The organism is Streptomyces sp. 4N124, from assembly GCF_052245395.1.
In the GTDB taxonomy this organism is placed as follows: Bacteria; Actinomycetota; Actinomycetes; order Streptomycetales; family Streptomycetaceae; genus Streptomyces.
Genome location: NZ_JBQQBS010000005.1, coordinates 1 through 55,751, shown reverse-complemented (window position 1 = coordinate 55,751; position 55,751 = coordinate 1). Strand labels below are relative to the sequence as shown.

The 55,751-nt window shown below is 69.7% G+C and carries 54 protein-coding genes; 36 read left to right on the top strand and 18 right to left on the bottom strand.

Translation table 11 applies throughout. From position 1 onward, the window contains the following. Window positions 1–180 precede the first annotated feature (180 nt). From thrB to ACTWQO_RS06550, 21 genes are all read left to right on the top strand, one after another. On the top strand, window positions 181–1,098 hold the full coding sequence (gene thrB / locus ACTWQO_RS06650) for a homoserine kinase (RefSeq protein WP_210572561.1): 918 nt from the start codon (window positions 181–183) through the stop codon (window positions 1,096–1,098). 405 nt (window positions 1,099–1,503) lie between these two features. After that, complete coding sequence (gene rho / locus ACTWQO_RS06645) at window positions 1,504–3,507, top strand: transcription termination factor Rho (RefSeq protein ID WP_443236278.1); 2,004 nt, start codon at window positions 1,504–1,506, stop codon at window positions 3,505–3,507. Between the two features lie 146 nt (window positions 3,508–3,653). Then, window positions 3,654–5,432 carry a trypsin-like serine protease gene (locus ACTWQO_RS06640; protein WP_443236277.1) on the top strand — a complete coding sequence of 593 codons (1,779 nt, stop codon included), beginning with the start codon at window positions 3,654–3,656 and terminating at the stop codon, window positions 5,430–5,432. Between the two features lie 206 nt (window positions 5,433–5,638). After that, entirely contained in the window at window positions 5,639–6,775 is a 1,137-nt protein-coding gene (locus tag ACTWQO_RS06635) for an LCP family protein (protein ID WP_443236276.1), read from the top strand. A gap of 140 nt (window positions 6,776–6,915) precedes the next feature. Beyond that, window positions 6,916–7,137, top strand: a complete 222-nt coding sequence (gene rpmE / locus ACTWQO_RS06630; RefSeq protein WP_145867232.1) for a 50S ribosomal protein L31 — start codon at window positions 6,916–6,918, stop codon at window positions 7,135–7,137. Window positions 7,138–7,242: 105 nt separating this feature from the next. Continuing rightward, complete coding sequence (gene prfA / locus ACTWQO_RS06625) at window positions 7,243–8,319, top strand: peptide chain release factor 1 (protein ID WP_443236275.1); 1,077 nt, start codon at window positions 7,243–7,245, stop codon at window positions 8,317–8,319. 88 nt (window positions 8,320–8,407) lie between these two features. Beyond that, window positions 8,408–9,247, top strand: coding sequence for a peptide chain release factor N(5)-glutamine methyltransferase (gene prmC, locus ACTWQO_RS06620; protein ID WP_443236274.1), 840 nt, complete (start codon window positions 8,408–8,410; stop codon window positions 9,245–9,247). A gap of 61 nt (window positions 9,248–9,308) precedes the next feature. After that, window positions 9,309–9,956, top strand: coding sequence for an L-threonylcarbamoyladenylate synthase (locus ACTWQO_RS06615; RefSeq protein WP_301984300.1), 648 nt, complete (start codon window positions 9,309–9,311; stop codon window positions 9,954–9,956). Further along, window positions 9,953–10,621: an arsenate reductase/protein-tyrosine-phosphatase family protein gene (locus ACTWQO_RS06610; RefSeq protein WP_443236273.1), complete on the top strand. Its 669-nt coding sequence runs from the start codon at window positions 9,953–9,955 to the stop codon at window positions 10,619–10,621. The genes ACTWQO_RS06615 and ACTWQO_RS06610 overlap by 4 nt, the downstream gene beginning before the upstream one ends. 70 nt (window positions 10,622–10,691) lie before the next feature. Beyond that, window positions 10,692–11,930: a serine hydroxymethyltransferase gene (gene glyA / locus ACTWQO_RS06605; protein WP_443236272.1), complete on the top strand. Its 1,239-nt coding sequence runs from the start codon at window positions 10,692–10,694 to the stop codon at window positions 11,928–11,930. A gap of 140 nt (window positions 11,931–12,070) precedes the next feature. Continuing rightward, a complete protein-coding gene (locus ACTWQO_RS06600) occupies window positions 12,071–13,432 on the top strand; it encodes an MraY family glycosyltransferase (protein ID WP_443236271.1) in 1,362 nt (453 codons plus the stop codon). A gap of 300 nt (window positions 13,433–13,732) precedes the next feature. After that, the gene (locus ACTWQO_RS06595) at window positions 13,733–14,179 is read left to right on the top strand and encodes a hypothetical protein (RefSeq protein ID WP_443236270.1); all 447 of its coding nucleotides are present in this window, start codon (window positions 13,733–13,735) and stop codon (window positions 14,177–14,179) included. 210 nt (window positions 14,180–14,389) lie between these two features. Then, entirely contained in the window at window positions 14,390–15,235 is an 846-nt protein-coding gene (atpB, locus tag ACTWQO_RS06590; protein WP_443236269.1) for a F0F1 ATP synthase subunit A, read from the top strand. 75 nt (window positions 15,236–15,310) lie between these two features. Next, a complete protein-coding gene (gene atpE / locus ACTWQO_RS06585; RefSeq protein WP_301984305.1) occupies window positions 15,311–15,532 on the top strand; it encodes an ATP synthase F0 subunit C in 222 nt (73 codons plus the stop codon). 42 nt (window positions 15,533–15,574) lie between these two features. Beyond that, complete coding sequence (locus ACTWQO_RS06580; protein ID WP_301984306.1) at window positions 15,575–16,132, top strand: F0F1 ATP synthase subunit B; 558 nt, start codon at window positions 15,575–15,577, stop codon at window positions 16,130–16,132. Further along, the gene (locus ACTWQO_RS06575) at window positions 16,129–16,944 is read left to right on the top strand and encodes a F0F1 ATP synthase subunit delta (RefSeq protein ID WP_443236268.1); all 816 of its coding nucleotides are present in this window, start codon (window positions 16,129–16,131) and stop codon (window positions 16,942–16,944) included. Before ACTWQO_RS06580 ends, ACTWQO_RS06575 begins: the two co-directional genes overlap by 4 nt. A 123-nt stretch (window positions 16,945–17,067) precedes the next feature. Beyond that, complete coding sequence (gene atpA / locus ACTWQO_RS06570) at window positions 17,068–18,660, top strand: F0F1 ATP synthase subunit alpha (RefSeq protein ID WP_443236267.1); 1,593 nt, start codon at window positions 17,068–17,070, stop codon at window positions 18,658–18,660. Between the two features lie 21 nt (window positions 18,661–18,681). Further along, window positions 18,682–19,596, top strand: a complete 915-nt coding sequence (locus ACTWQO_RS06565) for a F0F1 ATP synthase subunit gamma (RefSeq protein ID WP_443236266.1) — start codon at window positions 18,682–18,684, stop codon at window positions 19,594–19,596. Beyond that, a complete protein-coding gene (gene atpD / locus ACTWQO_RS06560; RefSeq protein ID WP_443236265.1) occupies window positions 19,596–21,032 on the top strand; it encodes a F0F1 ATP synthase subunit beta in 1,437 nt (478 codons plus the stop codon). The genes ACTWQO_RS06565 and atpD overlap by 1 nt, the downstream gene beginning before the upstream one ends. A gap of 141 nt (window positions 21,033–21,173) precedes the next feature. Next, a complete protein-coding gene (locus ACTWQO_RS06555; RefSeq protein WP_189942660.1) occupies window positions 21,174–21,548 on the top strand; it encodes a F0F1 ATP synthase subunit epsilon in 375 nt (124 codons plus the stop codon). A gap of 129 nt (window positions 21,549–21,677) precedes the next feature. Next, on the top strand, window positions 21,678–22,124 hold the full coding sequence (locus ACTWQO_RS06550; RefSeq protein WP_443236264.1) for a DUF2550 domain-containing protein: 447 nt from the start codon (window positions 21,678–21,680) through the stop codon (window positions 22,122–22,124). Window positions 22,125–22,129: 5 nt separating this feature from the next. Here ACTWQO_RS06550 and ACTWQO_RS06545 read toward each other — a convergent pair whose 3' ends face one another. The 3 genes from ACTWQO_RS06545 to ACTWQO_RS06535 form a co-directional block, all read right to left on the bottom strand. After that, a complete protein-coding gene (locus ACTWQO_RS06545) occupies window positions 22,130–23,953 on the bottom strand; it encodes a glycosyl hydrolase family 18 protein (protein ID WP_443236263.1) in 1,824 nt (607 codons plus the stop codon). Window positions 23,954–24,094: 141 nt separating this feature from the next. After that, window positions 24,095–24,736, bottom strand: a complete 642-nt coding sequence (locus ACTWQO_RS06540; RefSeq protein WP_443236262.1) for a response regulator — start codon at window positions 24,734–24,736, stop codon at window positions 24,095–24,097. Next, window positions 24,733–25,929: a sensor histidine kinase gene (locus ACTWQO_RS06535; protein ID WP_443236261.1), complete on the bottom strand. Its 1,197-nt coding sequence runs from the start codon at window positions 25,927–25,929 to the stop codon at window positions 24,733–24,735. The genes ACTWQO_RS06540 and ACTWQO_RS06535 overlap by 4 nt, the downstream gene beginning before the upstream one ends. Window positions 25,930–26,081: 152 nt before the next feature. Between ACTWQO_RS06535 and ACTWQO_RS06530 the strand changes: the two genes are divergently transcribed. Continuing rightward, entirely contained in the window at window positions 26,082–26,711 is a 630-nt protein-coding gene (locus ACTWQO_RS06530) for a hypothetical protein (protein ID WP_443236260.1), read from the top strand. 45 nt (window positions 26,712–26,756) lie between these two features. On the opposite strand, the gene ACTWQO_RS06525 is transcribed toward ACTWQO_RS06530, so the two are convergent. Next, the gene (locus ACTWQO_RS06525; protein ID WP_301984317.1) at window positions 26,757–27,329 is read right to left on the bottom strand and encodes a cob(I)yrinic acid a,c-diamide adenosyltransferase; all 573 of its coding nucleotides are present in this window, start codon (window positions 27,327–27,329) and stop codon (window positions 26,757–26,759) included. A 163-nt stretch (window positions 27,330–27,492) separates the two neighbouring features. Here ACTWQO_RS06525 and ACTWQO_RS06520 point away from each other — a divergent pair, with 163 nt between their 5' ends. The 3 genes from ACTWQO_RS06520 (at window position 27,493) to ACTWQO_RS06510 (ending at window position 31,566) form a co-directional block, all read left to right on the top strand. Then, entirely contained in the window at window positions 27,493–28,341 is an 849-nt protein-coding gene (locus ACTWQO_RS06520) for a 3-hydroxyacyl-CoA dehydrogenase family protein (protein WP_301984318.1), read from the top strand. A 150-nt stretch (window positions 28,342–28,491) separates the two neighbouring features. Then, the gene (locus ACTWQO_RS06515; RefSeq protein ID WP_155060612.1) at window positions 28,492–28,815 is read left to right on the top strand and encodes an STAS domain-containing protein; all 324 of its coding nucleotides are present in this window, start codon (window positions 28,492–28,494) and stop codon (window positions 28,813–28,815) included. Window positions 28,816–29,073: 258 nt separating this feature from the next. Further along, window positions 29,074–31,566: an ATP-binding protein gene (locus ACTWQO_RS06510; protein WP_443236259.1), complete on the top strand. Its 2,493-nt coding sequence runs from the start codon at window positions 29,074–29,076 to the stop codon at window positions 31,564–31,566. A gap of 74 nt (window positions 31,567–31,640) precedes the next feature. Here ACTWQO_RS06510 and nucS read toward each other — a convergent pair whose 3' ends face one another. Next, window positions 31,641–32,312: an endonuclease NucS gene (gene nucS, locus ACTWQO_RS06505; RefSeq protein ID WP_210572626.1), complete on the bottom strand. Its 672-nt coding sequence runs from the start codon at window positions 32,310–32,312 to the stop codon at window positions 31,641–31,643. 244 nt (window positions 32,313–32,556) lie between these two features. On the opposite strand from nucS, the gene ACTWQO_RS06500 reads away from it, so the two are divergent. Then, entirely contained in the window at window positions 32,557–32,949 is a 393-nt protein-coding gene (locus ACTWQO_RS06500; RefSeq protein ID WP_210572627.1) for an SCO5389 family protein, read from the top strand. An 83-nt stretch (window positions 32,950–33,032) separates the two neighbouring features. Here ACTWQO_RS06500 and ACTWQO_RS06495 read toward each other — a convergent pair whose 3' ends face one another. After that, window positions 33,033–34,061: an LLM class flavin-dependent oxidoreductase gene (locus ACTWQO_RS06495; protein WP_443236258.1), complete on the bottom strand. Its 1,029-nt coding sequence runs from the start codon at window positions 34,059–34,061 to the stop codon at window positions 33,033–33,035. Window positions 34,062–34,327: 266 nt separating this feature from the next. On the opposite strand from ACTWQO_RS06495, the gene ACTWQO_RS06490 reads away from it, so the two are divergent. Continuing rightward, window positions 34,328–34,660, top strand: a complete 333-nt coding sequence (locus ACTWQO_RS06490) for an ATP/GTP-binding protein (protein WP_210572632.1) — start codon at window positions 34,328–34,330, stop codon at window positions 34,658–34,660. Between the two features lie 6 nt (window positions 34,661–34,666). Here ACTWQO_RS06490 and ACTWQO_RS06485 read toward each other — a convergent pair whose 3' ends face one another. The 7 genes from ACTWQO_RS06485 to mce all read right to left on the bottom strand — a co-directional run bounded on the left by ACTWQO_RS06485 (window position 34,667) and on the right by mce (window position 44,404). Further along, on the bottom strand, window positions 34,667–35,533 hold the full coding sequence (locus ACTWQO_RS06485; RefSeq protein WP_443236257.1) for an ABC transporter permease: 867 nt from the start codon (window positions 35,531–35,533) through the stop codon (window positions 34,667–34,669). Further along, window positions 35,530–36,810 (bottom strand): ABC transporter ATP-binding protein, encoded by a 1,281-nt coding sequence (locus ACTWQO_RS06480; RefSeq protein WP_443236256.1) that lies wholly within the window; start codon window positions 36,808–36,810, stop codon window positions 35,530–35,532. The genes ACTWQO_RS06485 and ACTWQO_RS06480 overlap by 4 nt, the downstream gene beginning before the upstream one ends. 111 nt (window positions 36,811–36,921) lie before the next feature. After that, window positions 36,922–37,692: an ABC transporter permease gene (locus ACTWQO_RS06475; RefSeq protein ID WP_443236255.1), complete on the bottom strand. Its 771-nt coding sequence runs from the start codon at window positions 37,690–37,692 to the stop codon at window positions 36,922–36,924. Between the two features lie 2 nt (window positions 37,693–37,694). Continuing rightward, window positions 37,695–38,648 (bottom strand): ABC transporter ATP-binding protein, encoded by a 954-nt coding sequence (locus ACTWQO_RS06470; protein ID WP_443236254.1) that lies wholly within the window; start codon window positions 38,646–38,648, stop codon window positions 37,695–37,697. Between the two features lie 136 nt (window positions 38,649–38,784). Further along, window positions 38,785–39,720, bottom strand: coding sequence for a cellulose-binding protein (locus ACTWQO_RS06465; protein ID WP_301984330.1), 936 nt, complete (start codon window positions 39,718–39,720; stop codon window positions 38,785–38,787). A 183-nt stretch (window positions 39,721–39,903) separates the two neighbouring features. After that, entirely contained in the window at window positions 39,904–43,752 is a 3,849-nt protein-coding gene (gene scy / locus ACTWQO_RS06460) for a polarized growth protein Scy (RefSeq protein WP_443236253.1), read from the bottom strand. Between the two features lie 211 nt (window positions 43,753–43,963). Further along, window positions 43,964–44,404, bottom strand: coding sequence for a methylmalonyl-CoA epimerase (gene mce / locus ACTWQO_RS06455; RefSeq protein WP_362952259.1), 441 nt, complete (start codon window positions 44,402–44,404; stop codon window positions 43,964–43,966). Window positions 44,405–44,551: 147 nt separating this feature from the next. Between mce and ACTWQO_RS06450 the strand changes: the two genes are divergently transcribed. After that, window positions 44,552–45,754, top strand: coding sequence for an acetyl-CoA C-acetyltransferase (locus ACTWQO_RS06450; protein ID WP_443236252.1), 1,203 nt, complete (start codon window positions 44,552–44,554; stop codon window positions 45,752–45,754). 34 nt (window positions 45,755–45,788) lie between these two features. After that, window positions 45,789–46,745: a methylmalonyl Co-A mutase-associated GTPase MeaB gene (gene meaB / locus ACTWQO_RS06445; RefSeq protein ID WP_443236251.1), complete on the top strand. Its 957-nt coding sequence runs from the start codon at window positions 45,789–45,791 to the stop codon at window positions 46,743–46,745. A 162-nt stretch (window positions 46,746–46,907) separates the two neighbouring features. Here the strand turns inward: meaB and ACTWQO_RS06440 are convergent, their stop codons facing one another. Next, window positions 46,908–47,567 (bottom strand): PepSY domain-containing protein, encoded by a 660-nt coding sequence (locus tag ACTWQO_RS06440; protein WP_443236250.1) that lies wholly within the window; start codon window positions 47,565–47,567, stop codon window positions 46,908–46,910. A gap of 115 nt (window positions 47,568–47,682) precedes the next feature. Here ACTWQO_RS06440 and ACTWQO_RS06435 point away from each other — a divergent pair, with 115 nt between their 5' ends. Together ACTWQO_RS06435 and ACTWQO_RS06430 are read left to right on the top strand one after the other, a co-directional pair. Continuing rightward, window positions 47,683–48,345 (top strand): response regulator transcription factor, encoded by a 663-nt coding sequence (locus tag ACTWQO_RS06435; RefSeq protein WP_443236249.1) that lies wholly within the window; start codon window positions 47,683–47,685, stop codon window positions 48,343–48,345. Next, window positions 48,342–49,760 (top strand): sensor histidine kinase, encoded by a 1,419-nt coding sequence (locus ACTWQO_RS06430; protein WP_443236248.1) that lies wholly within the window; start codon window positions 48,342–48,344, stop codon window positions 49,758–49,760. The genes ACTWQO_RS06435 and ACTWQO_RS06430 overlap by 4 nt, the downstream gene beginning before the upstream one ends. An 8-nt stretch (window positions 49,761–49,768) precedes the next feature. Here the strand turns inward: ACTWQO_RS06430 and ACTWQO_RS06425 are convergent, their stop codons facing one another. The 4 genes from ACTWQO_RS06425 to ACTWQO_RS06410 form a co-directional block, all read right to left on the bottom strand. Further along, complete coding sequence (locus ACTWQO_RS06425) at window positions 49,769–50,245, bottom strand: MarR family winged helix-turn-helix transcriptional regulator (protein ID WP_360753564.1); 477 nt, start codon at window positions 50,243–50,245, stop codon at window positions 49,769–49,771. 92 nt (window positions 50,246–50,337) lie between these two features. Further along, the gene (locus ACTWQO_RS06420; protein ID WP_443236449.1) at window positions 50,338–51,093 is read right to left on the bottom strand and encodes an AIM24 family protein; all 756 of its coding nucleotides are present in this window, start codon (window positions 51,091–51,093) and stop codon (window positions 50,338–50,340) included. 35 nt (window positions 51,094–51,128) lie between these two features. Further along, window positions 51,129–51,779, bottom strand: coding sequence for an AIM24 family protein (locus ACTWQO_RS06415; protein ID WP_443236247.1), 651 nt, complete (start codon window positions 51,777–51,779; stop codon window positions 51,129–51,131). A gap of 1 nt (window position 51,780) precedes the next feature. Further along, window positions 51,781–52,413, bottom strand: a complete 633-nt coding sequence (locus tag ACTWQO_RS06410; protein ID WP_443236448.1) for an AIM24 family protein — start codon at window positions 52,411–52,413, stop codon at window positions 51,781–51,783. Window positions 52,414–52,606: 193 nt separating this feature from the next. Between ACTWQO_RS06410 and ACTWQO_RS06405 the strand changes: the two genes are divergently transcribed. From ACTWQO_RS06405 to ACTWQO_RS06385, 5 genes are all read left to right on the top strand, one after another. Then, entirely contained in the window at window positions 52,607–52,951 is a 345-nt protein-coding gene (locus tag ACTWQO_RS06405) for a DUF3817 domain-containing protein (protein WP_443236246.1), read from the top strand. Further along, the gene (locus tag ACTWQO_RS06400; RefSeq protein WP_443236245.1) at window positions 52,948–53,241 is read left to right on the top strand and encodes an MTH1187 family thiamine-binding protein; all 294 of its coding nucleotides are present in this window, start codon (window positions 52,948–52,950) and stop codon (window positions 53,239–53,241) included. Before ACTWQO_RS06405 ends, ACTWQO_RS06400 begins: the two co-directional genes overlap by 4 nt. Window positions 53,242–53,402: 161 nt before the next feature. After that, window positions 53,403–54,155, top strand: a complete 753-nt coding sequence (locus ACTWQO_RS06395) for a hypothetical protein (protein WP_443236244.1) — start codon at window positions 53,403–53,405, stop codon at window positions 54,153–54,155. Next, window positions 54,152–54,832 carry a DUF4166 domain-containing protein gene (locus ACTWQO_RS06390; protein ID WP_443236243.1) on the top strand — a complete coding sequence of 227 codons (681 nt, stop codon included), beginning with the start codon at window positions 54,152–54,154 and terminating at the stop codon, window positions 54,830–54,832. The genes ACTWQO_RS06395 and ACTWQO_RS06390 overlap by 4 nt, the downstream gene beginning before the upstream one ends. After that, the gene (locus ACTWQO_RS06385; protein WP_443236242.1) at window positions 54,829–55,479 is read left to right on the top strand and encodes a TetR/AcrR family transcriptional regulator; all 651 of its coding nucleotides are present in this window, start codon (window positions 54,829–54,831) and stop codon (window positions 55,477–55,479) included. Before ACTWQO_RS06390 ends, ACTWQO_RS06385 begins: the two co-directional genes overlap by 4 nt. Window positions 55,480–55,751: the final 272 nt, after the last annotated feature.

The following is a 55,751-nucleotide window of genomic DNA, read 5'->3' as shown; positions in this document are numbered from 1 at the left end:
TAGGCTGTACTGAACCCGCCTGCCGCATATGCCGCCCACCGGCACGGTGCCGCGCCGTCTCCGCGGTCCGACAGCGGCGTCGGAAGCGTCCGTCCGTGAGGCCGGGAGCAGCCCGCAGGGTTCCTCGTACGTCATCGAATGTCTTCGACAATCACGCAGCTCAAGGAGAGTCATCGAGCGATGGCCGGTCCAGCCTTCCGCGCCGCCGCCGTCAGGGTGCGCGTCCCCGCCACCAGCGCCAACCTCGGCCCGGGCTTCGACGCCCTCGGCCTGTCGCTGGGGCTCTATGACGACGTGGTCGTCCGGGTGGCCGACTCCGGGCTGCACATCGACATCGCGGGTGAGGGCGGCGAGACGCTGCCGCGTGACGAGAACCACCTTCTCGTACGGTCCCTGCGCACCGCCTTCGATCTGCTCGGCGGGCAGCCGCGCGGCCTGGAGATCGTCTGCGCCAACCGCATTCCGCACGGCCGTGGCCTGGGCTCCTCGTCGGCCGCCATCTGCGCCGGCATCGTCGCCGCACGCGCCGTGACCATAGGCGGGGACTCCAAACTCGACGACCCGGCCCTCCTGGAGCTCGCCACCGAGATCGAGGGCCACCCCGACAATGTGGCCGCCTGTCTGCTCGGCGGATTCACGCTCTCCTGGATGGAGGCGGGTTCCGCGCGCGCGATCAGGATGGAGCCCGCCGATTCCATCGTTCCGGTGGTTTTCGTGCCCGGTAAGCCGGTCCTCACCGAGACCGCGCGCGGCCTGCTCCCGCGCACCGTGCCGCACGTCGACGCCGCCACCAACGCGGGCCGAGCGGCCCTGCTCGTCGAGGCCCTGACCAGGCGCCCCGAGCTGCTGCTGCCCGCCACCGAGGACCGCCTCCACCAGGAGTACCGCGCGCCGGCCATGCCGGAGAGCGCGGCGCTGGTGGAGCGGCTGCGGGCCGATGGGATCCCCGCGGTGATCTCCGGAGCGGGCCCCACCGTGCTGGCGCTGGCCGATGACGACAGCGCCGACAAGGTGGCCGATCTGGCAGGCGAGGGCTGGGCCGCGAACCGGCTCGAGCTCGACGCCCAGGGAGCGAGCGTGCTGCCGCTTGCGACCTGACACACGGTTGCCGGATTTCGAGAGGGGGAATGTTTGTTGGATCCGGTAGTGTTAACCTCAAGTCTGCACCCGACCCCACCATGGCGAGGTGCTTCGTGTCCCCGTCCGGGACAGACATCCTTCCGGGAGCCTCCCAAGCCGCACTGTGTTCCGTACGACGTACGCGGGCCGTACCTCGTACGCGGGCACTGAGCGATTGGCCGGGCACGCTCCGGAATCGGTGCGACCAAGCCTTGTGACACCGACACTCAGTGCCACAGCTCCGGGAAGCGCCATCACCCATTTCCTCCGCCTCTTTGGCGGACCACCGCCCCGGCACGGTCCACACAGCAAGGACCGAAGCCGGACAGCACAACCGGTCGCCGAGCCAGACAGGCCGACGTCCGCTCCAGGGAAGGACCCTTCGTGAGCGACACCACCGATCTGATGGGCGCACGTGTCGAGGAGACCGCTGCCGCGCCCGCCACGGACGCCTCCGCGCCTGCCACCGGTGCCGGCTCCCGGCGGCGCCGCGGTACCGGCCTCGAGGGCATGGTGCTGGCCGAGCTGCAGCAGGTCGCATCCGGCCTCGGTATCAGGGGCACAGGGCGCATGCGCAAGAGCCAGCTGATCGAGGTCATCAAGGAGGCGCAGGCGGGTGGGGGTGCCCCGGCCAAGTCCGCCGAGGCAGCCACCGAGACCAAGCCCAAGCGCCGCGCCACCTCGAAGGCGCGTACCGGCGAGGACTCCGCTCCCGCCGGGAAGGCCGAGAAGAAGGCCGAGGCTCCGGCCGAGAAGGCCGTGGCCCAGCAGCAGATCGAGATTCCTGGCCAGCCGGCCGGGGGCACCGTCCGCGCCGACGCCGAGCGCGGGGCAGAGGAAGCCCCCGAGCGCCGCCGTCGCCGTGCCACCGCCGAGGCGGGCAGCCCCGAGACGGTCGCCGCCGAGGCGAAGAGCGAGCCGAAGGCCGAGACGCCCGCCCCGCAGGCGCAGGGCGACGCCAAGTCCGACGCCGACGGCGGCGAGGGCCGTCGCCGCGACCGCCGGGACCGCGGCCGTGACCGCGACCGCCGCGGCAAGGGCGACGACCAGCAGGGCCAGGGCGGCCAGCGGCAGCAGGGCCAGCAGCAGGGCGGCGGCCGTCAGGACCGCCAGCAGCGGGACAACGGCCCGCAGGACGACGACGACTTCGAGGGCGGGCGCCGTGGCCGGCGCGGGCGCTACCGCGACCGCCGTGGCCGTCGTGGCCGCGACGAGATGGGCGGCCAGGAGCCGCAGATCAACGAGGACGACGTCCTGATCCCGGTCGCGGGCATCCTCGACATCCTCGACAACTACGCCTTCATCCGTACGTCCGGGTACCTGCCCGGTCCGAACGATGTGTACGTCTCCCTCGCCCAGGTCCGTAAGAACGGCCTGCGCAAGGGCGACCACATCACCGGCGCCGTGCGTCAGCCCAAGGAAGGCGAGCGGCGCGAGAAGTTCAACGCGCTGGTGCGGCTGGACTCCGTCAACGGCATGGCGCCGGAACACGGCCGTGGCCGCCCGGAGTTCAACAAGCTCACCCCGCTCTACCCGCAGGACCGCCTCCGCCTGGAGACGGACCCCGGCATCCTCACCACCCGCATCATCGACCTCGTCGCGCCGATCGGTAAGGGCCAGCGCGGTCTGATCGTGGCCCCGCCGAAGACCGGCAAGACCATGATCATGCAGGCGATCGCCAACGCGATCACGCACAACAACCCCGAGTGCCACCTGATGGTCGTCCTGGTCGACGAGCGTCCGGAAGAGGTCACCGACATGCAGCGGTCGGTCAAGGGCGAGGTCATCTCCTCGACCTTCGACCGGCCGGCCGAGGACCACACGACGGTTGCGGAGCTGGCGATCGAGCGGGCCAAGCGGCTCGTCGAGCTCGGCCATGACGTGGTCGTGCTGCTCGACTCCATCACGCGTCTGGGCCGTGCGTACAACCTGGCCGCGCCGGCTTCCGGCCGCATCCTCTCCGGTGGTGTCGACTCGACCGCGCTGTACCCGCCGAAGCGCTTCTTCGGTGCGGCCCGGAACATCGAGGACGGCGGCTCGCTCACCATCCTCGCGACGGCTCTCGTCGACACCGGGTCCCGCATGGACGAGGTGATCTTCGAGGAGTTCAAGGGCACGGGTAACGCCGAGCTGAAGCTCGACCGGAAGCTCGCGGACAAGAGGATCTTCCCGGCGGTGGACGTGGACGCGTCCGGTACCCGTAAGGAAGAGATCCTGCTCGCCAACGACGAGCTTGCCATCGTCTGGAAGCTGCGGAGGGTGCTGCACGCCCTTGACCAGCAGCAGGCGGTGGAGCTGCTCCTCGACAAGATGAAGCAGACGAAGTCGAACGCCGAGTTCCTGATGCAGATTCAGAAGACGACGCCGACGCCGGGTAACGGCGACTGACGTCAGCCACACACAGAGGGCCACCCCCGTCACGGGGGTGGCCCTCTGCGTTGTACGGGACGGTGTACGATCACGCGGCTCGGACTGTTTTTCGAATCTGTGGTCCGAACTTCTGATCCCGAGGGGGGACTTGAGTGGGTTCATCCATGTCTGGGGGCGGTCGGCACAGACGCCGGTTGCGGATCGCTCTTCCGTTCACGGCGGCCGGTGTGGCCGCGGCCGTCGCCGCGGCGTTGCTGATGAGCTCCGCCGACGCCGCCACGGCGCTGCCGAAGCCGACGGTCAAGCCCGCCATCGCCACGGTGCCGCTCGCCGAGCTGGAGAAGCGGGTCGCCGGTGCGGTCGCCGGTGACGACACCGCGGGGGAGACGACCAGCAAGTCGTCGCTGAGCGCCGGCACCAGCAGCGGCCCCATCGACGCCAAGATCATCGGTGGGTCCACCACGACGATCACCTCGGCGCCGTGGATGGCCCAGCTCTGGTACTCCGACGAGGCCAACGACCTCGGCTTCTTCTGCGGCGGCGCCGTCGTCTCGCCGACGAAGATCCTGACCGCCGCGCACTGCGTCAAGGGCTACAACTGGGCCGCCCACGGTGCGGTGGTGACCGGGACCTCGACGATGCCCGACGACTCGGGCAACACCAACGGCACGGTCTCGCAGCCGCTGCGCCAGTGGAGCCACGCGTCGTACAGCGCGGCGACCATCGACAACGACATCGCGGTCATCACCCTGGCGACGCCGGTCAAGGCGACGCCGATCCGCATGACGACGTCCGCCGACACCGCCTCGTACGCCGCCGGCACCAATGCCAAGGTCTACGGCTGGGGTCGTACGAGCTCCACCACCCAGGACGTCTCCGACACGCTGAAGACGGCCACGCTGCCGATCCAGTCGGACACGACCTGCGCCAACTACTACGGCGCCGACTTCGTCAAGGGCCACATGGTCTGCGCGGGCAAGCCCGCCAGCGGGAGCGACAACGGTACGACGTCCGCCTGCAACGGCGACTCCGGTGGCCCGCTCGTCGTCAACAACCGCATCGTGGGTGTGGTGTCCTGGGGCGTCGTGAACTGCGTCGAGAAGGGCGCGTACAGCGTCTTCTCGAAGGTGAAGACGTACGTCGGTGCCGCCTACCCGCAGGTCGACGACGCCAACATGAGCTACACCGACGGCAGGGCCGACCTCTTCGTGCGCAACGCGTCCACGAAGACGGGCTACGAGAAGGACTCCAAGGGCACGTCGTTCGGTGCCCGGCAGAGCCTCGGCAACTGGAGCGGCGTCAACGCCGTCCTGCAGACCGACCTCGACCGGGACGGCGTCCAGGACTTGGTGTACCGCGTCGCCGCCACCGGTGACGTCTACTGGCTGCACTACGTGCGCTCCACGGAGACCTGGACCGAGAAGCAGATCTTCGACAACTGGAAGACCCGGACCCGGATCGTCACCCCGGGCGACCTGACCGGCGACTATCTGCCCGACCTGCTGTCCGTGGACTCCGGCGGCAAGCTGTGGCTCTACCCGGGCAAGGGCAACGGCTCATTCTCGGCCCGTACACAGGTCGGCTCGGGCACGGGCTGGAACCAGTACAACACCCTGCGCGGCAAGGGCGACTTCAACGCCGACGGCAAGGCCGACGTGATCGCGCGCAACCGGAGCACCGGTGCCGTCTACCTGTACAAGGGAACCGGCAAGGCCTCGAGCCCCTTCTCGGCCCGGGTCAAGGTGCGCACCTGGAGCAACACGACGTACAACGCCTTCGACGCCATCGGTGACGTCAACGGCGACAGCAAGGCCGACTTCCTGGCCCGTACGCCCGGCGGCACGCTCTACCTGTACAAGGGCACCGGAAAGGCCACGAGCGAGATCTTTGCCACAAGGGTCTCGGTCGGGACGGACTTCAAGCAGTACGACATCTTCGGCTGAAACAGCAGGTGAACGGGGTGCGTCCAGCACCCGCACGTCACGCACTGTGCCCACCGCCCCACGCGGTGGGCACAGTGCGTTGTGCAACCCTTTCCCGGGTTTCCCCGTCTGACCGGTCAGGGCGAAGATGGAGCGATACATGTCGCTTCGCCCGGGCCTGACCCTGAACACGAGGGGTAACCGACCCGACGAGAACCGAGGAGCACATGTCTGCCGAGAGCACACCGGACCCCGGCATACCGGGTGGGTCAGGGACCACGGGCCCGCGCCACCGCGCCAAGGGCCGCCGCCGCAAGCCCCGCGGCAACGGCCGCAAGGGACTGCTCGTCACGGCCTGGGTGGCCGGGGGCATCCTGGTGCTGGGCGGCACCGGCGCCGGGTACGTGTACTTCAAGCTCAACGGCAACCTCAAGAGCGTCGACATCGACCAGGCCCTCGGCACCGACCGGCCGACCAAGGCCGACAACGGCTCCGAGAACATCCTCGTCCTGGGCTCCGACACCCGCTCCGGCTCCAACCAGAAGCTCGGCGGCGGCGCCGACGACGGCAGCGCCCGCTCCGACACCGCGATGATCGTGCACGTCTACAAGGGCCACAAGAAGGCCAGCGTGGTGTCCATCCCGCGCGACACCCTCATCGACCGCCCCGAGTGCACCGACACCAACGGCGACACCCACGACGCCGCGACGGACGTCATGTTCAACTCGGCGTACACCACCGGCGGCGCGGCCTGCGCGGTGAAGACCGTCGAGTCGCTCACCGATCTGCGCATGGACCACTACCTCGAGGTCGACTTCAGCGGCTTCCAGAAGCTGATCGACGAGCTCGGCGGCGTCAAGGTCACCACCAGCAAGGCCATCAACGACCCCGACAGCCACCTGGACCTCACGGCCGGCACCCACCAGCTCACCGGCGAGCAGGCGCTCGGCCTGGTCCGCACCCGGCACGGCGTCGGCGACGGCTCCGACCTCGGCCGGATCCAGCTCCAGCAGGCCTTCATCAAGGCACTCGTCGAGCAGATCAAGGACGTCGGCCTCTTCACCAACCCGAAGAAGCTGTACGACCTCGCCGACACCGCCACCAACGCCGTCACCACCGACTCCGACCTCGGCTCGGTCAACTCCCTCATGTCCTTCGCCAATGGCCTCAAGGGCATCAGCGCGAAGAACATGAACATGGTCACGATGCCGGTCCAGTACGACCCCGCCGACGCCAACCGCGTCCTCGTCGACGACACCAAGGCCCAGCAGGTCTGGACGGCCCTGAAGAACGACAGGCCGATCCCGAAGTCGGCGACGACAGGCACGGCGACGGGCCAGGCAAAGGGCGTGGTGACCTCGTAGCGCGCTGCCGGGAATAGATCACGGTGACCCCTCGTTTTGGGGGATGGCCCCAGTCCTGGCAGACTGGTACGTCGGCCCCGGTTCACGCCTCCGCACCCCGCGGCTGCGACCCGGCGCCCTCCCGAAACTAGGAGACACCCTTGAAGCGCGACATCCACCCCGAGTACGTCGAGACCCAGGTCAGCTGCACCTGCGGCGCGTCGTTCACCACCCGCAGCACGATCTCCAGCGGAGCGATCCGCGCCGAGGTCTGCTCCGAGTGCCACCCGTTCTACACGGGCAAGCAGAAGATCCTCGACACCGGTGGCCGTGTGGCCCGCTTCGAGGCCCGCTTCGGCAAGGCTGCCGGCTCCAAGAAGTAGCGAGCCCCATTTCGCCGGTCCACGGCCGCGCCCCTCTTCGGCGCGCCGGGACCGGCGTTTTTGGTCGTCCGCCCTTCACCCACGTACGCACAACAGGAGCCAGAGATGTTCGAGGCCGTCGAGGAGCTCGTCGTCGAGCACGCCGACCTGGAGAAGAAGCTCGCCGACCCGTCGGTCCACTCCGACCAGGCCAACGCGCGCAAGCTGAACAAGCGCTACGCCGAGCTCACCCCGATCGTCGCCACGTACCGCTCCTGGAAGCAGATGGGCGGCGACATCGAGACGGCCCGTGAACTCGGCGCCGACGACCCGGAGTTCGCCGCCGAGGTGAAGGAGCTGGAGAAGCAGCGTGAGGAGCTGACGGAGAAGCTGCGGCTGCTCCTCGTTCCGCGCGACCCCAGCGACGACAAGGACGTGATCCTCGAGATCAAGGCGGGCGCGGGCGGCGACGAGTCCGCGCTGTTCGCCGGTGACCTGCTGCGGATGTATCTGCGGTACGCCGAGCGGGTCGGCTGGAAGACCGAGATCATCGACGCCACCGAGTCCGAGCTGGGCGGCTACAAGGACGTCCAGGTCGCCGTGAAGACCAAGGGCGGCCAGGGCGCCACCGAGCCGGGTCAGGGTGTCTGGGCGCGGCTGAAGTACGAGGGCGGGGTGCACCGCGTACAGCGCGTGCCGGCCACCGAGTCCCAGGGCCGTATCCACACCTCCGCGGCCGGTGTGCTGGTGACGCCCGAGGCCGAAGAGGTCGACGTCGAGATCAATCCGAACGACCTCCGGATCGACGTCTACCGCTCCTCCGGACCCGGCGGACAGTCCGTCAACACGACCGACTCCGCCGTGCGCATCACGCACATTCCCACCGGAGTGGTCGCCTCCTGCCAGAACGAGAAGAGCCAGCTGCAGAACAAGGAGCAGGCACTGCGTATCCTGCGCTCCAGGCTGCTCGCAGCGGCGCAGGAGGAGGCGGAGAGGAACGCCGCCGACGCCCGCCGCAGCCAGGTCCGCACCGTCGACCGCTCCGAGAAGATCCGCACGTACAACTTCCCGGAGAATCGCATCTCGGACCACCGCGTCGGCTTCAAGGCGTACAACCTGGACCAGGTCCTGGACGGTGAACTCGACGCGGTGATCCAGGCCTGCGTCGACGCGGACTCGGCCGCCAAGCTCGCAGCCGCGTAGAGCCGTGTAAAGGACGTACGAGAAGGACCAGTACCGGAGGACATGCGTGCAGCCATCATTTGGGGGGCGACCCTCAAGTCCCCGCAGCGTGCTGCTCGCTGAGGTAGCTCAGGCCACCCAGCGGCTGGCCGACGCCGGCGTGCCCTCGCCGCGCAACGACGCGGAGGAGCTCGCCGCGTTCGTGCACGGCGTGAAGCGGGGCGAGCTGCACACCGTCAAGGACGCCGACTTCGACGCCCGGTACTGGGAGGTCATCGCCCGCCGTGAGCAGCGCGAGCCGCTCCAGCACATCACCGGGCGGGCCTACTTCCGCTATCTCGAACTCCAAGTCGGGCCCGGGGTGTTCGTCCCGCGCCCCGAGACCGAGTCGGTCGTCGGCTGGGCCATAGACGCCGTACGCGCCATGGACGTCGTAGAGCCGCTCATCGTGGACCTGTGCACCGGCTCCGGCGCCATCGCGCTCGCCCTCGCCCAGGAGGTCCCGCGCTCCCGTGTGCACGCCGTGGAGCTGTCCGAGGACGCCCTTCAGTGGACCCGCAAGAACGTGGCGGGGTCCAGGGTCGACCTGCGTCAGGGCGACGCCCTCAGCGCCTTCCCCGACCTCGACGGCCAGGTCGATCTGGTCATCTCCAACCCGCCGTACATCCCGTTGACGGAATGGGAGTACGTCAATCCCGAGGCGAGGGACTACGATCCCGAACTCGCCCTGTTCTCCGGCGAGGACGGCCTCGACCTCATCCGCGGCCTGGAGCGGACCGCACACCGGCTCCTGCGCCCCGGCGGGGTCGTCGTCATCGAGCACGCCGACACCCAGGGCGGCCAGGTGCCGTGGATCTTCACCGAGGAGCGGGGCTGGGCCGACGCGGCCGACCACCCCGACCTCAACAACCGCCCCCGGTTCGCGACGGCCCGCAAGGCGCTGCCGTGACCGGCCCGCAGACTGTTGTCCCGAAGTACGTGAAGTACGTGTACGAGGAGGCCCGCTAGATATGGCACGGCGATACGACACCAATGACGCGACCGACCGCACCACCGGTCTGCGTGAGGCCGCGTCCGCCGTCCGCCGTGGCGAGCTCGTGGTCCTCCCCACCGACACGGTGTACGGCATCGGCGCCGACGCCTTCTCCTCGGAAGCCGTCACCGACCTGCTCGAGGCCAAGGGGCGGGGCCGCAACATGCCCACCCCGGTCCTCATCGGCTCCCCGAACACCCTGCACGGCCTCGTCACGGACTTCTCCGAGATGGCCTGGGAACTGGTCGACGCCTTCTGGCCGGGCGCGCTGACGCTGGTCGCCAAGCACCAGCCGTCCCTGCAGTGGGACTTGGGGGACACCCGGGGCACGGTCGCCGTGCGGATGCCGCTGCACCCGGTCGCCATCGAACTGCTCACCGAGGTCGGCCCCATGGCCGTGTCGTCGGCGAACCTCACCGGCCACCCGGCGCCGGAGGACTGTGACGCCGCGCAGGGCATGCTGGGCGACTCGGTGTCCGTCTACCTCGACGGCGGGCCCACGCCCGGCAACGTGCCCTCCTCCATCGTCGACGTCACCCGCGAGGTGCCGCTGCTGCTGCGTGCGGGCGCTCTCTCGGCGGAGGAGCTGCGCAAGGTCGTACCCGACCTCGAGGTGGCCAATTGACAGCCCCTGACGCGGGGCGTGGCATATGGAACGGGGAAGAGACGGGGACCTTCGGGCTTCCACTGGACAGCTTCCGCATCCTCCACGTCAGCACCGGCAACGTGTGCCGCTCGCCGATCACCGAGCGGCTGACCCGTCATGCCCTGGCGGACCGGCTCGGCGACCCGCTGTGGGGCGGGCTGATCGTGGAGAGCGCGGGCACCTGGGGCCATGAGGGCGCGCCCATGGAGGCCAACGCGGAGACCGTGCTGGCCGACTTCGGCGCGGACGCCTCCGGCTTCGTCGGGCGGGAACTGCTGGACGACCACGTGATCCGCGCCGACCTGGTGCTGACCGCCACCCGCGACCACCGGGCGCAGGTGATCTCCATGGGGCACTCCGCGGGCCTGCGCACCTTCACCCTCAAGGAGTTCACCCGCCTGGTGAAGGCGATCGACCCGGCGACGCTGCCTCCGCTGGAGGACGGCATGGTCGCCCGGGCACGCGCACTGGTCCGCGCCGCGGCAGCTCTACGCGGGTGGCTCCTGGCCCCCACGGCGGAAGCGGACGAGGTCTACGACCCCTACGGCGCCCCGCTCACGTTCTTCCGCTCCATCGGCGACGAGATAAACCAGGCGCTGGACCCGGTCGTCACCGCACTCACGGGCGTACCCGCCAGGACGTAACAACCGAGCGCCCCTGGGGTCCCGGGCCTACATTGGTGCTACGTCAGTGTCGACGCCCCGGGAGCCCACCATGACGGTCACCCATACCCTCGAGGCCGATGTGCTGCGCCGCCAGGATCCCGAACTGGCGGGGATCCTGCTCGGGGAGCTGGAACGGCAGTCGACGACGTTGCAGTTGATCGCCGCCGAGAACTTCACGTCACCGGCGGTGCTGGCGGCGCTCGGGTCGGCGCTCGCCAACAAGTACGCGGAGGGCTATCCCGGCGCCCGGCACCACGGCGGCTGCGAGATCGTCGACGTCGCCGAGCGCATCGCCGTCGACCGGGCCGAGGCGCTGTTCGGGGCCGAGCACGCCAATGTGCAGTCCCACTCCGGCTCGTCGGCCGTCCTCGCCGCGTACGCCGCCCTGCTGCGCCCCGGCGACACCGTCCTCGCCCTGGGCCTGCCGCACGGCGGCCACCTCACCCACGGCTCGCCCGCGAACTTCTCCGGCCGCTGGTTCGACTTCGTCGGCTACGGCGTGGACGCGGAGACCGGGCTCATCGACCACGACCAGGTGCGCACCCTCGCCCGTACCCATCGGCCCAAGGCGATCGTGTGCGGGTCCATCGCCTATCCGCGGCACATCGACTACGCCCTGTTCCGCGAGGTCGCCGACGAGGTGGGCGCCTATCTGATCGCCGACGCCGCGCACCCGATCGGGCTGGTCGCCGGGGGAGCGGCGCCCAATCCGGTGCCGTACGCCGATGTCGTCTGCGCCACCACGCACAAGGTGCTGCGGGGTCCGCGCGGCGGGATGATCCTGTGCGGCCACGAACTGGCCGAGCGGGTCGACCGGGCCGTGTTCCCCTTCACCCAGGGCGGCGCCCAGATGCACACCATCGCCGCCAAGGCGGTCGCCTTCGGGGAGGCCGCCACTCCCGCCTTCACCGTGTACGCCCATCAGGTCGTCGCCAATGCGAGGGTCCTCGCGGCGGGACTGGCCGCCGAGGGGTTCGTCGTCACCACGGGCGGGACGGACACCCATCTCATCACCGCCGACCCGGCGCCCCTCGGCGTCGAAGGGCGCACCGCCCGGGGCCGGCTCGCCGCCGCCGGGATGGTCATGGACTGCTGTGCGCTGCCGCACGGCGACGCCCGTGGCCTGCGGCTGGGCACGGCGGCGGTGACCACTCAAGGCATGGGGGAGGAGGAGATGGGACATCTCGCCGCCCTGCTCGCAGGGGTGCTGCGCGGCGAGGTCGAGAGCCAGCAGGCACGTGAAGAAGTGCGGGAGCTGGCCGGTAGATTTCCGCCGTATCCCGGCTGAGCGGGGGTAGGCGCAACCGAGTGCACAGCCACGCGTGCAACCATCGTCGCTACCCGGTAGTCCCCACACATATGCGTTCCGTATGAGACCGTCGCTAGGGTGTGGGGCTGAGATGGCCAGCGAGACCTGTGGGGAAGCCCGTGCGTGAATACCTGCTGACGCTCTGCATCACGGCCGCGGTGACGTACCTGCTGACAGGGCCGGTACGGAAATTCGCGATCGTGGCCGGAGCGATGCCGCAGATCCGGGCACGTGACGTGCACCGGGAACCCACTCCGCGGCTCGGCGGGATCGCGATGTTCTTCGGCCTGTGCGCGGGCCTGCTGGTGGCCGACCACCTCACCAACCTGAACGAGGTCTTCGCCGAGTCCAACGAACCGCGCGCCCTGCTCTCCGGCGCGGCCCTGATCTGGCTGATCGGCGTCCTGGACGACAAGTTCGAGATCGACGCCCTGATCAAGCTGGGCGGCCAGATGATCGCCGCCGGCGTCATGGTCATGCAGGGTCTGACCATCCTGTGGCTGCCGATCCCGGGCGTCGGAAACGTCGCGCTGACCCAGTGGCAGGGCACCCTGCTGACGGTGGCGCTGGTCGTCATCACCATCAACGCGGTGAACTTCGTCGACGGCCTCGACGGCCTCGCGGCGGGCATGGTGGGCATCGCGTCGACCGCGTTCTTCCTCTACGCCTACCGGGTCTGGGTGTCGTACGGCATCGAGGCCGCCGCCCCGGCCACGCTGTTCGCGGCGATCCTGATGGGCATGTGCCTGGGCTTCCTGCCGCACAACATGCACCCCGCGCGGATCTTCATGGGCGACTCCGGCTCGATGCTCATCGGGCTGGTGCTGGCGGCGGGCGCGATCTCCATCACGGGACAGGTCGACCCGGACGCGCTGAAGCTGTTCGCGGGTTCCGAGAAGGCGGCCGTGCATCAGACGGTGCCGGTCTACATCCCGCTGCTGCTGCCGCTGACGATCATCGCGATCCCGGCCGCCGACCTGGTGCTGGCGATCGTGCGCCGTACCTGGCGCGGTCAGTCGCCGTTCGCCGCCGACCGCGGCCATCTGCACCACCGCCTGCTGGAGATCGGCCACTCGCACAGCCGCGCGGTGCTGATCATGTACTTCTGGTCGGCGCTGATCGCGTTCGGCGCACTCGCCTACTCGGTGAACTCGGCGTCGATGTGGATCGTGCTCGGCATCGTCTTCCTGAGCTTCATCGGCCTGGTCCTGCTCCTGCTGCCCCGCTTCACCCCGCGCGCCCCGCGCTGGGCGGAGGCCTTCGTGCCGCCGCGCTATCGCCGCAAGGCAGTGGGGGAGCCGGAACCGGAGGCGGCTCAGGACGAGCAGGCGGACGAGGACGAGGCGTCCGTCCCGGTCGTCGAGGAGCCCCGCACCCCGGTCGCCGCGGGCGTCTCCCGGGTCAACGGAGTCAACGGCTCGACCGCTCTCGGCGCCCGTCCGCGCTTCCTGGATCGGCGCAAGGCCGGAACGTCGCGCTGACGCTCAAGGTAAGAATCTGACTAGAGCATTGCCAACTCGTGGGGGAACGAAGCTTCCCAATACCAGACAAAGCGGTGCTGTTTCTGCACAGACGCGCAGTCTCACTCTCATGTGTGACACCCAGCACAGCCACTAGGTAAAGACCTCATCAAATAGTTTGTGATACGGTTCACGAGAACCCCGGGACACAGCCGAAGGACCGCAGTGCGACGGTCCGTTGGCGTGAAGACCACTCCCCGCCCGGGGCTACGCTCGTCCATGACGACACCCCTGCCCCCCTGCGAAAGCGGAGTTGCCGCCATGCCGTCCAATGACGTCCGGATCCTGCTCCAGGCCGCTGTGCCCACAGCTGCCGTCGGCGCGATTGCCGCCGTCGTCAGCGGTGTGGTCGCCGGTGGCGAAGGGGTGGTCGGGGCCGTCGTCGCGACGCTGGTGGTGATCCTCTTCATGGGGATCGGTCTCTACGTTCTGCAGCGCACTGCCAAATCGCTTCCGCACCTTTTCCAGGCGATGGGCCTGATGCTGTACGCGGCACAGATTCTTCTGCTGTTCATTTTCCTCGCCGCGTTCAAGAACACCACCCTGTTCAACCCCCGGGCCTTCGCCCTCACGCTCGTCGCCGGCACCCTCGCCTGGATCGCCGCGCAGACGCGTGCCCACATGAAAGCCAAGATTCTCTACGTCGAACCGGACTCGTCCGCCCCCAAGAACGGCGACAAGCCCGAAAAGACGGGGCACTCGTCGTGAGGGGTAGGGCCGGGATAAAGGCGCATGAGAGACCCTGCTATCGTCCGGTGCCAACTGCGGCATCGCGGGCGCGGGCATCTGAGCTGACGCCTGCTCACACGCAGGGCGAGATGCCCCACAGCCGCCCCCACATCCGTAACACCAGTCCCGTGCCGAACCGCGGCTGCGCGCCGCGCCGACACAACGAGGTTGCCGTACCTATGCGCCACGATGAAGGAGCCCGCGGTGAGTGCTGACCCGACGCAGGCCCTCGCCTTCGACACGAACTGCCACCTCTTCGACGGATGTGGCTTCGACACTGTCGCTCCGGGCCTGCACTCGTTCCTGTTCGAGCCGCTCATGGGCGACGCGGACGGCAACGCCTTCTACTTCAACAAGCCGATGCTGCTCGCCCTGCTGGGTTCGATCATCGTGGTGGGCTTCTTCTGGGCCGCGTTCGCCCGGCCGAAGGTCGTGCCCGGCAAGCTGCAGATGGTCGCCGAAGCCGGCTACGACTTCGTACGCCGCGGCATCGTCTACGAGACGATCGGCAAGAAGGAGGGCGAGAAGTACGTTCCGCTCGCCGTCTCCCTCTTCTTCTTCATCTGGATGATGAACCTCTGGTCGATCGTCCCGGTCGCCGCCTTCCCGGTGACGTCGATCATCGCCTACCCGCTGATCCTGGCCCTGATCGTCTACGTCCTGTGGGTCTCGCTGACCTTCAAGCGGCACGGCTTCGTCGGAGCCTTCAAGAACTTCTCCGGCTACGACAAATCGCTGGGCGCGGTGCTCCCGCTGTCCATGACCATCGAGCTCGCCTCGAACCTGCTGGTCCGGCCGTTCACGCACGCGGTGCGACTCTTCGCGAACATGTTCGCCGGCCACACCCTGCTGCTGCTCTTCACGATCGCCAGCTGGTACATGCTCAACGGCATCGGTATCGCCTACTCAGGCGTCTCGTTTGTGATGGTCATCGTGATGACCGCATTCGAGCTCTTCATCCAGGCGGTTCAGGCGTACGTCTTCGTCCTCCTGACCTGCACCTTCATCCAGGGCGCGCTCGCCGAGCACCACTGAGCACCGCCCCGCAACGCCCCCATAGCCGTCCGGTGGCCAACCCCCACCGGTCCGTAAAGAGAAGGAAGAACTGGCATGTCCAACATTGCTGCTGTCACCGGTGACCTCGGTTCCGTCGGTTACGGTCTTGCGGCCATCGGCCCCGGCGTCGGCGTTGGCATCATCTTCGGTAACGGCACCCAGGCCCTCGCCCGCCAGCCCGAGGCGGCCGGCCTGATCCGCGCCAACCAGATCCTCGGCTTCGCCTTCTGTGAGGCGCTCGCCCTGATCGGTCTCGTCATGCCGTTCGTCTACTAAGACGAGCCCTGACGACCGACCCTTTCGACGAAAGGCACTGATGTGACGACCACATCCGCCCTGGTCTTCCTGGCGGCTGAGGGTGAGAAGGAAAACCCTCTCATTCCGCCGTGGCCGGAAGTTGTCATCGGCCTGATCGCCTTCGTCATCGTCTTCGGCTTCCTCGCCAAGAAGCTCCTCCCGACCATCAACAAGGTTCTGGAAGAGCGTCGCGAGGCCATCGAGGGCGGTATCGAAAAGGCCGAGGCCGCGCAGACCGAGGCCCAGAGCGTCCTTGAGCAGTACAAGGCCCAGCTCGCCGAGGCCCGGCACGAGGCCGCGCGACTGCGCCAGGAGGCGCAGGAGCAGGGCGCCACGCTCATCGCCGAGATGCGCGCGGAGGGCCAGCGGCAGCGTGAGGAGATCATCGCCGCCGGTCACGCCCAGATCGAGGCCGACCGCAAGGCCGCCTCGTCGGCGCTGCGCCAGGACGTCGGCAAGATCGCCACCGACCTGGCCGGCAAGCTCGTCGGCGAGTCCCTCGAGGACCACGCCCGGCAGAGCCGTGTGATCGACCGCTTCCTCGACGAGCTCGACGAGAAGGCCGAGGCCACCCGATGAACGGAGCGAGCCGCGAGGCCCTGGCAGCCGCACGCGAGCGTCTCGACGCGCTGACGGACAACACGTCCGTGGACGCCGGCTCGCTCGCCGACGAGCTGGCCTCCCTCACCGCGCTGCTGCACCGCGAGGTGTCGCTGCGTCGGGTCCTGACCGACCCGGCGCAGTCCGGCGAGGCCAAGGCCGACCTGGCCCAGCGCCTCATCGGCGGTCAGGTCAGCGGCGAGGCCGCCGACCTGCTGTCCGGCATGGTGCGCTCCCGCTGGTCGCAGTCGCGCGACCTGGTGGACGCACTGGAGCAGCTGGCCAACATCGCCGACTTCACCGCAGCCCAGAAGGCGGGCACGCTCGACGACGTCGAGGACGAGCTGTTCCGGTTCGGCCGGATCATCTCCTCCAACACCGAGCTGCGCGCCGCGCTCACCAACCGGTCCGCGACGACCTCCGCCAAGAGCGAGCTGCTGCGCAGCCTGCTCGGTGGCCGGTCCACCGCGACCACCGAGCGTCTGGTGACGCGCCTTGTGACCGTGCCGCGGGGACGTAGCCTGGAAGCGGGACTTGAGTCCCTGTCCAAGCTCGCCGCCGAGCGCCGCGACCGGATGGTGGCCGTGGTCACCTCGGCGGTACCGCTGAGCGACGGGCAGAAGCAGCGCCTGGGCGCCGCCCTGGCGAAGCTCTACGGCCGTCCGATGCACCTCAACCTGGACGTGGACCCCGAGGTCCTCGGCGGGATCCGGGTGCAGGTCGGTGACGAGGTCATCAACGGCTCGATCGCGGACCGCATCGAGGACGCCGGCCGCCGCCTGGCGAGCTAGCAGCAACTTCATAAGCAGTACGTGTACCTACGGCCCGGTTGGGCCGTGCAGAGGATTCCTGGGGGTCGCCCCCAGACCCCCAAAGTGAAACTTCGGGCCCAACAAGGAGAGCAGGGAACCCAGATGGCGGAGCTCACGATCCGGCCGGAGGAGATCCGGGACGCGCTGGAGACGTTTGTCCAGTCGTACAAGCCGGACGCGGCCTCGCGCGAGGAGGTCGGTACGGTCACCCTTGCCGGCGACGGCATCGCGAAGGTCGAGGGTCTTCCCTCGGCCATGGCCAACGAACTGCTGAAGTTCGAGGACGGCACCCTCGGCCTCGCGCTCAACCTGGAAGAGCGCGAGATCGGCGCCATCGTCCTCGGTGAGTTCAGCGGCATCGAGGAGGGGCAGCCGGTGCAGCGCACCGGTGAGGTGCTCTCCGTGGCTGTCGGCGAGGGCTACCTCGGCCGCGTCGTCGACCCGCTCGGCACCCCGATCGACGGCCTCGGCGAGATCGAGACCGACAGCCGCCGCGCCCTCGAGCTGCAGGCCCCGGGCGTCATGGTCCGTAAGTCGGTGCACGAGCCGATGGAGACCGGCTACAAGGCCGTCGACACGATGACCCCGATCGGCCGTGGTCAGCGTCAGCTGATCATCGGTGACCGCCAGACCGGCAAGACTGCCCTGGCCGTCGACACGATCATCAACCAGCGCGACAACTGGCGCTCCGGCGACCCGAACAAGCAGGTCCGCTGCGTCTACGTCGCCATCGGTCAGAAGGGCTCGACCATCGCCTCCGTGCGTGGTGCCCTCGAAGAGGCCGGCGCCCTGGAGTACACGACCATCGTCGCCGCCCCGGCGTCCGACCCGGCCGGCTTCAAGTACCTGGCGCCGTACACCGGTTCGGCCATCGGCCAGCACTGGATGTACCAGGGCAAGCACGTCCTGATCATCTTCGACGACCTCTCCAAGCAGGCCGACGCCTACCGCGCCGTGTCCCTGCTGCTGCGCCGCCCGCCGGGCCGTGAGGCCTACCCGGGTGACGTCTTCTACCTGCACTCCCGTCTGCTGGAGCGCTGCGCCAAGCTCTCCGACGACATGGGCGCCGGCTCGATGACCGGTCTGCCGATCGTCGAGACCAAGGCCAACGACGTCTCGGCGTTCATCCCGACCAACGTCATCTCCATCACCGACGGCCAGTGCTTCCTGGAGTCCGACCTGTTCAACGCCGGTCAGCGTCCGGCCCTGAACGTCGGTATCTCGGTCTCCCGAGTCGGTGGCTCCGCCCAGCACAAGGCCATCCGGCAGGTCTCCGGCCGTCTGCGCGTGGACCTCGCCCAGTTCCGTGAGCTGGAGGCGTTCGCCGCCTTCGGTTCCGACCTGGACGCCGCGTCGAAGGCGCAGCTGGAGCGCGGTCAGCGCATGGTCGAGTTGCTCAAGCAGCCGCAGTACCAGCCGATGTCCACCGAGGACCAGGTCGTCTCCATCTGGGCCGGCACCACCGGCAAGATGGACGAGGTGCCGGTGAACGACATCCGCCGCTTCGAGAAGGAGCTGCTGGAGTACCTGCACCGCAAGGAGCAGGGCCTCCTCACCTCCATCCGCGAGGGCGGCAAGATGTCCGACGACACGCTGCAGGCCATGGCCGACGCGGTCGCCGAGTTCAAGAAGCAGTTCGAGACCTCGGACGGCAAGCTGCTCGGCGAGGAATCGGCCGTCAGCGTCTCCAAGTGACGTAAGGAAGGGACCTGACTCATGGGAGCCCAGCTCCGGGTCTACAAGCGTCGCATCCGATCCGTCACCGCGACCAAGAAGATCACCAAGGCGATGGAGATGATCGCCGCCTCGCGCGTCGTCAAGGCGCAGCGCAAGGTGGCGGCGTCCACGCCGTACGCGCGGGAACTGACCCGCGCGGTCACGGCGGTCGGTACCGGCTCGAACACCAAGCACCCGCTGACCACCCAGGCCGACACGGTCACCCGGTCCGCGGTGCTGCTCCTGACGAGCGACCGTGGTCTCGCCGGTGCCTTCAACTCCAACGCCATCAAGGCGGCGGAGCAGCTGACCGAGCGCCTGGAGCGCGAGGGCAAGCAGGTCGACGTCTACATCGTCGGCCGGCGCGGTGTCGCCCACTACAACTTCCGTGAGCGCAAGATCACGGAGTCGTGGACCGGGTTCACGGACCAGCCGTCGTACGCGGACGCCAAGAAGGTCGCGGCTCCGCTGATCGAGGCCATCGAGACGGAGACGGCCGAGGGCGGCGTGGACGAGCTCCACATCGTCTACACCGAGTTCGTGTCGATGATGACGCAGACGGCGCAGGACGCGCGCCTGCTGCCGCTCAGCCTCGACGAGGTCGCGCAGGAGGCGCCGAAGGGCGAGATCCTCCCCCTGTACGACTTCGAGCCCTCGGCGGAGGACGTCCTGGACGCCCTGCTGCCGCGGTACGTGGAAAGCCGTATCTACAACGCGCTGCTCCAGTCGGCCGCTTCGAAGCACGCCGCCACCCGGCGCGCGATGAAGTCGGCCACCGACAACGCCGGCGACCTCATCGAGAACCTCACCCGGCTTGCCAACCAGGCCCGCCAGGCCGAAATCACCCAGGAAATCAGCGAGATCGTCGGAGGCGCGAGCGCCCTGGCCGACGCGACCGCGGGGAGTGACTACTAATGACCACCACTGTTGAGACCGCGACGGCTACGGGCCGCGTCGCCCGGGTCATCGGCCCGGTCGTCGACGTGGAGTTCCCCGTCGACGCGATGCCGGAGATCTACAACGCCCTCCACGTCGAGGTCTCCGACCCGGCGAACGCCGGCGAGAAGAAGATCCTGACCATGGAGGTCGCCCAGCACCTGGGCGACGGCCTGGTCCGCGCCATCTCCATGCAGCCCACCGACGGCCTGGTCCGTCAGGCCCCGGTGACCGACACCGGCTCGGGCATCACCGTCCCGGTCGGCGACTTCACCAAGGGCAAGGTGTTCAACACCCTCGGTGAGGTGCTGAACTCCGACGAGACCTACGACGGCGAGCGCTGGTCCATCCACCGCAAGGCCCCCGCCTTCGACCAGCTCGAGTCCAAGACCGAGATGTTCGAGACCGGCCTGAAGGTCGTCGACCTGCTGACCCCGTACGTCAAGGGCGGCAAGATCGGTCTGTTCGGTGGTGCCGGTGTCGGCAAGACCGTGCTGATCCAGGAAATGATCATGCGTGTCGCCAACCTCCACGAGGGCGTCTCCGTCTTCGCGGGCGTCGGCGAGCGCACCCGTGAGGGCAACGACCTCATCGCGGAGATGGAAGAGTCCGGCGTTCTGGACAAGACCGCGCTGGTCTTCGGTCAGATGGACGAGCCCCCGGGTACCCGTCTGCGCGTGGCCCTGGCCGGTCTGACCATGGCGGAGTACTTCCGCGATGTGCAGAAGCAGGACGTGCTGTTCTTCATCGACAACATCTTCCGCTTCACCCAGGCCGGTTCCGAGGTGTCCACCCTGCTCGGCCGTATGCCGTCCGCGGTGGGTTACCAGCCGAACCTGGCGGACGAGATGGGTCAGCTCCAGGAGCGGATCACTTCGACGCGTGGTCACTCGATCACCTCGATGCAGGCGATCTACGTCCCCGCGGACGACCTGACCGACCCGGCCCCGGCCACCACCTTCGCCCACCTCGACGCGACGACGGTGCTCTCCCGTCCGATCTCGGAGAAGGGCATCTACCCGGCCGTGGACCCGCTGGACTCCACGTCCCGCATCCTGGACCCGCGCTACATCGCGCAGGACCACTACGACGCCGCCATGCGCGTCAAGACGATCCTGCAGAAGTACAAGGACCTCCAGGACATCATCGCGATCCTCGGTATCGACGAGCTGGGCGAGGAGGACAAGCTCGTCGTCCACCGTGCCCGTCGCGTGGAGCGCTTCCTGTCCCAGAACACCCACGCCGCCAAGCAGTTCACCGGCGTGGACGGTTCGGACGTGCCGCTGGAAGAGTCGATCGCCGCGTTCAACTCGATCTGCGACGGTGAGTACGACCACTTCCCGGAGCAGGCGTTCTTCATGTGCGGTGGTCTCGAGGACCTGCGCAAGAACGCGAAGGAGCTGGGCGTCTCCTGAGCGAGCGCCTCTTGGGTGAGAGGGGTGGAGCGGCGCCACGCGGGCTTGCCTTGCGGGGTGCGGTCCGCCCCTCTCATCACGCCTACTAGAATTAGACCTACACCCGGCACTACCGCCGGGTGGTGACCCGAGGAGCCACCCTTGGCTGCTGAGCTGCACGTCGCGCTGGTCGCGGCCGACCGAGAGGTCTGGTCCGGCGAGGCCACCCTGGTCGTCGCGCGCACCACGTCCGGCGACATCGGCGTCATGCCCGGTCACCAGCCGCTGCTCGGTGTGCTGGAGTCGGGCCCGGTGACCATCCGTACGAGTGATGGTGGAACGGTCGTCGCCGCGGTGCACGGCGGTTTCATCTCGTTCGCGGACAACAAGCTGTCGCTGCTGGCCGAGATCGCCGAGCTGTCGGACGAGATCGATGTCCAGCGCGCCGAGCGAGAGCTCGAACGCGCGAAGGCGGAGGGCGATGCCACCGCCGAGCGGCGCGCAGACGTACGACTGCGTGCGGCGGCGGCGAGCTGACACTGCTCACCGTGTGATGACGTCACTCAGCCGCGGCTGGAACCGGAGCGATCCGGTACCAGCCGCGGCTGAGGCGAATATGGGTGTTTTTTCCATTCCGTTACCGAGGAGACGAGGAGGTCGGTGCCGATGGTCCTCGCTCTGACTGTGTGCGGAATTGTCGTCGCCCTCGTGGTGGTGGGGCTGTTCGTCTTCGGCCTGCGCCGCAGGCTCATCCAGCGCTCCGGCGGCACCTTCGACTGCTCCCTGCGCTGGGACGTCCCGGAGAAGACCGACACCAGCGGCAAGGGCTGGAGCTACGGCGTCGCCCGCTACAACGGCGACCGCGTCGAGTGGTACCGCGTCTTCTCGTACGCCTACCGCCCCCGCCGCACCCTGGAGCGCGCCGCGATCGAGGTCGCCGGCCGCCGCCTCCCCGAGGGCGAGGAGGAGCTGGCGCTGCTCTCCGACGCGGTGATCCTCACCTGTCTGCACCGGGGCACGCGCCTGGAACTCGCGATGAGCGAAGACGCGCTGACCGGTTTTCTCGCGTGGCTTGAGGCAGCCCCGCCCGGTCAGCGCGTCAATGTTGCTTAGCGCTCTTACAGGTTGTTGTTGATCGCGGTCAGCAGCTCGCCATTGCTGGTGTCACCGCTGAACTCCCAGAAGAACGCGCCGCCGAGGCCCTGGTTCTTGGCCCAGGTCATCTTTGCGGCGATCGTCGACGGGGTGTCGTAGGACCACCAGTTGTTGCCGCAGTGCGCGTAGGCGGTGCCGGCGATGGTGCCATTGGCGGGGCAGGAGTTCTTGAGCACCTTGTAGTCCTCGATGCCCGCCTCGTACGTTCCCGGGGCCGCGCCCGTCGCCGTGCCGCCGGGGGCGGACTGGGTGACGCCGGTCCAGCCGCGGCCGTAGAAGCCGATGCCGAGGAGCAGCTTGGCTGAGGGGACGCCCTTGGCCTTGAGCTTGGCGATCGCGTCGGCGGAGTTGAAGCCCGCGGCCGGGATGCCGGAGTACGAGGTCAGGGGCGAGTGCGGAGCGGTCGGGCCGTCCGCGTCGAAGGCGCCGAAGTAGTCGTACGTCATCACGTTGTACCAGTCGAGCGAGGCCGCGGCGCCGCCGTAGTCGGCCAAGTCGAGCTTGCCGCCGGAGGAGCCGTCGCCGGTGATGGCGGCGGTGACGAGGTAGTTGGAGCCGAACTCCGTGCGCAGCGCCGACATGAGGTTCCTGAAGGCCGCCGGTCCGCTGGTGTCGCAGGTCAGGCCGCAGGCGTTCGGGTACTCCCAGTCGATGTCGATGCCGTCGAAGACGTCGGCCCAGCGCGGGTCCTCGACGACGGCCTTGCAGGACTTGGCGAACGCGGCCGGGTTCTGTGCGGCCTGGCCGAAGCCGCCGGAGTAGGTCCAGCCGCCGAAGGAGTACAGCACCTTGATGTGCGGGTACTTGGCCTTGAGCTGGCGGAGCTGGTTGAAGTTGCCGCGCAGCGGCTGGTCCCAGGTGTCGGCGGTGCCGCTGACGGACTGGTCGGCGGTGTAGGCCTTGTCGTAGGCGGCGTAGGTGTCGTCGACGGTGCACTGGCCGTTCTTGACGTTGCCGAACGCGTAGTTGATGTGCGTGATCTTGGACGCCGAACCCGAGGTCACCAGGTTCTTGACGTGGTAGTTGCGGCCGTAGACGCCCCACTCGGTGAAGTAGCCGAGCTTGACCTTGTCGCCGGTCGGCGGGGGTTCCGTGGTGCCGCCGGTGGTGCGGACCGCGCGGGCGCCGGAGACCGGGCCGGTCTGGTCGGCGGAGTCGCGGGCCTGGACGGTGTAGGAGTAGTCGGTGCCGGCGGTCAGACCGGTGTCGGTGTACGACGTCGAGGTCACCGTCGCGACCTTGGTGCCGCCGCGCAGGACGTCGTAGTTCTTGATGCCCTTGTCGTCGGTGGCCGCGCTCCAGCTCAGTTTCACCGAGGTGTTGGTGATGTCGGAGGCGGTCGGGGTGCCGGGGGCGGACGGCGGGTTGTCGCCGGGGACCGTGGGGCCGCCGTCACAACTGCCGCTGTTCAGCTTGCAGTTGGCGGGGGCGCCGGAGCCTTTGCCGTTGAAGCCGAAGGAGATGGAGGCGCCGGGGGAGAGGGTGCCGTTCCAGGACTTGTTCTTGGCGGTCCAGTGGGTGCCGGAGGAGGTGACGTCGGCGTCCCAGGCCGAGGTGACGGACGTGCCGGAGGGGAAGTCCCACTCGACGGTCCAGGAGTTGATGGTGGTGTCGCCGGTGTTCTTGACGGTCCACTTGCCCTCGAAGCCGGTGCCCCAGTCCTGGGTCTTGGCGTAGGTGGCGGTGGCGGAGGTGGCCGCCTGGGCCGGGCTTGCGAGGCCGACCAGGCCGGCGAGGGGAAGCAGCAGGGTCGCGAACCCTGCCACGGCTCTGTGTCTGAAGCGCATCGTGCGCCTCCTCAGGGGGTGTTGGGGGCGGGACTGAGCCTTCACGCCCACGGTGCCGCGAGAATAGAAAGGTCTGGACCACAGGTCAATAGGTCCAGACCAGTTGCTCTTGAGCGGTTCGTGAGCGGTGACCGGGTCCCGCTAGATCCCCAACTCCTGCGCCAGCACCGCCGCTTGCACCCGGCTGCGCAGCTCCAGCTTCCCCAGCAGCCTGCTGACGTGCGTCTTCACGGTCGCCTCCGCCATGTCTAGGCGGCTTGCGATCTCGGCGTTCGACAGTCCCTCGCCGAGACAGGACAGCACCTCGCGCTCGCGCTGGGTGAGGGTGTCCAGTGCCGCCGGTTCGGGCTTCGGCTCCTGTGCGGGGCGGGCGGCGAACTCGGCGATCAGGCGCCGGGTGACGGCCGGGGCGACGATGCCCTCGCCGCGCGCGACCGTCCGTACCGCGGCCAGGAGATCCTTGGCGTCGGTGTTCTTGAGCAGAAAGCCGGACGCGCCCGCCCGCAACGCCCCGAAGACATACTCGTCGAGGTCGAAGGTGGTCAGGACCAGCACATCCGCCAGCCCCTCCGCGACGACCTGCCGGGTCGCCGACACCCCGTCCAGGCGCGGCATCTGGACATCCATCAGCACCAGGTCCGGCCGAAGTTCACGGGCCCGCGCCACCGCTTGCTCGCCGTCCGCCGCCTCGCCGACCACCTCGATGTCGGGCGCGCTGCGGAGGATGAGGACGAGACCGGCGCGGACGGCGGACTGGTCCTCGGCGACGAGCACACGGATCATTCGGGGTCTCCTTGCGGATGGTCGGTGACGGGGAGGGTGGCGCGTACGGCCCAGATCTTGCCGTCCGCGGAGTCCTCGGGGCCTGCCTCGAACGTGCCGCCCAGCAGGGCCGTCCGCTCCCGCATGCCGACGAGTCCGGCGCCGGAGCCGGGGGCACGGGGGCCGTCCTGCCGGCCGTCCGGGCTGATCACGGCGATGGCCAGCGAGCCGTCCCGCTGCTTCAGGGCGACCGTGACCCGGCCGGGTCCGGCGTGCTTGAGGGCGTTGGTCAGGCACTCCTGGACGATGCGGTACGCCGCCAGCTCCACCGGGGCGGGGAGGGAGTCGGCGTGCTCGGTGTCGAGGACGGCGTCGAGGCCGTTGGCGCGGGCGCCCTCGACCAGCGCGCCGAGCCCGTCGAGCGTCGGGGCCGCGGCCGGTTCCAGGTCGCCGCTGTCGTCGCGCAGGATGCCGATCAGCCGCCGCATCTCGGCGAGGCCCTCGACGCTGTTCTCGCGGATGACGGCCAAGGCGTCGTTGGTCGTCTTCGGGTCGTCCAGGGAGAGCGCCGCGGTGGAGTGGATGGCGATCGCGGAGAGATGGTTGGCGACCATGTCGTGCAGCTCGCGGGCCATCCGGGCGCGCTCGGCGGTGATCGCCTGGGTGCGGTCCATCTCGGCGAGCAGCGCGGTCTGCTCGGCACGCAGCCGGGCTGCCTCGGCGGCGTCGCGGTGGTTGCGGACGATCCAGCCGGTGGCGGCGGGGGTGTACGCCACCAGGCCGACGACCACGCCGACCAGCAGCGCCTCGGGCTTGCGCCAGGCGGCGAGGGGCACCACCGTCCACACCGCGGTCATCACGCCGGTGGTCCACAGCACACGGCGTGCGGCGACAGGCGGGCTGTACAGGACGGCCGCGTAGACCAGGTCCGTGAACATCACCACGGTGACCAGGTTGCCCTGGGTGATGGTGTCGACGGTGAGCGCGGCGACGCCGATCAGCAGGACCGTACGCGGACAGGTGCGGCGCAGCAGCTCGCAGCACGCCATCACGACGAGCGGCACCAGGATGGGCCAGCGTCCGTCCCAGAGGATGATCGGATCCCTGGGCCCTCGGACGCCGAGGCCCACTCCCCAGATCAGCAGCCCACCGAGCAGGCCCGCGCAGGCGATACGCACGTCGTCCGGGTGCGGGCGGGGGAGCGGGGCGGCCATGACTCCATCCAACACGGCGCCGCGCTCCGGCGCCTGATCCCCGGGAACGGTCCGGCACTGCATCTTTCGATGTAGGGGGAGTTCGTCACCGACGACGACGAAACGACACCGGCCCGCCGGGAGCCTTGGAGGGTGACCGAAGGGAGTGAGCAGTGGTCGTCGCGTTGATCATCGCCTGTGAGGTCGGGTTCTGGGTGCTCCTCGCCCTGGGCCTGGCAGTCCGCTATCTGCTGAAGTGGCGCCGTACGAGTGTGGTGCTGCTGCTGTGCGAGCCCGTGCTGGAGCTGGTCCTGTTCGTCGTGACGGCGATCGACCTGAAGAACGGCGCCGAGCCCAGCTGGGAACACGGCCTGGCGGTGCTCTACATCGGCTACACCGTCGCGTTCGGCCACTACACGATCCGCTGGCTCGACGGCCACGCCGCCCATCGCCTGGGCGGCGGCCCGCCCCCGCGGAAGCCGCCGCGCTACGGCCGCGCCCGCGCCCGGCACGAGGCGAAGCTGTGGCTGCGAGCGGTGTTCGGCGGCGCGGTGGCACTGGTGCTCCTCCAACTCGCCGTCTGGTACGTCGGCGACTCCGGAGACGTCAGCTCCCTGCGCAGCTTCCAGTGGGTGGCCGTGCGGACGATCGGCATCTACGGCCTGATCGCCCTGTCCTACACGGTCTGGCCACGGAAGGAACCGGCGTCAGCGCTCCCCGCCCGGGACCCACAGCACGTCCCCGACGCCCTTGTTGGCCGTCCGGGCAAGGATGCTGCATCTCCCGGGGGACACTCCAACTGATTGCCGCTGCGCGGCGGGCCGGACCCCCGGCCGGAGGGCGTTTCCTCAGCGTTCGCCGCCGGGGACCCACAAGACGTCTCCCGCGCCCTTGTTCGCGGTCCGCGCAAGGATGAAGAGCAGGTCCGACAGCCGGTTGAGGTAGGTCGCGGTGAGCGGGTTCATGACCTCTCCGTGCACCTCCAGCGCGGCCCACGTCGACCGCTCCGCCCGCCGTACGACCGTGCAGGCCTGGTGGAGCAGGGCCGCGCCCGGGGTGCCGCCGGGGAGGATGAAGGACCGCAGCTTCTCCAGCCGCTCGTTGAAGCGGTCGCAGTCCGCCTCCAGCTTGTCGATGTAGAACTGCTCGACGCGCAGGGGCGGGAACTCCGGCTTCTCGACGACGGGCGTGGAGAGGTCGGCCCCGACGTCGAACAGGTCGTTCTGCACGCGGGTGAGGACCTTGACGATCTCCTCGTCCAGACCGCCCAGGGCGATCGCCGTCCCGATCACCGCGTTCGCCTCATTGGCGTCGGCGTACGCCGAGATCCGCAGATCGGTCTTGGCGACCCGGCTCATGTCACCGAGGGCGGTGGTGCCCTGGTCGCCGGTCCTGGTGTAAATGCGCGTCAGATTGACCATATGGCCAGCGTAGTTACAAGTCGGCGGTAATCCACGGTGTGATGTGCGTCAGTAGACACGTGACGCGCGTTACTAACCGATCACACAGTGCCCTCACTGCCGCTAGGGTCCGCCCGAGAGGCATAAATAAAGAGGCTGTGAGCATTCAAAGGGGAGTCGCACAGTGGCACGGAAGCTTGCCGTCATCGGCGCCGGCTTGATGGGTTCCGGTATCGCCCAGGTCTCCGCGCAGGCCGGCTGGGACGTCGTTCTGCGCGATGTCACCGATGAGGCGCTGAAGCGGGGCACCGACGGGATCAAGGCGTCGTACGACAAGTTCGTGAGCAAGGGCAAGCTGGAGGCGCACGACGCCGACGCGGCCCTCGCCCGGATCACCGCGACCACCGATCTGGACGCCGCCGCGGACGCTGACATCGTCGTCGAGGCCGTCTTCGAGAAGCTGGAAGTCAAGCACGAGATCTTCCGCGCGCTTGACAAGCTGGTGAAGGACGACGCCGTCCTCGCCTCCAACACCTCCGCCATCCCGATCACCAAGATCGCGGCCGTGACGGAGCGCCCGGAGCGGGTCGTCGGCACGCACTTCTTCTCGCCGGTGCCGATGATGCAGCTGTGCGAGCTGGTCCGCGGGTACAAGACGAGCGACGAAACCCTCGCCACCGCACGGGAGTTCGCCGAGTCCGTCGGCAAGACCTGCATCGTCGTCAACCGGGACGTCGCCGGGTTCGTGACCACCCGTCTCATCTCCGCCCTCGTCGTCGAGGCCGCGAAGTTGTACGAGTCGGGCGTCGCGACCGCCGAGGACATCGACCTCGCCTGCAAGCTGGGCTTCGGCCACGCGATGGGACCGCTGGCCACCGCCGATCTGACAGGCGTCGACATCCTGCTGCACGCCACCAGCAACATCTACACCGAGTCCCAGGACGAGAAGTTCGCCCCGCCCGAGTTGATGCGCCGGATGGTTGACGCCGGTGACATCGGGCGCAAGAGCGGGCAGGGCTTCTACAAGCACTGAAACCGCACATGCCCCTGGAGCATCACTCCGTGGGGTGAATTCGGTATCGGTTCGCTTACAGATGGCAACCTCTGACCACTTCACACAGTCAGAGGTTGCATCACCGGGCATCACCACGCGGAGACATCAGACGCACCACGGGGAGCGCATATGTTCATCAGGGGCGACCACGCCGAGCTGGTCGTCGGGGGCCGCCTCGACGTCCGCAGCGCGGCGGACGCCCGTACGGTCCTGCACTCGGCCGTCGACGACGGAGTCGGCGATCTGGTACTGGACCTGTCCGAGCTGGACTCCTGGGACGCCACCGGACTCGGTGTGATCATGGGGGCCCACCGACGGGCCGGCCGCTGCGGCCGGCGCCTGGTGCTGCGCGACGTACCGCCGCAGATGCAGCGCCTGCTGGTGGCGACCCGGCTGCACCGGATCCTGGCGATCGAGGGCGGCATCGGGGTGGAGTCGCTGCCCCGCGTGTGACACCCGGCGTGAGTGGGACGCAGCGGGTCGGACGTTCCGGTTGCGAAACGTACGACGCGCACAATCCTCACGAGACTGCGACGTCTCGGACGGCGCGGTACCCCGGGCTGTCGTAGATACTGTGCGAAGGTTTAGGGTTCGGTCGCCCGCTGCCAGACATCCCTTCGAGCGGGCCCGGACCAGAAGCGACAGCGCGGTGTGCAACAGGCCGGGAGGGGCCGGTGCCGGCACACGACGCTTTTGGGGGGCTTGGAACCTATGGACTCGAACAACCGGGGACCCGAGGAATACGGCCGCGACGGCGACGGCGAGACGCCGCCCCAGCGCCAGCCCAGGGAATCCCTCTCACCAGACTTCGGACAGCACTCACCCGCACTCGCCCGCACCGTGCAACTCGTGTCGGGCGACTTCCTGCTCACCGTCAATCCCGTCGACGGCAGCGAGATCGAGGCCTGCCCGCCGGGCGAGCGGCCCAGGCGGCCCGCCAAGTTCACCGCGGCCGAGCGCGCCGAGGTGGACCGCGCGGCCAAGCCGCCCGTACCGCCCGGTCCCAGCCGGCCCGCACTACCGCTGCTGGCCCGCCAGGAGGAACGCGAGCGGCTCGTACGGCTGCTCGCCCGCGGCCGCTCCGTACGGCTCACCGGCGCCGCCGGCTCCGGCCGCACCGCCCTGCTCGACGTGGTCGCCGAGGACTGCGCGGACCTCGCCCCCGACGGCGTCGTCCGCCTCAACGGCAACCACCGCACGCCGGGCGACCTGCTCCACGACCTCTTCTACGCCGTCTACGACGCGCCGCTGCACCGCCCGGACCGGGACGAACTGCGCGAACTCCTCCGGGAGATCGGCGCGGTCGTCGTCCTGGACGACATCGAGTTCGGCGGCGCCGCGCTCGACGAACTGCTGGACGCGACCCCGGAGTGCGCCTTCCTGATCGGCGCCACCCCGGACGTGCCCGCGCCCTCCGCCGACTCGGCCGTCGAGGAGGTCTTCCTCAGCGGCCTCGACCGCGCGGGCGGGGTGGAACTGCTCGAGCAGGCCGTCGGCCGCGTGCTCACCGAGGACGAGGCGAACTGGGCCGGCGACCTCTGGTTCGAGTCCGAGGGGCTGCCGCTGCGCTTCGTCCAGGCGGGTGCCCTGCTGCGCCAGCGCGACCGGCTGCGGTCCAGCGCCGACACCTTCGACGAGTTCGGTGTCTTCCAGGACGCCCCGGTCGACGCGCCCTTCGAGGCCGGCGACGGTCATGACGTACCGCTGCCGTCGCTCGCCGAGGGAGCCGCGCCCGCCGCGCTGCTCGCCTCCCGGCTGAGCGAATCGGCGCGGGCCACCCTGCGGTTCGCCGTCGCGCTCGGCGGCGAGGTGCCGCACCAGGCGCATCTGCCCGCCCTGGTCGGCGACACCCACGCGGACGCCGCCCTCGGCGAGCTGCTGAGCTGTGCGCTGGTCTCCCCGGTCGGCTCCCGCTACCGGCTGGCCGCCGGGGTGCAGACCCAGCTGGAGGCCGTCGGATACGGCGACGACGTACCGGCCCGCGCCCTCACCGCCGCCCAGCACTACGCCTGGTGGGCCGGACATCCCTCGGTCACCCCGGAGCGGGTGTGCGCCGAGGCGGACGCCGTGCTCGCCGCCCTCGGCGTCCTCGCACCGGTGACCACGCCCCCGGCGGAGGGGGAGGAGAGCGTCACCGTGCAGCTGGCCCGCACGGCCGCGCCCGCGTTCGCCGCGGGGCTGCACTGGAGCGCCTGGGAGCGGGCCCTGCGCCACGGCTCCGAGGCGTCCCGGCTCACCGGCGAGGTGTCCGGACAGGCCTACTTCCAGCACGAGTTGGGCATCCTCGCGCTCTGCGCGGGACAGCTCGACCGGGCCCGCGCCGAGCTGGAGGCCTCGATCGGCCTGCGCGGCGCACTCGCCGACAAGCGCGGCACCGTCGCAGGGCGCCGCGCCCTCGCCCTGGTCGCGGACCGCTCCGGCACGCCGATCGGTGTCGCCGCCACGGCCGGGGAGGAGGTGCCGGACGCCCGCTACGAGGAGTCGCAGTCACCGCCCGGTGGCACCCCGGCGGCGTTCCCCCCGCTCCAGCCGCCCGCCTCCGACCCCGCGACCCTCGTCACCCACCGCTCCCCATCCGGCCCGGCGGCACACAAGGGCCGCGGCGGCCTCCGCGGCCTCGCCCGGCGCAACCTCGTGGCCGCCGGTGCGGGCGCGCTCCTCGCGGCCGTCCTCGGCACGGTGGTGACCCTCGGCGCCACATCCGACAACGACCCCACCACCCCGTCCAACGAGGTCGGCCCCAACCCGTCCGCCAGCCAGGGCACCGGCGACGACAGCCTCGGCGCCGACAAGGCGGACAACGGCGACGACAACAACGAGTCCGGTGACGTCGGCGCGGCTACCAGCAGCCCGACCGATCCGACGCCGACGGACACGGGTGCGGGCACGGACGAGCCTTCGGGCGATCCGAGCGGGACGAAGAAGCCGGGAGGGGGCGGCAATACGTCGCCGTCGCCGACGAAGACGCCGTCCAACACACCCACTTCAAAGCCGACGACGCCCACGCCAACGCCGACCCCGACACCGACCGAGTCCGAGTCGTCCAGCCCGACTCCGACTCCGACCCCGTCCGTGACGCCGCCCGACCCCCCGTCCAACTCCACCACCGCCAGTTCCAGCGCCCCCGCCGAGACCACCAGCTCGGCCGGCGCCCCGGAAACCAGCGAGGCAAGCAGCCCCAGCAGTTCGGTCGACGGCATCTGACGTTCCGCAGCACACGCAGCACAAAAGGGCCGGGTCCGTCACACACGGACCCGGCCCTCGTCGTCGTAGAACCCTTAGAACAGCCGCAGCTTGTCGTCCTCGATGCCCCGCATCGCGTCGTAGTCCAGGACCTGGCAGCCGATGCCGCGGTCGGTGGCGAGGACGCGGGCCTGGGGCTTGATCTCCTGGGCGGCGAAGATGCCGCGGACCGGGGCGAGATGGGGGTCGCGGTTGAGGAGTTCCAGGTAGCGGGTGAGCTGTTCCACGCCGTCGATCTCGCCGCGCCGCTTGATCTCGACCGCGACGGTCTGGCCGTCGGCGTCGCGGCAGAGGATGTCGACGGGGCCGATGGCCGTCATGTACTCGCGGCGGATCAGGGTGTAGCCCTCGCCGAGGGTGTCGATGCGGTCGGCGAGCAGTTCCTGAAGGTGTGCTTCCACGCCGTCCTTGATCAGGCCGGGATCCACGCCCAGTTCGTGCGAGGAGTCATGCAGGACCTCCTCCATGGTGATGATGAGCTTCTCGCCCGCCTTGTTGATGACGGTCCAGACGCCTTCGTCGTCGCCCTCGCCCTCTTTGAGTGTGCAGGGCGGCGACATCCAGTTCAGAGGCTTGTAGGCCCGGTCGTCCGCGTGAATCGAGACGCTGCCGTCCGCCTTCACCAGGATCAGGCGGGGTGCCGAGGGAAGATGGGCGGTGAGCCGGCCCGCGTAGTCGACGGAGCATCGGGCAATGACGAGACGCATGGTCGGCAACGCTACTCGACGGGCGCCGGTGCACGCGATTCGCCCTGGTGTACCCCTGTTCGTTTGTGGCCGATTGTGCGCCTATTGAGGCCGCTCCATGTACGCAATCTGCTGGTGCCGTCACCGTACGTTGCTTACCGTATTAAACGGGAGGTCGCGGTGTGTGTACTCAGCGTGTTCGGTATCGCGAACTCCCTGCCCTGTCCGGCAACCCCTGTGATCCGGGGGTGCGAGAGGAGAACCCATGTCGCTCGACGTCTCACCGGCCCTACTCGAACAGGCCGAGCGAGGCGAGGTCGACGAAGCAGAATTCGTCGACTGCGTCCGGACCTCCCTGCCCTACGCATGGGAGATGATCAGCTCCCTGGTGGCCCAGCTGAAGGTGGACGGCGGTGCGTTCGCCGACAACCAGACGCCCCCGCCGGACGAGCAGGCACGCGGCCAGCTGCTGCGTGCGCTTGCCAGTGACGCGATCCGCGGCGCGCTGCAACGGCACTTCGGTGTCCGGCTGGCCTTCCAGAACTGCCACCGGGTGGCGGTGTTCCCGCTCGACTCCTCGGTCGACGAGAAGCTGGCCCGCTTCACCTCGGTCCGCAGTCAGCTGCTCAATCAGTCGCCGGAGTTCCGGGACTGCTGAGGACGAGCCGCTTTGCTTGCCGCTCCGTACGCGGGAGGTGCATTCAGTACTGGAGCGGCAAGCTCCCCGCCGGGCTGGCCCGTTCACCCGAGGTGCGGGAGCACTTCGGCGCCGAGCCGACGGACGTTCTCCTCGGTGGCCGCGAGGTCCCCCGAGCCTTCGACGAGCAGCGCGAAGCGGGTGATACCGGTCCGCTCGCTGGTCGCCGCGAGGCGGTCGGCGCACAGCCGCGGGGTGCCCACCGGGTGCAGCCCGCAGAGGAGTTCGGTGTAGGCCAGCGGGTCGCGCATCTGCCGCGCACGGCCGTCGACCGTCACATGGGCGTCCAGGCCCTGCTTCAGCCAGCCCGGCATCGCCTTCAGCAGCGTCTCCACCGCTTCGGTACGCCGGTCGGCGATCTGGCAGATGCCGGCGGAGACATGGGCCGCGCCGAGGATCTCGTCCGCCGGCCGCCCGCACGCGCGCGCGTGCCCCCGCCACAGGGCGATCATCTCGGCCTTCTCCTCGTCCCCGACATGCATCCCGAGCAGCATCGGCAGCCCGCGCTCGGCGGCCAGCCGCACGCTCGCCGGTGAGGTGCACGCGAGGACGACCTCGGGGCCCGGGGTGCCGGTCAGGGACTCCGACGGCCTGGGTACGACGGCCACTTCACGGAAGGCGAAGCGGTCCCCGTCCGCCGCCACCGAGGGTTCGCTGAGCCAGCGCAACAGCAGATCGAGTGATTCCGGGTACGCCTTCTCGTACGCCTCCAGGCCCGAGCCGAACACCTCCAGGTCGACCCAGGGCCCGCCGCGCCCGACGCCCAGCGAGAAGCGCCCGCCGCTCGTCATGTGCAGCAGCGCGGCCTGCTCGCCGAGGGCGACGGGGTGGACGGTGGGCAGTACGCTGACCGCCGTGCCGACCCTGAGGCGGTGGGTGCGGCCGAGCAGTAACGCGGCCAGCGTGATCGCCGAGGGGCAGGTGCCGTACGGCACGAAGTGGTGCTCGGCCAGCCATACCGCGTCGAGCCCCGCCTCCTCCGCCACCTCGGCCGAGCGGACCGCGCGGTGCAGCGCCTCCCCCTGACCCTGGCCCGGGAACTGGGCCGCCAACACGAAACTTCCTACGCGCATTGCTTTTTCCTGCTTCCTTGGCTCCGACATGGAGCTCCCCCACCGGGCATAACCGTCTGACACGTGCCGAGGACACGGCTTGGCGAAGAGATTTGCGGATTGTCTGGAGAACGGATCAAGAAACGGGTCGAGTAGGGGTCGGTAGGGGATCGGGAAGGGACGGGCCGGGAGGGCGACTTGCGTGATTGGTCCTCTACGCGTACCCCTGACCGCGCCGCGTAGGCTGTTTGGGCCCGTGCTTCCTGTATAGCCCCGTGAGGTGTTCCGTGTCCCCGCGTCGCAACCGACCCAAGGGCAGTGAGTCGTCCGGCCGGAGCGCCGAGGACGACCGGCCGGGCCGATACGGCGGCTGGGAGTCGAGGGAGAGCTGGCGGGGCGAGGAGTGGAACGTGCGGCACGTGGCCGGGGCCAGTGCGCAGGGCAAGATGTACCGCTGTCCCGGCTGTGACCAGCTGATCCCCTCCGGTGTCCCGCACGTCGTCGCCTGGCCGGACCACTCGGGCGTCGACGAACGCCGCCACTGGCACAAGGCGTGCTGGAACGCGAAGGACCGCCGCACCACACGGGTGCAGCGGTCCAGGAACGCGCCGAAGTTCTGACGGGACTCAGACGTCCCGCTGCTCCAGCAGGGCGTAGGCGCCGACGAAGGCCACGGCCGTCACGCCGAGGACGATCCACAGCGGCTCCCAGCCGGAGGGGCCCGTCTCGGTGAGGGAGTTGGAGTAGAAGACGCTGAGCTGGTTCGGGATCGAGTACTCGAACAGGGCTTCCTGCAGGTCCCGCAGCGACTGCGAGAACATGAACAGCGCGATGACCAGCGGGGCCAGGACGACGCCGATCATGACGGTGATGGCACCGGCCGAGTGCCGGATGATCGAGCCGATGATGAGCGAGAGCAGCCCGAGGAGCGCGATGTAGAGGGACACACCGAGCGTGCCCTTCAGCCATTCTCCGCTGGACGGATCCCGCGCGTCGGTCACCATGCCCACCTGGGCGACGGCCACGAACGAGGTCGCCACCAGCGTCACCACGAACGCCACCGTGAAGAACACGATCGCCTTCGCCGCCATCACCCGCCCACGCGAGGGGCACGCGGTCATCGTCGTACGGATCATGCCCGTGCCGTACTCCGAGGCCGTCGTCAGCACACCGAGGGTGATGATGCACATGACGCCGAGGAGCAGTCCGAAGAAGCCCAGGGCCAGCGGGTTCTCGTCGCCCAGACCGGCCTCGGACGAGTTGGCGACCAGTGCGCCGGCCGCCAGCCCGATGCCTACGACGAGCAGCACGAACACGCCCAGCGTCCACATCGTGGAGCGCACCGACCGGATCTTGGTCCACTCCGAGGCGAGGGCATGCCCGAGGTGCGTCCGGACGACGGGGATCGGCGAGGTGTACGTCGGGAACTGCGAACCGGGGGCAGCCTGCCACGCGGGCGCGGCCTGCTGCGTCGGGGGCTGGGGCGTGCTCATCGGGCGTCCTCGTGCTTGGTCGGGGCGGCGGCGGGCTGCGCGGGGGCGGCGGGGGGCTGTGCGGGCGCGGCAGCGGGCTGCTGGGGTGCGGGTGCCGACTGCGCGGGCGCGGGCTGCTGAGCCGGCGGCGCGGGCTGGGCGTACGGGTTGGGCTGTCCCGCGCCGGGGACGGCGCTGGGCGCACCGGGCGCGGCAGGAGCGCCGTACAGGCCCTGTCCCTGCACGGCCGGCGGGGCGAACGGCTGCCCGCCCTGCTGGGGCGGCGGCGGGGCGTACCAGCCGGGCTGGCCCTGCCCGGGAACCGGCATCGGGGGCTGCGTGCCGGGCGGCAGGGGCTGCATCAGCCCCTCCTTCTGGTCGACCGTCGACCGGTAGTCCACGGCGCCCTGCGTCATCCGCATGTACGCCTCCTCCAGCGAGGCCTGGTGCGGCGACAGCTCCCACAGGCGTACGTCCGCCTCGTGCGCGATGTCGCTGATGCGGGCCAGCGGCAGCCCGGTCACCCGCAGCGCGCCGTCCTGCTCGGGCAGTACGTGGCCGCCCGCCTCGGTGATCGCGGTGGTCAGCTTCTCGCGCAGCTGCGGCTCGGTGTCGGGCGTGCGCACGCGCGCGAAGTCGGCGGAGTTCGCCGAGATGAAGTCCGTGATGCGCATGTCGGCGAGCAGCTGCCCGCGGCCGATCACGATGAGGTGGTCGGCGGTCACCGCCATCTCGCTCATCAGGTGCGAGGAGACGAAGACCGTACGGCCCTCCGCCGCGAGCGACTTCATCAGGTTGCGCACCCAGAGGATGCCCTCGGGGTCGAGGCCGTTGACCGGCTCGTCGAACAGCAGGACCTGGGGGTCGCCGAGCAGCGCGGCGGCGATGCCGAGGCGCTGGCCCATGCCGAGGGAGAAGCCCTTGGAGCGCTTCCTGGCCACGTCCTGCAAGCCGACCACGCCGAGCACCTCGTCCACGCGGCGGGCCGGGATACCGGACAGCTGGGCGAGGCAGAGCAGGTGGTTGCGGGCGGCCCGGCCACCGTGCACGGCCTTGGCGTCGAGCAGCGCGCCGACCTGGCGGGGCGCGTTGGGCAGCTTGCGATAGGGGTAGCCGCCGATCGTCACCTGCCCCGAAGTGGGGTTGTCCAAGCCGAGGATCATCCGCATCGTCGTCGACTTGCCCGAGCCGTTCGGCCCGAGGAAGCCGGTGACGGCACCGGGCCGCACCTGGAAGGAAAGGTTGTACACAGCGGTCTTGTCGCCGTAGCGCTTGGTCAGGCCGACTGCCTCGATCATGCTCCGCACCCATCGAAAGGTTCAGGACAGCGGGGCACACGCCCCCCGTAAGGGTTAGGAGGATATCCGGGCACTGACGGTTCCCTTCAAGATGAAGCAAAACCGTAAGGTTCAGGCGTCCCTTTTCTTCAGCAGTACGTAACCGCCCACAAGCGCCACGACCACCCACAGCGCCATGATCGCGAGCCCGCCCCAGGGGCCGTACGGGGCGTCGTCGTCGACCGGCGTGACCACCTGCATGATCTTGCTGCCGGCCTGGTCGGGCAGGTACTGGCCGATCTTCTTCGTCGCCGAGACATTGCCGAGGATGTTGGAGATCAGGAAGAAGAACGGCATCAGGATGCCCAGCGACAGCATCGGTGAGCGCAGCATCGCGGCGACGCCCATCGAGAACATCGCGATGAGGGTCATGTAGACCCCGCCGCCGATGACCGCGCGCAGCACGCCCGGGTCGCCGATGGAGGCCTTGAGGTCGCCGAGCATCGCCTGCCCCAGGAAGAACGTGACGAAGCTGGTGACGAGGCCGACGGCCAGGCAGAGGCCGGTGGCGACCGCGATCTTGCTGACCAGGAAGGTGCCGCGCTGCGGCACCGCGGCCAGCGAGCTGCGGATCATGCCGGTGCTGTACTCGTTCGAGACGACGAGCACGCCGAACACGATCATCGCCAGCTGACCGAGGCTCATGCCCGCGAAGCTGATGAAGGTCGGGTCGAAGGAGAGCTGGTCCTGCCGGTTCATGTTGTCGAACTCGCTCTTCGACAGCGCCGAGATCAGGATGCCGAGGCCGATGGTGACCACCACGGCGAGGGAGAGCGTCCAGACGGTGGACGCGACGGAGCGGATCTTCGTCCACTCGGAGCGGATGACCTGGGTCGTCGCCATGCTCAGGCCCCCTTGTTCCAGCCGTTGCCCCACGGTTCTTGCCGAGGGGCGTCGGAGTGTGCGTGGTATTCCACCGATTCGGCGGTCAGCTGCATGAACGCCTCCTCCAGCGAGGCCTGCTGCGGGCTCAGCTCATGCAGCACGATCTGGTGCTGCGCGGCCAGCTCGCCGATCCGCTCGGACTTGCTGCCGTCCACCTCGAGGGTTCCGTTGCCGGTCTCCACGACGGTGATCCCGGCCCCGTGCAGCACATCGAGCAGCCGCTCGCGCTGCGGGGTGCGGATCCGGACGTACGACCGCGAGTTGCGCGCGATGAAGTCGGCCATGGTCGTGTCGGCGAGCAGCCGGCCCTGGCCGATGACGACGAGGTGATCGGCGGTCAGCGCCATCTCGCTCATCAGGTGCGAGGAGACGAAGACCGTACGGCCCTGCGCGGCCAGCGACTTCATGAGGTTGCGGATCCAGTGGATGCCCTCGGGGTCCAGCCCGTTGACCGGCTCGTCGAACATCAGGATCCGCGGGTCGCCGAGGAGCGCGCCCGCGATGCCGAGCCGCTGGCCCATGCCCATCGAGAAGCCCTTGGTCTTCTTCCGCGCGACCGCCGTCAGTCCGACCGTCTCCAGCACGTCCCGCACCCGGCTGCTCGGAATGCCGTTGCTCTGCGCGAGGCAGAGCAGGTGGTTGTAGGCGCTGCGCCCGCCGTGCCAGGCCTTGGCCTCCAGCAGGGCGCCGATGTACGTCAGCGGGTCCTTCAGCTGGTCGTAGTGCTTGCCGTCGATACGGACGTCCCCGGCGGTGGGGTGGTCGAGCCCGAGAATCATCCGCATGGTGGTGGACTTGCCCGCACCGTTCGGCCCGAGGAACCCCGTGACGATTCCCGGTCTGACGGTGAAGGTGAGGTTGTTGACCGCCACCTTCTCGCCGTACCGCTTGGTCAGCCCCTCGAGCTCAATCATGCGGCAACGCTAAATCGGGCGTTCGGCGGATGCCACCCGGACTGGCAAACCGAGGCCGACGGCTGTGGCAACAATCGACAAAGGCCCGCACCCCCTGCCCAGGGGATGCGGGCCTCGGCCGTACTAACTCACTCGCTTACCGGGTCTGCTGCGCCGGAACCCCGCGGGAGATCGGCTCGTCCTCGGCCGGCGTGCCGGCGGCGGCCACCGCGGCGCCCGTGAGGGTCGCCAGCATCTCGCGCACGTTGGTCAGCTGTGCGTTGATGGAGTCGCGGCGGTTGGTGAGGGCGGCCAGCTCGCGCTCGGATTCCGAACGGATGCGGTCGGCCTTGGCGTTGGCGTCGGCCACGATGTCCTCGGCCTGGCGCTGAGCCGTCTCCACCGTCTGGCGGGCGCGGCGCTCGGCGTCCGTGCGCAGCTTCTCCGCCTCCAGGCGCAGCTGCTCCGCGCGGTGCTCGATCTCGGCGAGGCGCTTCTCGGCCTTGGCCTGACGGGAGGCCAGGTCGCGCTCGGACTGCTCGCGGCGCTTGGCGAGGTTCGTCTCGAAGTCGGCGGCGGCCTGCGCGGCCTTGGCGCGGGTCTCCTCGAAGAGGGCGTCCGCCTCCTCGCGCTTGGACTGCGCGTCCTTCTGTGCCTCGGCACGCAGCTGGGCGGAGTCACTCTTGGCCTTCTCGACGATCCGGACGCCTTCGTCCTCCGCCTTGGCCTTGCGCTCCGCAGCGAACGATTCTGCGTCGTTGCGGACCTGCTGGGCCGACGACTCGGCGAGTTCGCGGTGCTGCTCGGCGGCTCGGCGGGCCTCCTCGCGCAGATCCTTGGCCTCTTCCTCGGCGAGGCGAAGGATCTTCTCGACCCGCGCGCCGAGGCCGGCGTACGACGGCTCAGCGTCGTTCACCTGAGCCTGGGCGTTCTGCGTTTCGAGATGGAGCTCCTCGATGCGCTTTTCCAGAGCGGTGATGCGGGCGAGAGCGCTGTCACGGTCGGAGACGAGCTTGGAGATCCGTTCGTCCACCTGAGCGCGGTCGTACCCACGCCGCACAAGCTCGAAGCCGTAGGGGGAAGTGTCGCTCATGGGGTTCCTGTCGAAAGAGACCGGTGAGGTGATAGGTGGAATCCTAGGGGCCGAAGCGGTGTGTCATCGAGCGGATGCGTGTTTGATCTGGAGAATGACACCCCTTTTGGGTGGCTAACCGTCAGACGGCTTGCCAAAGACTTGGTCAAAGGCCCCAGAAGACACCGAAACTCCTCGACTGCGCTAGCTCTCCGGCGACTTGCCACCCGATCGGGGGGCGCCGACCGTCGCACCGGCCTTGACCGCGCCGTCCTTGCCCGCCGACGGCGCTTCGAAGGACTCGAGCGCCTCCAGGACGTCCTGGACGCGGGAGATCTCGGCGTTGATGTCCTCGCGGCGCCGCACCAGCGTCTCCAGCTCGCGCTTGCCCTCCTCGACCGTGCGCTTCGCCTCGCGGATCGCCTCGGCCTTGAGTTCCTCGGCCTCCTTCACGAGCGTCGCCTTCTTCTGCTCGGCCTCCTTGAGCAGCCCCTCGGCCTTCTTGACCGCGGCGATACGGACCTTGCCCGCCTCCGAGTTGGCCTCCGAGACCAGCTCCTTGGCCTTCGCCTGCGCCTTGGCGAGCTGCTCCTCGGCGGCCTTGATGAGCGCGTCGCAGCGGTCGCCCGCCGACTTCATCGTCTCGGCCGACTCACGGCGGGCGCGCTCGTGCAGTTCCTCGATCTCCGTCGTGATGCGGTCGCGCAGCTCCTCGGCGCGCTCCCGGATCGCGGTGGCGTCCCGGCGGGCGCCGACGAGCAACTCGTCCGCGTCCGTACGGGCCTTCTCCACCATCGCGTTGCCCTCGACGGTCGCCTCGGACACCAGCCGGTCGGCCTCGCTGCGGGCCGCGCCGACCATCGTGTCGGCCTGCGCCTCGGCCTCGGCCGTCGTCTTGTGCGCCTGCTGCTGCGCCTCGGTGAGCAGTTTGTCCGCCTCGGCCGTGGTCTCCGTGATGAGCGTGTCGACCTGCTCGGCCGCTTCGGAGCGCCGCTTGTTGGAGTCCTTGCGGGCCTCGTCGAGGGTGCGCTCGGCCTCTTCGCGCGCCGACGACACCAGCCGCTCCGCCTCCGCTTCGGCCTCCGCCTTGACCCGCGCCGACTCGGCCCGGACCCGCTCGGCGTGCTGCTGGGCCGCGCCGACCGTCTCGGCGGCCTCCGCGCGCAGCCGCTCCGCGTCGCTGGTCGCGTCCGACATCCGCTGCTCGGCCTGGGCGACCGACTCGGCCCGTACGCGCTCGGCCTCCGCGGCCGTCTCCGTGGCCAGCCGCTCCGCCTCGGACCGCGCCTCGGTGATGAGGGTGTCCGCCTGCGTCGCCGCGTCCGACCGGATCCGGTTGGCGTCCTCGCGGGCGTCCGCCCGGGTGCGCGAGGCGTCCTGCTCGGCCTGCGCGGTGCTCTCCGACGCCTCCGTGCGCACCCGCTGGGCGTGCTCGGCGGCCTCCGAGCGCAGCCGCTCGGACTCGGCGATCGCCTCCGAAACGGTGCGCTCCGCAAGGGACTTGGCGGCCTGCGTCTCCTCGGCCGCCTCCCGCCGGACACGGCCCGCGTCCTCGCTGGCCCGCTCCCGCTCGGCGTAGGCGTCCGAGCGAACCCGGTCGGCTTCCTCCTGCGCCTCGCGCCGGGTACGGTCCGCGGCGTGCTCGGCGGCGGAGCGCAGCCCGGTGATCTCCTCCTGGGCCTGCTCGTGCAGCCCGACGACCGAGTCCCGTACCTGCTGGGCGTGTTGCTCGGCAGCGGACACCATCTCGGTGGCGCGCCGGTCGGCCTCCTCGATCAGCCGGAGCGCCTCGGTCTGCGCCTCCTCCACGCGGCCCCGCGCTACGGCCAGCAGCTCCTCGCTCTGCTCGCGGGCCCGCTCCCGCTCCTGGTCCGCCTCCTGGCGCGCGGAGCCGAGGAGTTCCTCGGCCTCGCGGCGGCGCCGGGCGGCCTCCTCCTGGGCGGCGGCCAGCGTCTCCGTGGCCTCCGTGCCGAGCCGCTCGGCGGCGGCCTGTGCCTCCGAGCGGACCCGGTCGGCGGTGTCCTGGGCCTCCGACTTCAGCCGCTCGGCCTCCGCCGCGGCCTCCGACCGCAGTCGTACGGCGATGGCCTCGCCCTCCGCGCGGGAGGCGGACGCGTCCGACGCGGCCTCGTCACGCAGCCGTTCGGCCTCCGCCTCGGCCTGCGCCTGGAGCGTACGGATCCGCTCGGCGGCCTCGGAGCGCAGCCGCTCCGTCTCCTCGGCGGCCTCGCGGCGGATCCGCGCGGCCTCCTCGCGGGCGTCGGTCAGCGCCTGCTCGGCCGTCGCGAGCCGCTCCTCGGCCTCCGTGTGCAGCCGGGTCAGTCCCTCGGCGGCCTCGGCGCGGCGGGCCTCTATGGCGCGCTCGGTCTCCTCGCGCAGCTCAAGCGAGGCCCGCTCGGCGTCCGCCTTGATGCCCTCGGCCTGCTCGACGACCTCCTCGCGGTGCCGCTCGGCCTCCTGGCGGGTGCGCTGCAGGGTCTCCTCGGCCTGGCGGCGCAGCGTCGTCGCCCGCTCGATCGCCTCCGTACGGACCTTCTCGCTGTCCGTCTGGGCGGTCTGGCGCAGCTCGTCGGCGTCGGCCTTCGCCTTGGAGAGCAGTTCCTCGGCGGTCTTGGCCGCCTCCTCGATCTGCTGGACGGCCTCCTTGCGGGCCTCCGCGCGGATCTTCTCGCCCTCGGCGACCGCGTCGGCGCGCAGCTGCTCGGCCTCGCCGCGCAGCCGGCGGGCCTCCTCCTGCAGCTCGACCGTCTTGGCGCGGTACTCCTTGGTGTCGTCCTTCGCCGAGCCCTTGAGCTGCTCGGCGATGTCGTGCGCCTCGGCGCGCAGCCGGTCGGCCTCGGTCTCCGCCTCGCGGCGGATCCGCTCGGCCTCCTCGGTGGCCGCCTTGGTGGTGTTCTGCGCGTCTTCCTGCGCCTTGTTGAGGACGTCCTCGGCGGTCTTGGCCGCCTTCGACAGCTGGGTCGCGCTCTCCTCGGCGGTGAGCGTGCGGGCCTTCTCGGAGGCCTCCTCGACGATCCGCTCGGCCTCGGCACGGGCGTCCGAGACGATCTGCTCGGCGTCCGACTTGGTGGCCTCGGCCTCCTTGGTGGCCTCGCTGACCAGCCGGGCGACCTGCTCCTTCGCCGTACGGGTGCGCTGCTCGTTGGCCGCCTCGGCGCTGGAGAGGGCCTTGGCGGCGGCCTCCTTGGCCTCGGTGAGCACCTTCTCGGCCTCGGCCTGCGCGGTGCGCAGCGCCTTCTCGGCCTCCGTCATCCGCTGCTCGGCGGCCCGGCTCAGCTCGGTCGCCTGGCGGCGGGCGCTGTCGGACTCGCTCACCGTGGAGGTGCGCAGCTGCTCGGCGTGGTCGGTGGCCTCCTGGGCCTGGGTGGACGCCGCGTTCAGCAGCCGCTCGGCGTCCGCACGGGCGCGACGCAGCAGCTGCTCGGCCTCCGCGCGGGCCGTCTCGGCCTCGCTGGTCAGCCGCTGCCGGGCCTCGGCGGTGAGCCGCTCGGCCTCCGCGCGGGCGGCGGCCATGGCCTGCTCGGCCTCCGCGCGGGACTCCTCGAGGAGCCGGCGGGCCTGCTGCTCGCTGCGGGCGCGCAGCTGCTCGGCCCACGCCACGTTCTCGTTGACGTGCGACTCGACGGTCTGCCGGCGCTCGGCCAGCTCCTGGTCGAGCTGCTGGCGGCGGGTGACCGCCTCCTGATGCAACTCCGCCTGGAGCCGGGCGGCCTGCTCGGCGTGCTCCTGGAGGATCCGCTGGGTCTGCGCCCGGGCCTGGCTCATCTCCCGCTCGGCGTCCAGCCGCAGCTGGTCCGCCTGCATCTGGGCGTTGCGCAGCAACTGCTCGGCCTGATAGCCGATGTCGCCGCCCTCGTAGGCGGGCCGGGACATGAGGGTGCGCCGCGCCTCGTGCAGCTTGGCGCGCAGCACCTCGACCTGGTAGCCGAGGTCCTCGGCGTGCTGGATCGCCTTTTCCCGCTCGGTCTTCAGCCGATCCATCTCGGCCTCGAACCGAGAGAGGTGGTCGACGTCAGCCGCCGGCTCTCGCTCCTGGCTTTCGTAGCCCCGCACTGCGCGGTCCCATCCGTCCCCTGGTCGCAAGTCTCTCCAAACGAGCACCGTCCATCCGCCGAACGGGGCCCCCGGGGAATGGTGTCAGATCAACGGCGGAGCACGGGCTGCCGCCCCGACGCTCGCCCCCCGAAACCCGGACCCCGGCCAGCGGTCACCACAGGGTTGAGCGGCGACCGCCCCCAACCCTACCGGCCCATATGTACGGGGGTCAGTGCTCAGGTGACTCAACAGGCGCCGAAGTGACCAGTTCTGTCAGGACGCCATGGCAATCCTTTGGGTGCAGGAACGTGATCCGTGACCCCATGGAGCCGCGTCGGGGCTCTTCGTAGAGCACGCGTACGCCCTTGTCCTTGATGTCCGCGGCATCGGCGTCGACGTCCGCCGTGCCGAAAGCGATGTGGTGGACCCCCTCCCCGTTCTTCGCGAGCCACTTCGCGACGGTGGAGTCCTCGCGGATGGGCTCCAGGAGCTGGAGGTAGGACGCCCCGCCGTCGGACGTATCGTTGATCTTGAGCATGGCCTCGCGTACGCCCTGCTCCTCGTTGATCTCGGAGTGGAACACCTCGAAGCCATAAGTGGCCCGGTAGAACTCGACGGTCTTGTCGAGGTCGAAGCAGGCGATCCCGATGTGGTCGATTCGCGTCAGCATGAAGTCAGTGCAGCGCTACGGGGACGGTTACGCAACGTGCGCGCGATCACACCGACTGCCGGATGACGCGGTGGACTACCGCTCAGTACATTCGAAGTAAACCCTCGTTCACTCCTCAGCTGTGCAGCTGGAAGGGGATCGCACCTCATGTCTGGAACGAACACCACGACATCCGTCATCGTCGCGGGTGCCCGCACTCCGATGGGTCGGTTGCTCGGCTCGCTCAAGTCGTTCTCCGGGGCCGATCTAGGCGGCTTCGCGATCAAGGCCGCCCTCGACCGTGCGGGGATCGGTGGCGACCAGGTGCAGTACGTGATCATGGGCCAGGTGCTCCAGGCCGGGGCGGGGCAGATCCCGGCGCGCCAGGCCGCGGTCAAGGCCGGCATTCCGATGAACGTCCCGGCGCTCACCGTCAACAAGGTGTGCCTGTCGGGCCTCGACGCGATCGCGCTCGCGGATCAGCTGATCCGCGCCGGCGAGTTCGACGTGATCGTGGCCGGCGGCCAGGAGTCCATGACCAACGCCCCCCATCTGCTCCCGAAGTCCCGCGAGGGATACAAGTACGGGGCGATCGAGATGCTCGACGCCATGGCGTACGACGGTCTGACCGACCCGTGGGAGAACGTCCCCATGGGCCAGTCGACCGAGAAGCACAACACGAAGCTGGGCATCGCGCGCCCCGAGCAGGACGAGATCGCCGCCTTGTCCCACCAGCGCGCCGCGGCCGCCCAGAAGAACGGCGTCTTCGAGGCCGAGATCACCCCGATCGAGATCCCGCAGCGCAAGGGCGAGCCGGTCGTCTTCAGCAAGGACGAGGGCATCCGCGCCGAGACGACGGCCGAGTCGCTGGGCAAGCTGCGCCCGGCGTTCGCCAAGGACGGCACGATCACCGCGGGTTCGGCCTCGCAGATCTCCGACGGTGCGGCGGCCGTGGTCGTGATGAGCAAGGCCAAGGCGCAGGAGCTGGGCCTCGAGTGGATCGCCGAGATCGGCGCCCACGGCAATGTGGCCGGTCCGGACAACTCTCTCCAGTCGCAGCCGTCGAACGCGATCCTGCACGCCCTGAAGAAGGAGGGCCTGGAGGTCGCGGACCTCGACCTCATCGAGATCAACGAGGCGTTCGCGGCGGTCGCCGTCCAGTCAATGAAGGACCTCGAAGTGTCCAGCGAAAGGGTGAACGTCAATGGTGGCGCGATTGCCCTCGGCCACCCGATCGGCATGTCGGGCGCCCGCCTCGTGCTGCACCTGGCGCTGGAGCTGAAGCGCCGGGGCGGCGGCGTCGGCGCGGCCGCGCTGTGCGGCGGCGGCGGGCAGGGTGACGCGCTCATCGTGCGGGTACCCAAGGCCTGATGTCGTTTACGTAGGTGAGCTGAACGGAGCTGTGATGCAGGACGTCTCCACGCTGGTGGCCCAGGCCAGAGAAGGCCGGCCGCGGGCCGTGGCCCGGCTGATCTCCCTGGTGGAGGGGGCGTCACCGCAACTCCGTGAGGTCATGACGGCGCTCGCCCCGTTGACGGGCAACGCGTACGTCGTCGGCCTCACCGGCTCACCGGGTGTCGGCAAGTCGACATCGACGTCGGCGATGGTGACGGCGTATCGCAAGCAGGGCAAGCGGGTCGGCGTCCTCGCCGTCGACCCGTCCTCGCCGTTCTCCGGCGGCGCCCTGCTCGGCGACCGCGTCCGTATGTCGGAGCACGCCTCCGACCCCGGCGTCTACATCCGCTCCATGGCGACGCGCGGCCACCTGGGCGGCCTCGCGTGGTCCGCGCCGCAGGCGATCCGCGTACTGGACGCGGCGGGCTGCGACGTGATCCTGGTCGAGACCGTCGGCGTCGGCCAGTCGGAGGTCGAGATCGCCTCGCAGGCGGACACGAGCGTGGTCCTCCTCGCCCCCGGCATGGGCGACGGAATCCAGGCCGCCAAGGCCGGAATCCTGGAGATCGGGGATGTGTACGTCGTCAACAAGGCCGACCGCGACGGCGCCGACGCGACCGCCCGCGAGCTGAACCACATGCTGGGCCTCGGCGAATCCCGGGGCCCGGGCGACTGGCGCCCCCCGATCGTCAAGACGGTCGCCGCCCGCGCCGAGGGCATCGACGAGGTCCTCGAAGCGCTGGAGAAGCACCGCGCCTGGATGGAGGAGCACGGCGTCCTCGCCGAGCGCCGGCTGGCCCGCGCCTCCCGCGAGGTCGAGACGATCGCCGTCACCGCCCTGCGCGAGCGGATCGACGACCTGCACGGAGACCGGCGGCTGAGCGCGCTGGCGGAGCGGATCGTCGCGGGGGAGCTGGATCCGTACGGGGCGGCTGACGAACTGGTCGCCGGCATCACCGCCAGCTGACGGGAAACGGCCGGACGACTGCCGAGCGCTCCGCAGGACGGGAGCGCTCGGCCGTCGTCCGGCCGCGGGTCCGTTGTGGCTGGTCGCGCCCACGCGGCGGAGCCGCATATCGATACAGCCCCGCGCCCCTTCGGGGCGCTGCACCTGCCGTTCGCTGAATCGTCAGTCGTCGTGACGGTCGTCGTCGCGACCGTCGTCCGCCCGGCCGTTCCGGTCGTCGGTGTCGTCGTCGTCCGAGTCCGCCGTGACCTTGCCGGTCTTCAGGTCGACGCGCCAGTCGCGGTCGTCCTTGCCCGAGCCCGTGCTGACGTCCCAGGCCTTCGAGCGGCCGTCGTCGTCGAGGTCCACGTCCGTCACCGTTCCCTTGGCGGCGGCGGCCTCGGCGGCCTGCGCGGCGGTCACGGAGGTGCCCTTGAGGGCGGCGCGTACGCCGGCGGTGTCGTCGTCATCGTCCTCGCGCCCGGTGTGGGATCCGAGGACGTTGCCGTTGGCCGGGTCGATGCGGACCTGGTGCCAGGTGTTGTCGTCGGCGAGGATGCGGACCTTCCACCCGGCCGCGCCGTCATCCCCGTCGTCGTCACGGTCGTCGTCCAGGTCGGCGGAGACAGCCGTGCCCGGGGTTTCCTTCAGGGCGGCGGCGATCGCGTCGGCGGCGGTCACGGTGCCGGACTCCACGCGCGGCGCGGCGTCGTCCCGCGTCACCGTCGCGTCCTTCTGCCGCGCAGGCGCGTCGTCGTCCCCCGTGACCGCGAGTGCCGTGGCCGTACCGCCCCCGATCAGTGCGGCGGCCGTGACAGCGGCGATCACGATGTTGCGCTTCATGCGGATTCCTCCAGAGTCGTTCGTGTTCGACGGGAATCAATCTCGCTGACCGACGCTGAGGGGAACCTGAAGCCGCCTGAAGAGTTCTTCAGCTTGGCTTTGCGAACCTTGACCCATGCGCCTGTTGATCGTGGAGGACGAAAAGCGGCTCGCCTTGTCGCTCGCCAAGGGCCTGACGGCCGAGGGCTACGCCGTCGACGTCGTGCACGACGGCCGCGAAGGCCTGCACCGGGCGACCGAGGGGACGTACGACCTGGTGATCCTCGACATCATGCTCCCCGGCCTCAACGGCTACCGCGTCTGCGCCGCCCTGCGGGCCGCCGGCCACGACGTGCCGATCCTGATGCTCACCGCGAAGGACGGCGAGTACGACGAGGCGGAGGGCCTCGACACGGGCGCTGACGACTACCTCACCAAGCCGTTCTCGTACGTCGTCCTGGTCGCCCGGATCAAGGCCCTGATGCGGCGACGGCAGGGCGCCGGGGCCTCGCCCGTGCACGTCCACGGCGAGCTGAAGGTCGACACCGCCGCCCGCCGGGTCTTCCTGGCCGAGGACGAAGTCGCCCTGACCGCCAAGGAGTTCGCGGTCCTGGAGCAGCTCGTGCTGCGGGCCGGCGAGGTGGTGTCCAAGGCCGAGATCCTGGAGCACGTCTGGGACTTCGCGTACGAGGGCGACCCGAACATCGTCGAGGTGTACATCAGCACCCTGCGGCGCAAGCTGCGCGCCGGGCTCATCCGGACGGTGCGCGGCGCCGGCTACCGGCTGGAGACGGCGTGAGACGACGGCTCTTCGGCTCCGTACGCTCCCGGGCGACGCTCGGCGCCACCCTCGTCGTCGCCGTGGCGCTCCTCGCGGCCGGTACCGCCGTCCTGCTCTCCCTGCGGTCCAACCTCGTCGGCGAGGCGGGCACGCAGGCCGAGCGGACCGCGCGGGAGGTGGCAGCCGACCTCGCGGCCGGGACGGCGTACGACCGGCTCTCCCTGGACGACGACGACCAGCCGGTCCAGGTCGTCGACGCGGACGGCAGGCTCGTCGCGGCGAGCGAGAAGCTGGAGCGGATCAGCGGGACGGGCACGGACGCGGTACGGCCGCAGACGCCGGTGGGCAGCCCGGTGGAGGGCGACGACGATGATGACGACGACTCCGACGACCAGTCCCTGCAACCCGGTGAGATCGGCCGGCACACCAGGTTCCACGACGGTTCCGCGACCATCGAGAGGGAGACGGCCGACTACCGGTTCGCCGAGGTCCATGTGCAGGTCCCGGGCAAGGGCGCGCTGACCGTCTACGCGGGCGCCCCGCTGTCCGCCGAGCAGAGCGCCGTCAACACCGCGCTGACCGTCATGCTGATCGGCTTCCCGCTGCTGCTCGGCGTCGTCGCGGGCGTGACGTGGCTGGTCACCCGGCGTGCGCTGCACCCGGTCGAGGGCATCCGCGGCGAGATGGCCGCGATCACCGCCTCCGAGGACCTGGCACGCCGCGTGCCGGTGCCGGACACGCACGACGAGGTGGCCCGGCTCGCCCGGACCACGAACGAGACGCTGGCCGCCCTGGAGACCTCCGTGGAGCGCCAGCGGCGGTTCGTCGCCGACGCCTCCCACGAGCTGCGCAGCCCCATCGCGTCGCTGCGCACCCAGCTGGAAGTGGCCGCCGCCCACCCGGAGTTGCTGGACCTGGACGGGGCAGTCGCCGACACCGTACGACTGCAGCACCTGGCCGCCGATCTGCTGCTGCTGGCCCGGCTGGACGCGGGGGAGGGGCCGACCGACACACGGGTGGACCTCGCCGCGCTGGCCCGGGAAGAGGCCGCGGGCCGGGCGGGCGTGACGGTCGAGGCCTTCGACGCGGTCGAAGTGGTGGGATCACGCGGGCAGTTGGGGCGGGTGCTGGCCAATCTGCTGGACAACGCGCGGCGGCACGCCAGATCGGCGGTCACCGTGGCCGTGCGGCGGGACGGGGACCGGGCGGTGGTCGAGGTCGCCGACGACGGTGACGGGGTGCCGGAGGCCGATCGGGAGCGGATCTTCGAGCGGTTCGTACGGCTGGACGCCGCCCGCAGCCGTGACGACGGCGGGGCGGGGCTGGGCCTCGCCATCGCCCGGGACGTCGCCGTACGGCACGGCGGCACGCTCACGGTGCGGGACGCACCGGCAGGCGGAGCCCTGTTCGCACTCCGCCTGCCGCTTGCCTGATCAAGCCGTCAGGGGCGCCCTCGCTGCCCGCGCAGGTGCTCCGCGATCGGCTTCAGCGCCTTGTCGAGCTCGGTCAGTGCCTCGGGGGACAGCAGATCGATGAAGTGCCTCCGCACAGACGCCACATGATGGGGCGCGACCTTCTGCATCGTCTCCATGCCGTGCTCGGTCAGCACCGCGTACAGCCCGCGGCGGTCGGACTCGCAGTTCTCGCGCCGCACCAGGTCCGCGTTCTCCATGCGGGTGATCTGGTGTGAGAGGCGGCTCTTGGACTGGAGGGTGGCGGACGCGAGGTCGCTCATCCGCATCCGTACGTCCTCCGACTCGGAGAGATTCACCAGGATCTCGTAGTCGTTCATCGTCAGGCCGAACGGCTGCAGGTCCTTCTCGAGCTGGTACGTCAACAGCCTGTTGACCTCCAGGTGGGTGCGCCAGGCGCACTGCTCCGCATCGGTCAGCCAGCGCGTGGCCGTCTCGGTCTCCATGAATGCAGTCTACCTAAAATGTTGAAAGGCGAACTAGTGAGGGTGGTGTGACTGCGTGCACGCGTTCGACGTCACACTCCGCAGACTACCGCTCACAGCCCGAAGCGACGCTGGAGGTCCCCCAGCTGTCCGGGAAGACGCGGTGCGCCCGGTTGCTGTCCGGGCCCTGTGTTTCCCCCATGACCACCGGGTACGCCGGCCTGCTGCGGGACCGCCCCCGTGGCCTGCTCGGCCATCAGGGTTTCGGTGGACTGCAGCAGGACCGTACCGGCTCCCACGAACTCGAACTGATGCTCCTCTCCGGAGGCCCCGCCGAGGCCCGTCATCGCACGTAGACCGCCCATCAGGCCCGTCATATAGCCGTGGTCGTAGTGATGGCACGGCGACGGGCAGTCGGCCCAGCCGACGAGCGCCTGCGGGTCCACCCGGATCGGCGGCTCCATGAACACCACCGGACCGTTAGATGCGGCTACGAACTTGCCGGTTCCGATCAGCGTCAGAAAACCTGGAACGATCGACTGCTTGAGCGCGAGACTTGGCTGAAAAGCGAGGAGGTTGCCCGAGCGAATGGTCAGGTTGCCGTTCTCGAGGTCGTATGAATTCACGTCGAAGGCCCGGTCGGCGAGGAGCATCTTGCCCGAGCCCTCCGCCACGACCCAGTCGCTTGCGTGCAGAGGCGAATGAAAGGACGTACGGACAAGACGGTCCAAACGGCCGTGCCCGACGCCGTTGAAGTCGATCGAGCCGTAGTAGGCGATCATCTTCCCCTTCTGCAGGAACCACTGGGTGCCCTTGAGCTCCACGCAGAAGGTGTACGAGTTCACGTTGTCGTCGGCGGGCAGGGTCATCGGGTCGTGGACGACGACGCCCGGAGTTCCGTAGGTCACAGCTTTTCCTCCGAAGCCTGGACGTACACCGCGCCGTTGCCGCTCAGCTCCAGCTGGAACGCCTCGCCGGAGCCACGGCCCACCATGTCCCGCCAGCCCAGGGCCGTGGACAGCTTGTTGCGTACGTCGCCGTGGTGGGCGACGTAGGCCTGCGGGTCGACATGGACGGGCCGCTGGGGGGTGATCGGTATCTCGAAGACGCCGCCGTGCGCCATCACCGCGACCGCGCCCTGTCCCTTGAGGGTGGTGGTGAACAGCCCCTGCCCCGACACCTGGCCCCGCACCATGCCCATCACGCCGCCCTGCGCCCCCAGGAACATCGTCCCTTGCTGAAGCGTGCCCTCGAAGGCGAGCAGCCGGTCCGCCTCCACGCACAGCGTGTCGCCGGCGAGGTTGATCACCTGGACGTGGTGGCCGCCGTGCCCGAACAGCACCGTGCCGCTGCCCTCGACGGTCATCAGCGGCGTGTCCTCATTGGCGACCCGGCGCCCGATCATCGACATGATCCCGCCCTGGCCCCCGGCCGTGTTGGGCGTGAAGGACACCTCGCCCTTGTAGGCGAGCATGGCGCCGCGCTGGCTGAACAGCCGCTGGCCGGGCATGACGGTCGCCTCGACCATCTTGGAGTTGATCTCACGGAAGGTCATCTCACACATCCCCCGCGACGGTGTTCCGCTCGCTGGGCTGGACATACACGAGCCCATCCCCCTCGAAGCGGATCTGGAAGGCCTCGCCGCCGCCCTCGCCCATGAATGTGCGGAACGTCACACCGGACTGGAAGGACTGCCGCAGATTCCCCTGATGCGCGACATAGGCCCCAGGGTCGACGCTCAGCGGATACTGCGGACTCACCCGCAGCACCACAGCCGGCCCGTCGGACATGATCGCCGCCTGACCGTGCCCCTCGACGGTCGTCGTGAACAGCCCGTTGCCCTGCGAGGCGCCGCGCAGCCCCGTGAAGGACGTGCCCGTCCGCAGTCCCGCGTCGGTCGCCAGCAGGTTGCTCGACTCCACGTACAGCTTGTCCCCCTGGAGACTCACGAGGTTGATCTCGGACGCCCGGTCCGCGAACCAACAGGTCCCCTGCCCCCTCACCTCCATCACCGTCATCTGCTCCCCGGTGATCCGCCGCGTCACCATCCCGCGGATGCCCTCACCGCCGCCGCTCAGCTTCTTGAAGGCCATCTGCCCGTCGTACGCGACCATCGAGCCGTTCTTCGCCTTCACGGCGTCCCCGGTCATGTCGACGGCGAGCACCTTGCTGCCTTGAAGTCGGAACATCGCCACGGTGCGAAGGTAGCCGCAGCCGGTGCCCGCCAACAGGTCCCACGGGTGGAGATCGACCCTGATCGCACCCCTAAGGGCGGAGCGGCCGCACCCCCGGCCACGCGCTCGCGCAGCCGTTTGCCACAATGGGCGGACGTTTGTGCTCGTGTTCACAAGCAGTAGACGCTTCTCCCACCGAAGGTGACCCGTGGACCTCAAGACCGCCGCCGCCCTCCGCCGCCTCCGCCTCGTCTCGGCCCCCGAGGCCGTCTCGTTCCTGCTCCTGCTGGTCTGCTCGGTGCTGAAGCGGACCACGGACTTCAACGCGGTGCCCGTGATGGGCATGATCCACGGCGTTCTCTTCATCCTGTACGTGATCTTCTGGGCGGACGCCTGGAACCGCACGAAGTGGTCCCCGAAGACCGCCGCCCTGTACTTCGTCCTCTCCGTCCTGCCCACCGGCGGCTTCTTCGCCGAGCGCAAGCTCAAGCGCGAGGCCGAGAACGCGGTGATCGCCTCCCGCGCCCGCAAGGAAGGGATCGTGAACGCGTGATCGTCGCCTTCTCCGTGACGCCGCTGGGCGTCGGCGAGGACGTGGGGGAGTACGTCGCCGACGCCGTCCGCGTGGTCCGCGAGTCCGGCCTGCCCAACCACACGGACGCGATGTTCACCTCCGTCGAGGGCGACTGGGACGAGGTCATGGACGTCGTCAAGCGAGCCGTCGCCGCGGTCGAGGCGCGCGCCCCGCGTGTGTCCCTGGTCCTCAAGGCGGACATCCGCCCCGGCGTGACCGACGGTCTCACCTCCAAGGTGGAGACGGTGGAGCGACACCTGGCCGAATAGGCGGCACGCACACCAACAGCGGACCCCGGCCCGACAGGGCCGGGGTTTTCTCGTCCCACCTCTTTGAGCGATCGCTCAAAAAGCTGCTACGCTCCCGCTCGAAGCAGTTTGAGCACTCGCTCAAAAACGCGCTCACAACACGCTCACCAGGGGGATGAACGATGGGTCTCTACATAGAGGCATTCATACGCGCCGACCTCGACGACCTCTGGACCCACACCCAGGAGCCCTCCCAGCACCAGCGCTGGGACCTCCGCTTCACCGAGATCGACTACCTCCCGCGCACCGAAGGCGAGCCGCAGCGCTTCCGCTACGCCACGCGCGTGCTGCCCTTCCTCACCATCGCCGGCACCGGAATCTCGGCCGGCGAGAGGGAACGCCCCGACGGCACCCGCACCTCGGCCCTGCGCTTCGCCTCCCGGCACCCCCTCTCCCTCCTCGCCGAGGGCAGCGGCTACTGGCGCTACGTCCCCGACGGCGACGGAGTCCGCTTCCTCACCGGCTACGACTACCGCCCCCGCTGGGGCGCCTTCGGCGCACTGGCCGACCGCCTCGTCCTCCGCCCCCTGATGGGCTGGGCGACGGCATGGTCCTTCGACCGCCTCCGCCTCTGGCTGGAGCGCGGGATCACGCCAGAGCGAGCGCTGCTGAACTGGCTGGCGGAAATGACCGTACGAGCCCTGACCCTCACGCTCGCCGCCACGGCCCTGCTCAAGGCCTCCTCCCTCACCCTCTTCGGCCCGTTCGCGCCGACGATGGCGTACGTCTACCCCCTCTTCCTGACGCTCGCCATCTGCGCGGCCCTCCTCAAGTCCCCCCTCGCCTGCACGCCCGCGGCACGCCGCTGCCTGCGCACCCCACCCACGCGCGCGCGTGCCCCGCGCGTCCTGCGCACGCTGAAGGAGCTGTCATGACGTCGATCTTCCGCACGGTGATGGGCACGGACTTCGACCGCCTGCACCCCCAACTCCAGCGCCGCTTCTCGGTCGGCCTGTCGACCGGCGAGGCGTGCACAGGCCAGGGCGTCATGCACCGCATCTGGCACGGCGGCCCGTGGCTCAAACCCTTCCTCACCCTCGGCACAACCCGGAACATCCTCGTCCCGCGCACCGGCCGGAACGTCCCCTTCACCATCGAGAACGTCCCCTACGTGGACTCCTACGGCCGTGAGACGGTGACCTTCGTGCGCACCTTCGACCTGCCCGGCCGCCCCCGCCGCTTCGACGCCCAGATGGTGCTGAGCCCCAAGGGCGACCGCATCCTCGACTACCTCGGCACCCACCAGCACCTGGCGACCGACCTCCACTTCACCGCGGAGCCGGACGGCTCCCTCCTGATCCGCTCCGGCGAACACCGCTTCCGGGAGGGCCCGGTGGACGTACGCGTCCCCGAACTGATAGGCGCGACGGCGCAGGTACGGGAGAGCTACGACAACAACACGGCCCGCTTCCGCGTCCAAGTCCAGGTAGTGAACCGCTACTTCGGCCCGCTCTTCGGCTACGAGGGTTCGTTCAAGGCGACGTACACAGACATACAACGCTGCGGTGTACGCCCCGGACTCCGCCCCGTCCGCGAGGAGTTCCGCGCATGAGCCCCGAGACGGCGAAGGCCCTCGAGACCAAGACCAAACTCCTCGAGGGCGCGCTGCGGACGCTCACCGAGCAGGGCATCGCCAAGACGTCGGCCCGCACCGTGGCAGCCGCCGCCGGGGTCAATCAGGCGCTGGTCTTCTACCACTTCGGTTCGGTGGACGAGTTGCTGGCAGCGGCATGCAGATACGGCGCGGAGCGGACGGTAGCGCGCTACCGCCCCCGCCTGGCCACCGTCACGTCCCTCTCCGAACTCCTCACCGTGGGCCGGGAGATCCACGAACAGGAACGCGCCGGAGGCCATGTCGCCCTTCTCGGCCAGCTCCTCGCCGGCGCCCAGACCCACGAGAACCTCGGCCCGGCCACGGCGGCGGGGCTCGACCTGTGGATCGTCGAGATCGAGAAGGTCCTCACCCGAGTCCTCGCGGCGACACCCTTCGGCGAGTTCGCGGACCCTGCGGGGCTGGCGCGTGCGGTTGCCGCGTCCTTCGTAGGCATCGAACTGTACGAAGGGGTGGACCCGACGGGGGCGACCGCCGCGCTGGACGCCCTGGAGCAACTCGGTTTCCTTGTCGGGGCGTTGGAGGAACTCGGCCCAGTCGCCCAGCGAGCGGTACGCCACCACCTCCGCCGGACCAGCCGACGCTGACGACATGAACCCCGGCGTCGGTGCCGGCCCGGGGTGGGTCGCGCAGCCCGGCGCTGACGGGGCGCCGCCTGCGCCCACCCGTGCCGCCCCAGGCGGCACGCATGCCCGCAGCTTGGCGGGGCCGGCCCGACGCACTGGCGATGCGACCACGCACCCGCGGTCGCCCACGGCGGGAAGGGGACGCGGTGGGGGTGTCCGCCCGCAGCGGTTGTCGCGTCAACACGGGCACCTCTGTGAACGACCGAGCCGCGACGTTCCGAGGACGGACACCC

Excerpts from the sequence above, each read along its gene's own strand:
- thrB (WP_210572561.1), top strand. The coding sequence starts at position 181 with ATGGCCGGTCCAGCCTTCCGCGCCGCCGCCGTCAGGGTGCGCGTCCCC.
- ACTWQO_RS06640 (WP_443236277.1), top strand. The coding sequence starts at position 3,654 with ATGTCTGGGGGCGGTCGGCACAGACGCCGGTTGCGGATCGCTCTTCCG.
- ACTWQO_RS06635 (WP_443236276.1), top strand. The coding sequence starts at position 5,639 with ATGTCTGCCGAGAGCACACCGGACCCCGGCATACCGGGTGGGTCAGGG.
- prfA (WP_443236275.1), top strand. The coding sequence starts at position 7,243 with ATGTTCGAGGCCGTCGAGGAGCTCGTCGTCGAGCACGCCGACCTGGAG.
- ACTWQO_RS06615 (WP_301984300.1), top strand. The coding sequence starts at position 9,309 with ATGGCACGGCGATACGACACCAATGACGCGACCGACCGCACCACCGGT.
- glyA (WP_443236272.1), top strand. The coding sequence starts at position 10,692 with ATGACGGTCACCCATACCCTCGAGGCCGATGTGCTGCGCCGCCAGGAT.
- ACTWQO_RS06595 (WP_443236270.1), top strand. The coding sequence starts at position 13,733 with ATGCCGTCCAATGACGTCCGGATCCTGCTCCAGGCCGCTGTGCCCACA.
- atpB (WP_443236269.1), top strand. The coding sequence starts at position 14,390 with ATGAAGGAGCCCGCGGTGAGTGCTGACCCGACGCAGGCCCTCGCCTTC.
- atpE (WP_301984305.1), top strand. The coding sequence starts at position 15,311 with ATGTCCAACATTGCTGCTGTCACCGGTGACCTCGGTTCCGTCGGTTAC.
- ACTWQO_RS06575 (WP_443236268.1), top strand. The coding sequence starts at position 16,129 with ATGAACGGAGCGAGCCGCGAGGCCCTGGCAGCCGCACGCGAGCGTCTC.
- atpA (WP_443236267.1), top strand. The coding sequence starts at position 17,068 with ATGGCGGAGCTCACGATCCGGCCGGAGGAGATCCGGGACGCGCTGGAG.
- ACTWQO_RS06565 (WP_443236266.1), top strand. The coding sequence starts at position 18,682 with ATGGGAGCCCAGCTCCGGGTCTACAAGCGTCGCATCCGATCCGTCACC.
- atpD (WP_443236265.1), top strand. The coding sequence starts at position 19,596 with ATGACCACCACTGTTGAGACCGCGACGGCTACGGGCCGCGTCGCCCGG.
- ACTWQO_RS06550 (WP_443236264.1), top strand. The coding sequence starts at position 21,678 with ATGGTCCTCGCTCTGACTGTGTGCGGAATTGTCGTCGCCCTCGTGGTG.
- ACTWQO_RS06545 (WP_443236263.1), bottom strand. The coding sequence starts at position 23,953 with ATGCGCTTCAGACACAGAGCCGTGGCAGGGTTCGCGACCCTGCTGCTT.
- ACTWQO_RS06540 (WP_443236262.1), bottom strand. The coding sequence starts at position 24,736 with ATGATCCGTGTGCTCGTCGCCGAGGACCAGTCCGCCGTCCGCGCCGGT.
- ACTWQO_RS06535 (WP_443236261.1), bottom strand. The coding sequence starts at position 25,929 with ATGGCCGCCCCGCTCCCCCGCCCGCACCCGGACGACGTGCGTATCGCC.
- ACTWQO_RS06525 (WP_301984317.1), bottom strand. The coding sequence starts at position 27,329 with ATGGTCAATCTGACGCGCATTTACACCAGGACCGGCGACCAGGGCACC.
- ACTWQO_RS06515 (WP_155060612.1), top strand. The coding sequence starts at position 28,492 with ATGTTCATCAGGGGCGACCACGCCGAGCTGGTCGTCGGGGGCCGCCTC.
- ACTWQO_RS06510 (WP_443236259.1), top strand. The coding sequence starts at position 29,074 with ATGGACTCGAACAACCGGGGACCCGAGGAATACGGCCGCGACGGCGAC.
- nucS (WP_210572626.1), bottom strand. The coding sequence starts at position 32,312 with ATGCGTCTCGTCATTGCCCGATGCTCCGTCGACTACGCGGGCCGGCTC.
- ACTWQO_RS06500 (WP_210572627.1), top strand. The coding sequence starts at position 32,557 with ATGTCGCTCGACGTCTCACCGGCCCTACTCGAACAGGCCGAGCGAGGC.
- ACTWQO_RS06495 (WP_443236258.1), bottom strand. The coding sequence starts at position 34,061 with ATGCGCGTAGGAAGTTTCGTGTTGGCGGCCCAGTTCCCGGGCCAGGGT.
- ACTWQO_RS06485 (WP_443236257.1), bottom strand. The coding sequence starts at position 35,533 with ATGAGCACGCCCCAGCCCCCGACGCAGCAGGCCGCGCCCGCGTGGCAG.
- ACTWQO_RS06480 (WP_443236256.1), bottom strand. The coding sequence starts at position 36,810 with ATGATCGAGGCAGTCGGCCTGACCAAGCGCTACGGCGACAAGACCGCT.
- ACTWQO_RS06475 (WP_443236255.1), bottom strand. The coding sequence starts at position 37,692 with ATGGCGACGACCCAGGTCATCCGCTCCGAGTGGACGAAGATCCGCTCC.
- ACTWQO_RS06470 (WP_443236254.1), bottom strand. The coding sequence starts at position 38,648 with ATGATTGAGCTCGAGGGGCTGACCAAGCGGTACGGCGAGAAGGTGGCG.
- ACTWQO_RS06465 (WP_301984330.1), bottom strand. The coding sequence starts at position 39,720 with ATGAGCGACACTTCCCCCTACGGCTTCGAGCTTGTGCGGCGTGGGTAC.
- mce (WP_362952259.1), bottom strand. The coding sequence starts at position 44,404 with ATGCTGACGCGAATCGACCACATCGGGATCGCCTGCTTCGACCTCGAC.
- ACTWQO_RS06450 (WP_443236252.1), top strand. The coding sequence starts at position 44,552 with ATGTCTGGAACGAACACCACGACATCCGTCATCGTCGCGGGTGCCCGC.
- meaB (WP_443236251.1), top strand. The coding sequence starts at position 45,789 with ATGCAGGACGTCTCCACGCTGGTGGCCCAGGCCAGAGAAGGCCGGCCG.
- ACTWQO_RS06440 (WP_443236250.1), bottom strand. The coding sequence starts at position 47,567 with ATGAAGCGCAACATCGTGATCGCCGCTGTCACGGCCGCCGCACTGATC.
- ACTWQO_RS06435 (WP_443236249.1), top strand. The coding sequence starts at position 47,683 with ATGCGCCTGTTGATCGTGGAGGACGAAAAGCGGCTCGCCTTGTCGCTC.
- ACTWQO_RS06425 (WP_360753564.1), bottom strand. The coding sequence starts at position 50,245 with ATGGAGACCGAGACGGCCACGCGCTGGCTGACCGATGCGGAGCAGTGC.
- ACTWQO_RS06420 (WP_443236449.1), bottom strand. The coding sequence starts at position 51,093 with ATGACCCTGCCCGCCGACGACAACGTGAACTCGTACACCTTCTGCGTG.
- ACTWQO_RS06415 (WP_443236247.1), bottom strand. The coding sequence starts at position 51,779 with ATGACCTTCCGTGAGATCAACTCCAAGATGGTCGAGGCGACCGTCATG.
- ACTWQO_RS06410 (WP_443236448.1), bottom strand. The coding sequence starts at position 52,413 with ATGTTCCGACTTCAAGGCAGCAAGGTGCTCGCCGTCGACATGACCGGG.
- ACTWQO_RS06395 (WP_443236244.1), top strand. The coding sequence starts at position 53,403 with ATGGGTCTCTACATAGAGGCATTCATACGCGCCGACCTCGACGACCTC.
- ACTWQO_RS06390 (WP_443236243.1), top strand. The coding sequence starts at position 54,152 with ATGACGTCGATCTTCCGCACGGTGATGGGCACGGACTTCGACCGCCTG.
- ACTWQO_RS06385 (WP_443236242.1), top strand. The coding sequence starts at position 54,829 with ATGAGCCCCGAGACGGCGAAGGCCCTCGAGACCAAGACCAAACTCCTC.